At 61.7% G+C, this 57,491-nt stretch carries 52 protein-coding genes and 3 tRNA genes (2 of these 55 cut by a window edge); 23 read left to right on the forward strand and 32 right to left on the reverse strand.

The genetic code is table 11. The annotated features are described in order from the left end of the window. The 4 genes from ISP18_RS01795 to ISP18_RS01810 all read left to right on the forward strand — a co-directional run. Positions 1–1,141: the 3' portion of an alpha-L-fucosidase gene (locus ISP18_RS01795; RefSeq protein WP_380016439.1), read on the forward strand. The gene continues 212 nt to the left of window position 1, outside the view; the window shows 1,141 of its 1,353 coding nt (coding positions 213–1,353); its start codon lies off the left edge, out of view; it ends in the stop codon at positions 1,139–1,141. Between the two features lie 348 nt (positions 1,142–1,489). Next, on the forward strand, positions 1,490–2,647 hold the full coding sequence (locus ISP18_RS01800; RefSeq protein ID WP_380016441.1) for a glycosyltransferase: 1,158 nt from the start codon (positions 1,490–1,492) through the stop codon (positions 2,645–2,647). Then, complete coding sequence (locus ISP18_RS01805; RefSeq protein WP_380016443.1) at positions 2,644–4,593, forward strand: glycosyltransferase family 39 protein; 1,950 nt, start codon at positions 2,644–2,646, stop codon at positions 4,591–4,593. Before ISP18_RS01800 ends, ISP18_RS01805 begins: the two co-directional genes overlap by 4 nt. 107 nt (positions 4,594–4,700) lie before the next feature. Further along, positions 4,701–5,468 carry a CHAD domain-containing protein gene (locus ISP18_RS01810; RefSeq protein WP_380016445.1) on the forward strand — a complete coding sequence of 256 codons (768 nt, stop codon included), beginning with the start codon at positions 4,701–4,703 and terminating at the stop codon, positions 5,466–5,468. A gap of 6 nt (positions 5,469–5,474) precedes the next feature. On the opposite strand, the gene ISP18_RS01815 is transcribed toward ISP18_RS01810, so the two are convergent. Further along, a complete protein-coding gene (locus ISP18_RS01815; protein ID WP_380016447.1) occupies positions 5,475–5,912 on the reverse strand; it encodes a universal stress protein in 438 nt (145 codons plus the stop codon). A 490-nt stretch (positions 5,913–6,402) separates the two neighbouring features. On the opposite strand from ISP18_RS01815, the gene ISP18_RS01820 reads away from it, so the two are divergent. Continuing rightward, positions 6,403–7,275, forward strand: a complete 873-nt coding sequence (locus ISP18_RS01820; RefSeq protein ID WP_380016449.1) for an NAD-dependent protein deacetylase — start codon at positions 6,403–6,405, stop codon at positions 7,273–7,275. On the opposite strand, the gene tadA is transcribed toward ISP18_RS01820, so the two are convergent. The 12 genes from tadA to ndk all read right to left on the reverse strand — a co-directional run bounded on the left by tadA (position 7,246) and on the right by ndk (position 20,062). After that, entirely contained in the window at positions 7,246–7,740 is a 495-nt protein-coding gene (gene tadA / locus ISP18_RS01825; protein WP_380017599.1) for a tRNA adenosine(34) deaminase TadA, read from the reverse strand. The genes ISP18_RS01820 and tadA overlap by 30 nt on opposite strands. A 79-nt stretch (positions 7,741–7,819) precedes the next feature. Further along, positions 7,820–9,400, reverse strand: a complete 1,581-nt coding sequence (guaA, locus tag ISP18_RS01830; RefSeq protein WP_380016451.1) for a glutamine-hydrolyzing GMP synthase — start codon at positions 9,398–9,400, stop codon at positions 7,820–7,822. 148 nt (positions 9,401–9,548) lie between these two features. Further along, on the reverse strand, positions 9,549–11,006 hold the full coding sequence (guaB, locus tag ISP18_RS01835; protein ID WP_380016453.1) for an IMP dehydrogenase: 1,458 nt from the start codon (positions 11,004–11,006) through the stop codon (positions 9,549–9,551). 94 nt (positions 11,007–11,100) lie between these two features. Then, positions 11,101–11,955: a bifunctional methylenetetrahydrofolate dehydrogenase/methenyltetrahydrofolate cyclohydrolase FolD gene (gene folD / locus ISP18_RS01840; protein ID WP_380016455.1), complete on the reverse strand. Its 855-nt coding sequence runs from the start codon at positions 11,953–11,955 to the stop codon at positions 11,101–11,103. A gap of 64 nt (positions 11,956–12,019) precedes the next feature. Then, entirely contained in the window at positions 12,020–13,186 is a 1,167-nt protein-coding gene (gene moeB, locus ISP18_RS01845) for a molybdopterin-synthase adenylyltransferase MoeB (RefSeq protein WP_380016457.1), read from the reverse strand. A gap of 49 nt (positions 13,187–13,235) precedes the next feature. Then, entirely contained in the window at positions 13,236–14,636 is a 1,401-nt protein-coding gene (gene der, locus ISP18_RS01850; RefSeq protein ID WP_380016459.1) for a ribosome biogenesis GTPase Der, read from the reverse strand. Positions 14,637–14,651: 15 nt separating this feature from the next. Then, a complete protein-coding gene (gene bamB, locus ISP18_RS01855) occupies positions 14,652–15,851 on the reverse strand; it encodes an outer membrane protein assembly factor BamB (RefSeq protein WP_380016461.1) in 1,200 nt (399 codons plus the stop codon). Continuing rightward, positions 15,848–16,498, reverse strand: a complete 651-nt coding sequence (locus ISP18_RS01860; protein WP_380016463.1) for a YfgM family protein — start codon at positions 16,496–16,498, stop codon at positions 15,848–15,850. Before ISP18_RS01860 ends, bamB begins: the two co-directional genes overlap by 4 nt. A gap of 176 nt (positions 16,499–16,674) precedes the next feature. Further along, the gene (locus tag ISP18_RS01865) at positions 16,675–17,718 is read right to left on the reverse strand and encodes a helix-turn-helix domain-containing protein (RefSeq protein WP_380016465.1); all 1,044 of its coding nucleotides are present in this window, start codon (positions 17,716–17,718) and stop codon (positions 16,675–16,677) included. Continuing rightward, positions 17,715–18,515, reverse strand: a complete 801-nt coding sequence (gene pilW / locus ISP18_RS01870; protein ID WP_380016467.1) for a type IV pilus biogenesis/stability protein PilW — start codon at positions 18,513–18,515, stop codon at positions 17,715–17,717. Before pilW ends, ISP18_RS01865 begins: the two co-directional genes overlap by 4 nt. Next, positions 18,505–19,623, reverse strand: a complete 1,119-nt coding sequence (gene rlmN, locus ISP18_RS01875) for a 23S rRNA (adenine(2503)-C(2))-methyltransferase RlmN (protein WP_380016469.1) — start codon at positions 19,621–19,623, stop codon at positions 18,505–18,507. The genes pilW and rlmN overlap by 11 nt, the downstream gene beginning before the upstream one ends. Positions 19,624–19,636: 13 nt before the next feature. Further along, a complete protein-coding gene (gene ndk, locus ISP18_RS01880; RefSeq protein ID WP_380016471.1) occupies positions 19,637–20,062 on the reverse strand; it encodes a nucleoside-diphosphate kinase in 426 nt (141 codons plus the stop codon). Positions 20,063–20,296: 234 nt separating this feature from the next. Between ndk and ISP18_RS01885 the strand changes: the two genes are divergently transcribed. From ISP18_RS01885 to ISP18_RS01910, 6 genes are all read left to right on the forward strand, one after another. After that, a complete protein-coding gene (locus tag ISP18_RS01885; RefSeq protein WP_380016473.1) occupies positions 20,297–20,911 on the forward strand; it encodes a TetR/AcrR family transcriptional regulator in 615 nt (204 codons plus the stop codon). A 78-nt stretch (positions 20,912–20,989) separates the two neighbouring features. Beyond that, on the forward strand, positions 20,990–23,374 hold the full coding sequence (locus ISP18_RS01890; protein ID WP_380016475.1) for a 3-hydroxyacyl-CoA dehydrogenase/enoyl-CoA hydratase family protein: 2,385 nt from the start codon (positions 20,990–20,992) through the stop codon (positions 23,372–23,374). A gap of 182 nt (positions 23,375–23,556) precedes the next feature. Then, a complete protein-coding gene (locus tag ISP18_RS01895) occupies positions 23,557–24,765 on the forward strand; it encodes an acetyl-CoA C-acyltransferase (RefSeq protein ID WP_380016477.1) in 1,209 nt (402 codons plus the stop codon). A gap of 260 nt (positions 24,766–25,025) precedes the next feature. Then, a complete protein-coding gene (locus ISP18_RS01900) occupies positions 25,026–26,468 on the forward strand; it encodes a DHA2 family efflux MFS transporter permease subunit (RefSeq protein WP_380016479.1) in 1,443 nt (480 codons plus the stop codon). Positions 26,469–26,557: 89 nt separating this feature from the next. Then, on the forward strand, positions 26,558–27,259 hold the full coding sequence (locus tag ISP18_RS01905; RefSeq protein WP_380016481.1) for a pirin family protein: 702 nt from the start codon (positions 26,558–26,560) through the stop codon (positions 27,257–27,259). A 34-nt stretch (positions 27,260–27,293) separates the two neighbouring features. Further along, positions 27,294–28,292 carry an NAD(P)H-quinone oxidoreductase gene (locus tag ISP18_RS01910; protein WP_380016483.1) on the forward strand — a complete coding sequence of 333 codons (999 nt, stop codon included), beginning with the start codon at positions 27,294–27,296 and terminating at the stop codon, positions 28,290–28,292. 14 nt (positions 28,293–28,306) lie between these two features. Here ISP18_RS01910 and ISP18_RS01915 read toward each other — a convergent pair whose 3' ends face one another. From ISP18_RS01915 to ligA, 3 genes are read right to left on the reverse strand one after another with little or no spacing between them, the layout of a single operon-like run. After that, the gene (locus ISP18_RS01915; protein WP_380016485.1) at positions 28,307–28,633 is read right to left on the reverse strand and encodes a hypothetical protein; all 327 of its coding nucleotides are present in this window, start codon (positions 28,631–28,633) and stop codon (positions 28,307–28,309) included. Between the two features lie 18 nt (positions 28,634–28,651). Then, complete coding sequence (gene epmA, locus ISP18_RS01920; RefSeq protein WP_380016487.1) at positions 28,652–29,641, reverse strand: EF-P lysine aminoacylase EpmA; 990 nt, start codon at positions 29,639–29,641, stop codon at positions 28,652–28,654. Beyond that, complete coding sequence (gene ligA, locus ISP18_RS01925) at positions 29,631–32,018, reverse strand: NAD-dependent DNA ligase LigA (RefSeq protein ID WP_380017600.1); 2,388 nt, start codon at positions 32,016–32,018, stop codon at positions 29,631–29,633. Before ligA ends, epmA begins: the two co-directional genes overlap by 11 nt. Before the next feature lie 237 nt (positions 32,019–32,255). Between ligA and ISP18_RS01930 the strand changes: the two genes are divergently transcribed. Together ISP18_RS01930 and ISP18_RS01935 are read left to right on the forward strand one after the other, a co-directional pair. Further along, a complete protein-coding gene (locus ISP18_RS01930) occupies positions 32,256–33,713 on the forward strand; it encodes an MFS transporter (RefSeq protein WP_380016489.1) in 1,458 nt (485 codons plus the stop codon). Positions 33,714–33,756: 43 nt separating this feature from the next. Continuing rightward, positions 33,757–34,956 (forward strand): cation:proton antiporter, encoded by a 1,200-nt coding sequence (locus ISP18_RS01935; protein WP_380016491.1) that lies wholly within the window; start codon positions 33,757–33,759, stop codon positions 34,954–34,956. A 37-nt stretch (positions 34,957–34,993) separates the two neighbouring features. Here the strand turns inward: ISP18_RS01935 and ISP18_RS01940 are convergent, their stop codons facing one another. Genes ISP18_RS01940 through ISP18_RS01950 form a run of 3 tightly spaced genes read right to left on the reverse strand, consistent with a single transcriptional unit; the run spans position 34,994 to position 40,502 of the window. Next, positions 34,994–38,047: an efflux RND transporter permease subunit gene (locus tag ISP18_RS01940; RefSeq protein WP_380016493.1), complete on the reverse strand. Its 3,054-nt coding sequence runs from the start codon at positions 38,045–38,047 to the stop codon at positions 34,994–34,996. Further along, entirely contained in the window at positions 38,044–39,165 is a 1,122-nt protein-coding gene (locus ISP18_RS01945; protein ID WP_380016495.1) for an efflux RND transporter periplasmic adaptor subunit, read from the reverse strand. Before ISP18_RS01945 ends, ISP18_RS01940 begins: the two co-directional genes overlap by 4 nt. Beyond that, positions 39,162–40,502 (reverse strand): TolC family protein, encoded by a 1,341-nt coding sequence (locus tag ISP18_RS01950; RefSeq protein ID WP_380017601.1) that lies wholly within the window; start codon positions 40,500–40,502, stop codon positions 39,162–39,164. The genes ISP18_RS01945 and ISP18_RS01950 overlap by 4 nt, the downstream gene beginning before the upstream one ends. A gap of 432 nt (positions 40,503–40,934) precedes the next feature. Here ISP18_RS01950 and ISP18_RS01955 point away from each other — a divergent pair, with 432 nt between their 5' ends. Beyond that, a complete protein-coding gene (locus ISP18_RS01955; protein ID WP_380016497.1) occupies positions 40,935–42,584 on the forward strand; it encodes an MASE1 domain-containing protein in 1,650 nt (549 codons plus the stop codon). A gap of 15 nt (positions 42,585–42,599) precedes the next feature. Here ISP18_RS01955 and ISP18_RS01960 read toward each other — a convergent pair whose 3' ends face one another. Beyond that, a complete protein-coding gene (locus ISP18_RS01960; RefSeq protein ID WP_380016499.1) occupies positions 42,600–43,079 on the reverse strand; it encodes a hypothetical protein in 480 nt (159 codons plus the stop codon). 225 nt (positions 43,080–43,304) lie between these two features. On the opposite strand from ISP18_RS01960, the gene ISP18_RS01965 reads away from it, so the two are divergent. The 5 genes from ISP18_RS01965 (at position 43,305) to ISP18_RS01985 (ending at position 46,201) form a co-directional block, all read left to right on the forward strand. After that, the gene (locus tag ISP18_RS01965; RefSeq protein WP_380016501.1) at positions 43,305–43,952 is read left to right on the forward strand and encodes a dihydrofolate reductase family protein; all 648 of its coding nucleotides are present in this window, start codon (positions 43,305–43,307) and stop codon (positions 43,950–43,952) included. Between the two features lie 171 nt (positions 43,953–44,123). Continuing rightward, a complete protein-coding gene (locus ISP18_RS01970) occupies positions 44,124–44,555 on the forward strand; it encodes a YeeE/YedE family protein (protein WP_380016503.1) in 432 nt (143 codons plus the stop codon). Continuing rightward, entirely contained in the window at positions 44,552–45,004 is a 453-nt protein-coding gene (locus tag ISP18_RS01975) for a DUF6691 family protein (RefSeq protein ID WP_380016505.1), read from the forward strand. Before ISP18_RS01970 ends, ISP18_RS01975 begins: the two co-directional genes overlap by 4 nt. Then, on the forward strand, positions 44,991–45,857 hold the full coding sequence (locus ISP18_RS01980) for an MBL fold metallo-hydrolase (RefSeq protein WP_380016507.1): 867 nt from the start codon (positions 44,991–44,993) through the stop codon (positions 45,855–45,857). The genes ISP18_RS01975 and ISP18_RS01980 overlap by 14 nt, the downstream gene beginning before the upstream one ends. Then, positions 45,854–46,201 carry an ArsR/SmtB family transcription factor gene (locus ISP18_RS01985; RefSeq protein ID WP_380016509.1) on the forward strand — a complete coding sequence of 116 codons (348 nt, stop codon included), beginning with the start codon at positions 45,854–45,856 and terminating at the stop codon, positions 46,199–46,201. Before ISP18_RS01980 ends, ISP18_RS01985 begins: the two co-directional genes overlap by 4 nt. 143 nt (positions 46,202–46,344) lie before the next feature. Here the strand turns inward: ISP18_RS01985 and ISP18_RS01990 are convergent. From ISP18_RS01990 to ISP18_RS02015, 6 genes are all read right to left on the reverse strand, one after another. Next, positions 46,345–46,418 (reverse strand) — tRNA-Cys (locus ISP18_RS01990). Between the two features lie 80 nt (positions 46,419–46,498). Continuing rightward, positions 46,499–46,574 (reverse strand) — tRNA-Gly (locus ISP18_RS01995). Between the two features lie 148 nt (positions 46,575–46,722). Next, positions 46,723–46,798 (reverse strand) — tRNA-Gly (locus ISP18_RS02000). A 37-nt stretch (positions 46,799–46,835) separates the two neighbouring features. Further along, complete coding sequence (gene pgsA / locus ISP18_RS02005; RefSeq protein WP_380016511.1) at positions 46,836–47,453, reverse strand: CDP-diacylglycerol--glycerol-3-phosphate 3-phosphatidyltransferase; 618 nt, start codon at positions 47,451–47,453, stop codon at positions 46,836–46,838. 127 nt (positions 47,454–47,580) lie between these two features. Further along, entirely contained in the window at positions 47,581–49,407 is a 1,827-nt protein-coding gene (gene uvrC / locus ISP18_RS02010; protein ID WP_380016513.1) for an excinuclease ABC subunit UvrC, read from the reverse strand. A gap of 53 nt (positions 49,408–49,460) precedes the next feature. Next, positions 49,461–49,928 carry a low molecular weight protein-tyrosine-phosphatase gene (locus ISP18_RS02015; RefSeq protein WP_380016515.1) on the reverse strand — a complete coding sequence of 156 codons (468 nt, stop codon included), beginning with the start codon at positions 49,926–49,928 and terminating at the stop codon, positions 49,461–49,463. Positions 49,929–49,997: 69 nt separating this feature from the next. Between ISP18_RS02015 and ISP18_RS02020 the strand changes: the two genes are divergently transcribed. Both ISP18_RS02020 and ISP18_RS02025 read left to right on the forward strand, forming a co-directional pair. After that, on the forward strand, positions 49,998–50,252 hold the full coding sequence (locus ISP18_RS02020) for a type II toxin-antitoxin system HicA family toxin (protein WP_380016517.1): 255 nt from the start codon (positions 49,998–50,000) through the stop codon (positions 50,250–50,252). Further along, a complete protein-coding gene (locus ISP18_RS02025) occupies positions 50,249–50,575 on the forward strand; it encodes a type II toxin-antitoxin system HicB family antitoxin (protein ID WP_380016519.1) in 327 nt (108 codons plus the stop codon). Before ISP18_RS02020 ends, ISP18_RS02025 begins: the two co-directional genes overlap by 4 nt. Positions 50,576–50,577: 2 nt before the next feature. Here ISP18_RS02025 and kdsB read toward each other — a convergent pair whose 3' ends face one another. The 5 genes from kdsB to ISP18_RS02050 form a co-directional block, all read right to left on the reverse strand. Continuing rightward, positions 50,578–51,348, reverse strand: coding sequence for a 3-deoxy-manno-octulosonate cytidylyltransferase (gene kdsB, locus ISP18_RS02030; protein WP_380017602.1), 771 nt, complete (start codon positions 51,346–51,348; stop codon positions 50,578–50,580). A gap of 176 nt (positions 51,349–51,524) precedes the next feature. Continuing rightward, positions 51,525–52,832, reverse strand: a complete 1,308-nt coding sequence (gene aroA / locus ISP18_RS02035) for a 3-phosphoshikimate 1-carboxyvinyltransferase (RefSeq protein ID WP_380016521.1) — start codon at positions 52,830–52,832, stop codon at positions 51,525–51,527. After that, the gene (gene pheA / locus ISP18_RS02040) at positions 52,829–53,917 is read right to left on the reverse strand and encodes a prephenate dehydratase (RefSeq protein WP_380016523.1); all 1,089 of its coding nucleotides are present in this window, start codon (positions 53,915–53,917) and stop codon (positions 52,829–52,831) included. Before pheA ends, aroA begins: the two co-directional genes overlap by 4 nt. Positions 53,918–54,049: 132 nt before the next feature. Next, a complete protein-coding gene (serC, locus tag ISP18_RS02045; RefSeq protein WP_380016525.1) occupies positions 54,050–55,135 on the reverse strand; it encodes a 3-phosphoserine/phosphohydroxythreonine transaminase in 1,086 nt (361 codons plus the stop codon). A 117-nt stretch (positions 55,136–55,252) separates the two neighbouring features. Next, a complete protein-coding gene (locus tag ISP18_RS02050) occupies positions 55,253–56,023 on the reverse strand; it encodes an FHA domain-containing protein (RefSeq protein ID WP_380016527.1) in 771 nt (256 codons plus the stop codon). Between the two features lie 101 nt (positions 56,024–56,124). Between ISP18_RS02050 and ISP18_RS02055 the strand changes: the two genes are divergently transcribed. Continuing rightward, positions 56,125–56,403: a polyhydroxyalkanoic acid system family protein gene (locus ISP18_RS02055; protein WP_380016529.1), complete on the forward strand. Its 279-nt coding sequence runs from the start codon at positions 56,125–56,127 to the stop codon at positions 56,401–56,403. A 113-nt stretch (positions 56,404–56,516) separates the two neighbouring features. Then, on the forward strand, positions 56,517–56,735 hold the full coding sequence (gene infA, locus ISP18_RS02060) for a translation initiation factor IF-1 (protein WP_192677540.1): 219 nt from the start codon (positions 56,517–56,519) through the stop codon (positions 56,733–56,735). A gap of 93 nt (positions 56,736–56,828) precedes the next feature. Here the strand turns inward: infA and clpA are convergent, their stop codons facing one another. Continuing rightward, positions 56,829–57,491: the 3' end of an ATP-dependent Clp protease ATP-binding subunit ClpA gene (gene clpA / locus ISP18_RS02065; RefSeq protein ID WP_380016531.1), read on the reverse strand. It continues 1,608 nt past the right edge of the window; only the last 663 of its 2,271 coding nucleotides appear in the window; its start codon lies off the right edge, out of view — the gene reads right to left on this strand; it ends in the stop codon at positions 56,829–56,831.

The following is a 57,491-nucleotide window of genomic DNA, read 5'->3' on the forward strand; positions in this document are numbered from 1 at the left end:
CGATCATGTGGATCCGAGTCAGTGGGCGCGCGCGGCAAAATCCGCCGGCGCCAACTACCTGCTGCTGGTGGCCAAACATCATGACGGTTTCGCGTTATGGCCCACCGAGCAAAGCCCCTATTCGGTGAAAAACAGCCCGTGGATGGCCGGCAAGGGCAACCTGGTCGAAATGACTGAGAAGGCCGTGCGCAAGGAAGGCATGGATTTCGGCATCTATCTGTCACCGTGGGATCGCCATGAGCCGCGTTACAAGGATTCGGCCGCCTACGACAAGTTCTACATGGCGCAGATGGACGAACTGGTGCAGAGCTACGGCCCGCTAGTGGAATGGTGGCTGGACGGTGCCGGCAGCGCGGGCCATGTCTACGATTTCAAGAAATACATGGAAGAACTGCGCACCTACCAATCCAACACGATGGTATTCGCGGACGTTGCGTTGTTCGGCTATGGCGATATCCGCTGGGTGGGTCAGGAGGACGGCCATATCCGCGGCGAAAACTGGAACGTGATCGACCGTCACAGCGAACTACGCTGGCGCCCAGTGGAAGTGGATACGCCGTTGCATAAATTGCAGTGGTTCTGGCATCCGGACAGCGACAAGACGCTCAAGAGCGTCGATGAGCTGATGGACATCTGGGAAAACAGCGTCGGCCGCGGCGGCCAGCTGATGCTCGGCCTCGCACCGAACCGCCATGGCCTGTTGCCCGAGGCGGATGTAAAACGCCTGAAAGAATTTGGAGACGCGCTACAGGCGCGCTACGGCGCGGATAAAAATCTGGCGCGAAATCATGCTCCCGCCGAGGCGAATGTCGGCGCAGCGCTGGACGGCGACCGCGACACATTCTGGTCGGCGCCCGAAGGCTCGCACAATGCCACGCTCGAAGTGGATTTCACCGAGCTCGTCACCTTCGATCACGCACTGACGATGGAATGGCTGAATGACGGCCAGTGTGTGCAGAAATATGCGATTGAGGCATGGGTGCATGACGCCTGGAGCCCGGTCGCCAAGGCCGAGGCGATTGGTCATGTGAAGATCGATCACTTCGCGCCGGTCACGGCTTCAAAGGTGCGGTTGAATGTTCTTTCGAGTGCATGCACGGCAAGGATTCGGGAGTTTCAGTTGTTCAGCGTCGACCGCTGACTTACGTCCTCTGTAGGTTGGGGTGAGCGCAGGCGAACCCTAACCTACGCCGCTGCGCAAGAAACCGACATCACGGCCTGTCCAAACATTCACCCATGGCCCTTTGTGACAGGGCGAAGCAACATGCGACATCCGTCGCATTTCGCACTGAGAAAACTAAGAATTAATTATGAAGAAAGGCCAGCTCAAGGCTTTTCTGACAACATCCTGCTGCACAATCGGCGTGCGATAGCCTTTCCAGCGCGCCGAACGGGGGATCCATACAGGACACCTAGCGTCGCCAATGGTCAACAAGGCGTCGGCCTGTACGTTTACCCTTCATTAGCTTCTGTCATGGCGGCATAGCGCGTGGACACATTGCACGTTCAAGCGATTAAGGCGGCACCAGCGCCTGAATCCGAAAGCCACTCAGGAGAGACACATTCGCAGGATGCGCCCATCCTTTCCCTCGTCATCTGCACGCTCGACGAGTACGAAGCCATTGGCGGCGTATTACGCGAACTCGGCGAACACCTGCAGGGCATCAGCCACGAAATCATCGTGGTGGACGATTCCGCCGATAACCGTACTGCCGACGTGGTGAGCGCCTACGCCGCCGAGCATCCGCAGGTACGGCTAGTTCGCCGCTATATGGCAAGCGGTTTGTCTTCGGCGGCCATCAAGGGTTGGGATGCCGCCCGCGGCCGGTTCCTGGCCGTCATGGATGGCGACGGGCAGCACGATCCGTCGTTGATTCGCGCGTTGCTGGACAAGCTTTCCAACCCGGATATCGACGTGGCGGTGGCCAGCCGCTATCTGGACGATTCGCGGTCGGGCCTGCATGGGTTGCGCCACCGACTGAGCCGCGCCGGTACCTGGCTGACGGACGTCACCCTGGGCGTGCCGCTGGCCGATCCGCTGAGCGGCTGCTTTGCGATGACGCGTGAATGGTACGCGCAGGTACGGCGGGAGCTCTCCGGCCTCGGCTTCAAGATTCTGATCGACGTGGTCGCTTCCGGCACCAGGAAACCGCATACCGCGCAGGTGCCCACATTGTTGCGTGCCCGTGCGGGCGGCGAATCCAAGCTGGATACGCGCGTGGTTATCGACCTGATCGCGCTGCTGATCGAAAAGCGCACGCGTGGTCGTTTTACGGCCTACGCGCTCATGCATGGCATGACGGTCTTGAGCGCATTGTGCGCACAGTGGTTGTCGCTAGGGCTACTTCTGCGACTTTCTTTGCCGCTATGGCTGGCCTTGCTGCTGTCGGTGGGCTTCGGCCTGGCCGGCCGTTTCGCGATGAACGTGTTGATGACGCCACGCTCGCGGCGTCCGCGCAATGCACATGATCTGCACCGTCAATGGATGACGTTCTGTATGAGTCGATGGACCGACGTTCCGCTTAACGCCTGCTTCGCCCTGGCACTATGCGCAGCCCATTGTCCATGGGCCATCGCCGTACTGGCCGGCGTATTGCTGGCAGAATGCCGCTATTACCTCGGGGTGAATGCGGGAGCGAGTGCGTGAATCAAGCGTTTCGGGCTCCAGCCCGCTGGCAGGCCGCCGTTTATGGACTGATCGCACTAGTCGCTTGTGCCGGGGCCTTCGTCGGGCTATCGGCCAGCGGGCTGTGGATCGATGAGCTGTTCACCGTCCACTTGATTCACCACAACGGAGGCTTCGGCGAAGTGTTTCGCCGTGCACTCACCGACACACATCCACCGCTCTACTACTTTTTTCTCTACGCGTGGACGCGCATGGCTGGCCTATCGGAAATCGCGCTGCGTTTGCCTAGTGCGGTTTTTGCCGTCGCTTCCGTTGTCATCTTCGCGTATGGCGCGCGCCGTGTATTGAGCCACGCAGCCATCGGTTTCGCGTGCGCGGTCGCCTCGGTATCCGCATTCTGGTTCGATCAATCGCAGAATGCACGCAGCTACGCGTTATGTTTCGCCCTTTCCGCCGGTTTGCTGTCCTGCGCCCTCGCCTTCCGTCACCGCGTGCGGGTACGCGCCGACTTTCCACTCGCGCATTGGATTGCACTGAGCGTGCTGGGCTTGATCGCCAGCCTCACGCATGCGTATTTGTTGTTGGCGCTGGGCATGGTGCTGCTGTTTCTTCTGCTCAGCGTGCCTTCGTGGCGCATTCGCGCGGCGCTGGTTGTCACCGGGCTAGTCGTGCTTGCGTTCAACATCGCGTACTACAAGCTGATGATGCATTCGTCCCAGCAGGATCTGCAAAGCCTGTGGTTCAGCAATAGCACCGGCTTTTTCAAGCAGCAGATCAGCTACGCCTTCTATGGCTTGATGGAGCGACAGGTCATCATCGTGACCGCGCTGCTGATCCTGTTCGGCATCTGGCAGAAAATGGCGGGCAAGCCGTATTTCATTCACGACGAACACGACACGCGTTGGGCCACTGCGCTGGCCGGCTTTGTGTTGATTGGTGTGATCGTTTGCGGCATCGGCGTGTCGCTGGCCGTCGCGCCATCGTTCTCGGATCGCAATCTGCTCACCTGCGTTCCGTTCGTTTGGCTGCTGGTCGGACGTCTCTACGATGCTGCTGGGCCACGTGGCTACACGCGCGGTAGCATCATCGTCGCCGCACTGTCCATGGTGCTGGTGGGCAGTTATCTGCTGCGATTGCCGATGCGCGAATTGCCGCGCCGGGAGAACTGGCGCGAGTCGGCGCAATTCATCTCGCAATTGCCCGGCTGTTCCGACCAGCTCATACCGGCGATGCTTCCCTATCGTTTCGGCCACGCGTCACCGTTTTTCCGCGCGCTTGCCGAACATGATTTCTTTGGCTACTACATGCCGTCGGGCTCGCAAATACGCGCGTACATGCCGGCTGAGCTGGCCGCACGCCACCCGGTTGAAGAACTTCCGTCGCTGTTTGCATCGCGTGCCACTAATGCGGATACGGGCGGCTGTCCGCTGCTGGCGTGGGCCATCCACGATATCGATGAATCTTCCGCCATGAAGGTCGCGCTAGACCTCGCGCGCCAGCCAGGTGTGGCACCACGGCGGGTGTTGATGCAGGAGTTCATTTCCTATCAGCCGCGTGGGGTGAAGTGGGACGACGTGCCGGATGGCTATGTCTATCTCGCGGTACCGAAAGCTTCACCCAGCCCGGTGATAAAGCCGCCGGTCGTGCCGAACGTCCCGTTGAACAACATCCCTTCGAACAAACTGAATGCCGCGGCGCTGGGCGATCGCGTCGTGGTCGAGTACCTGACTACCTATACGAATCCGGTCACACCTGCTTATCAGGTGGACGTCTACGCTATTCAGCGCTGGAGCAGAAAGAAATCCGTACGCGAGCCTGTACACGAGGATTTCCTGGCCGTACACCGCTTGACGTGCGATACACCCGTTACCAAGTCCAATTGGGACGTATGGCCCGATCCTACCTACCTCGGCTGCAGCAACCTGCCACCGCCAACGTCTGCCGGCGGCGTGAGCGGGCAGCTATGATGAGGGTTTGATCAAGCGCGAACATCACGCTTTCCCGGAGACTGTCTGGGATGATGAACAAGAGCACACAAAGCAGCCGGCCATCGTTGGGATTCGCCTTTAGGGCGATGGTTGCTGGAGAGTGCCGCACGCTGCAGCGCACGCTGGCCATGCGCAAGGATCGGCAGAAAGGCATTCATGAGGCGCGCAAATCCTGCCGTCGCCTGCGCGCCATGCTGCCGTTCCTGCCGCCCGAGCAACCAACAGAGGCGATCGATCAGGCGCTGAGAGCGGTAGTGCACGGCTTCTCGCCGCAACGCGATGCACATATCGCCGCACGCACAGCACAACTGCTGGCGACTCAACACAGAACCTGGCTGACGCCGGAAGTGATTCAAGGCCTGGAAAATCACGCAGCGCAGGTGCTCGAGGAAACGCTACGGGATGATCCGAATTGGCAGCACCGTCGCGTCGAAGCACGCCGGATCATCGACACGCTCGAAGTGCTGCCCTGGCAAGCCATCCGCCCTTCGGTCGCCAAGAGGACCTTGAAGAAAACCGCGCGCAAGATGAAAAAAGCGCACGAGGAAGCCGAAGCACAACGCACACCGGAAGCGTCACACCACTGGCGGCGGCGCACGCGCAAACTTCGCTATCAACTCGAGCTGCTGCGCAAGGCACGCCGCATGGCCGGTATGAAAAAACACAAGACAAAAGCCTACGGCGATTGGGCCAGGCATCTCTCCGCGACCACCGATCAACTCGGCTGGCGCCAGGATTTCCAGATCTTTCTGCAAACCGTCGAGCAGCTTCCGAATTCCACCGACGTGCGGGCACTGCGCCGAGCGCTGAGATCGAAATCCGCAGGCTGGTCGTTGGCCAACCCACCCGCGTAACGCTGCTTAGTGGCACACCAGCACGGGGATATCGCAACAACCGAGCACGCGGTTAGTTTCGCTGCCCAGCAGCATGCGATCGAGCGTGGCGTAGCCGTGCGTGCTCATGACGATCAGGTCGCAGTGCTGCTTCTTAGCCGCGCCGACGATGGCAACGTAAGGACGGCGATCGAAAGCGTATCCGCCGTGGCACGTCACGCCCGCCCTGTTCGCCATGTCCTCGATCTCGGCCAAGCGCTGTTGCGCACGTGTGATCGCGCGCTCCACGTGAGAATCGTCGGAGTGCTGAATAACATCGGATAAATACGCCACTGCGGCCAGCGGCGCCAGCACATGGAATGCGTAGATGCGGGCGCCCAGCGAGCGCGCCAGCCCGATTCCCATTTCCGCGGCGTGCATGGCGTAGTCGGAGCCATCCGTCGGAACCAGAATATGCGAGAACATGATGCCTCCTTCGGGTCAGAGAGCCTGTCTATGGTCTCTACGTAGCCCGCGTTGCGTCTGAGCGGTCGTCAGGTGGTAGTGCGCGGCGCAGCGCCAGACTGGCTGTCTGGTCAAGCCGCGCGCTGTCGCATGGCGACCGCTCAGACGCAACCCGAAGGGCCGGGTCTGTTTGCCCGCAATCCTGCGTCCTCGCTCGGTTACGTATCGACATACGCGCCCTCGCTCCTCCTGGTCTTGCGCACAAACAGATCCCGGCGCGGGCCACGTAGAGACCATAGACAGGCTCTACACCCTTCGCGAACGCATCGTATTCGTCAATGCGTCGGCCAGCGCTACGACTGGTACGCCGCCCGCCTGGCCCGACTTGGCCACGATTTTACACCCGGCAGAAAAAGGGGCGCGTGCCTCCCTCACATGCGCCGCAATGTTTTCGCTTGTGTTAATACTGGAGACGCCCCATTTCTTAGCGTACTTTCACGAAGAGGTCACCATGGCGCTGGCGGAAGCCATATTTCCTGCAACAAACGACGATGCCTTGCAGCGCTTCGTGGCGCAGCATCGCCGGTTGTTCGTGCTGACCGGCGCCGGTTGCAGTACCGATTCGGGCATTCCCGATTACCGCGATGCCGACGGCGGCTGGAAGCGCGCGCAGCCGGTGACCTACCAGGCCTTCATGGGCGAGGAATTCACCCGCAAACGCTACTGGGCGCGTAGCCTGGTGGGCTGGCGACGCTTCGGCAAGGCGCTACCGAACCCCACGCATCACGCCCTGGCCCGGTTGGAACAGCTCGACAAGCTTGAGTTGCTGCTCACGCAGAACGTGGATGGTCTGCATCAGCAGGCTGGTAACCGCAACGTGGTGGATCTGCACGGGCGCCTGGATACGGTGCGCTGCATGGGTTGCGAACATCGCTCACCACGCCACGCGCTGCAGCAAGCTTTGCTGGCGCTCAATCCGGAATGGGCCAAGCTCGATGCCAGCGACGCACCGGATGGTGACGCGGATCTGGACGGCCACGCCTTCGATACCTTCAACATCCCGCCCTGCCCGCATTGCGGCGGCATTCTGAAACCGGACGTGGTGTTCTTCGGCGAAAACGTGCCGCGCGATCGCGTCACCACCGCCATACAAGCGCTGGAGGCGGCCGACGCGATGCTAGTCGTCGGATCGTCCCTGATGGTGTTTTCCGGCTACCGTTTCGCGCACGCCGCCGCCAAGGCGGGAAAGCCGATTGCCGCGATCAACCTGGGACGCACGCGCGCCGATCCGCTGCTTAGCCTGAAGGTGGGGCAGTCTTGCGCGGAAGCTTTGGCTTTTTTGCACGCGGGGGTATCAACGACGCGCGCGGAAGAAGTCGCGTAGCAACGCCGCTGACTCTTCGGCCAGCAAGCCACCCTCCACCGCGATGCGATGATTGTGCCGCTCGGAAATCAACGTATCGAACACGCTGCCCGCCGCACCGGTCTTGGGATCGATAGTGCCGTAAACGACGCGCCCAATCCGGGCATGCACCAGCGCCATGGCACACATGGCGCACGGTTCCAGGGTGACGTACAGCGTGGCGCCGACGATGCGGTAGTTCGCCACTTTCTCGCCCGCCGCGCGCAAGGCCATGATCTCGGCGTGTGCAGTGGGGTCATGCAGCGTGATATTGCGATTCCAGCCCAGCCCGACGATCTGCCCGTCCTGCACTAGCACCGCGCCGACGGGCACTTCGTTTTCCGCGTCACGCGCGTGCTCGGCCAGCTGAAGCGCGCGGCGCATGTAGGCCTCGTCTTCAGGGCTGAAGGTCGGCGGCGGATTATCGGCAGTCAGTTCTTCAGCCATTTCATGAAGTTGGATGGCTTTGCTCATGTATGCAAGAGCAAGGGCTTGGCGTTAATGATGCGCCAAGCCCTTGATTCGATTATTCCCACTCGATCGTGGCCGGCGGCTTGCCGCTGATATCGTAAACCACGCGAGAAATACCGCGTATCTCATTGATAATACGGTTAGAAACCTTGCCAAGGAAGCTGTAAGGCAGCTCGGCCCAGTGCGCAGTCATGAAGTCGATGGTTTCCACGGCGCGCAGGGCAACGACCCATTCATAGGCGCGCGCATCGCCCACTACGCCTACCGACTTCACCGGCAGGAACACGGCGAAGGCCTGGCTGACCTTGTCGTAGAGGTCGGCGTTGCGCAGTTCCTCGATGAAGATGGCATCGGCGCGTGCCAGCAGTTCGGCGTATTCGGGCTTCACTTCGCCCAGGATGCGCACGCCGAGGCCCGGACCGGGGAACGGATGGCGGTAGACCATTTCGCGCGGCAGGCCGAGTTCCACGCCGATGCGGCGCACCTCGTCCTTGAACAGCTCGCGCAGCGGCTCGACCAGCTTAAGCTTCATATGCTCCGGCAGGCCACCCACGTTGTGATGGCTCTTGATCACGTGCGCCTTGCCGGTCTTGCTGCCGGCCGACTCAATCACGTCGGGATAGATGGTGCCCTGCGCCAGCCACTTCACGTGACCGTTGCCGGCGGCGGTGGCCTTGGCCGATTCCTCGTCGAAGATCTCCACGAACAGGCGGCCGATGATTTTGCGCTTGGCCTCCGGATCGGCCACGCCTTCCAGCGCCTTGAAGTAGCGATCGGCGGCGTTGACGCGAATCACCTTCACACCCATGTGCTCGGCCATGGTGGCCATCACTTGATCGCCTTCTTGCCAGCGCAGCAGGCCGGTATCGACGAACACGCAAGTGAGCTGATCGCCGATGGCACGATGCAGAAGCGCGGCGACCACGGAGGAATCCACGCCGCCTGACAAGCCCAGCAGCACGTGATCCTTGCCAACCTGCTCGCGAACGCGGGCGATCTGGTCGTCGATGATGTGCGCAGCCGTCCACAGCGTCTTGCAGCCGCAGATATCCTCGACGAAACGCGTAAGCAGCGCTGTGCCCTGTTTGGTGTGCGTGACTTCCGGATGAAACTGCACACCGTACCAGCGCTTGGCCTCGTTGGACATCGCCGCGACCGGAATACGATCGGTTACCGCCGTGACGGTAAAACCCGGCGGCGCCTTGGCAACGTGATCGCCATGACTCATCCACGCTTCCAGCGCCTGGAAGGAATCGTGATCGGTAAGGCCGCTGAGCAATTTGTCCGCGGCAACCACATCCACGCGCGCATGCCCGAATTCGCGCGCATCGGCCGCTTCCGTGGCCCCGCCCAACTGTGCAGCCATCGTCTGCATGCCGTAGCAGATGCCGAGAATCGGCAAACCCGAATCGAACACTTCCTGCGGTGCTTTCGGCGCGCCGTGTTCCGTGGTCGATTCCGGACCACCGGAAAGGATGATGCCCTTGGCGCCGAATGCGGCGATCTCTGCCGGGTTGTGATCCCACGCCCAGATCTCGCAGTAAACGCCAATCTCACGGATGCGCCGCGCGATCAATTGCGTGTACTGCGCGCCGAAGTCGAGGATGAGTATTTTGTCGCTGTGGATGTTGGACATGATTTGAAAGCAGGAAACGGGGAACGGGGAACGGGGAAGGTCAGCGCCGGTGCACTGCTCGGGCCACAAGGTTCGGGACAAAGCGCAGCGGAAATATCTTGCGCGCCCTACATGTTCCCCGTTCCCTGCTCCCTGTTCCCCGCTTCAATTACGAATTCAGCCGATAATTCGGCGCTTCCTTCGTGATCTGAATATCGTGCGGATGCGCTTCGGTCACGCCGGCTGAGGTCACTTTCACGAACTGCGCGTTGTTGCGCACATCATCGATCGTGGCCGCGCCGAGGTAACCCATCGAGGCGCGCAGGCCACCGATCAACTGGTGGATGATGTTGCGCAGCGGGCCGCGATACGGCACGCGACCTTCGATGCCTTCCGGCACCAGCTTGTCGGCGTCGGCTTCTTCCTGAAAGTAGCGATCCTTGGAGCCCAGCGCCATCGCGCCGAGCGAGCCCATGCCGCGGTAGCTCTTGTAGGAGCGGCCCTGGAACAGCTCCACTTCGCCCGGCGATTCCTCGGTGCCGGCGAACATGGAGCCCAGCATCACGGTGGACGCGCCGGCAGCGAGTGCCTTCGGGATATCGCCGGAATAGCGGATGCCGCCATCGGCGATCAGCGGGATTTCGTCCTTCAACGCAGTGGCCACCATGTCGATGGCGGTGATCTGCGGCACGCCCACACCCGCCACCACGCGCGTGGTGCAGATCGAACCTGGGCCCACGCCCACCTTCACCGCATCGACGCCGGCATGCATCAGTGCGATCGCCGCCTCGCCGGTGACGATGTTGCCGGCGATCAGCTGCACCTGCGGATAGGTCTTCTTCACCCACGCGGCGCGCTCGATTACGCCTTGCGAATGGCCGTGCGCGGTGTCCACCACGATCACGTCCACGCCGGCGTCGACCAATGCTTCGACACGCTGTTCGGTATCGCCGCCTACGCCGACCGCCGCCCCAACCAGAAGGCGCTCGTGCGCATCTTTGGCGGCATTGGGGTTATCTCGGGCTTTCTGGATGTCCTTGACAGTGATCAAGCCGCGCAACTGGAATGCGTCGTTGACCACCAGCACTTTTTCGATGCGATTCTTATGCAGCAGCAGCAGCACTTCGTCCTGGCTGGCGCCCTCCTTCACAGTGACCAGCTTTTCCTGGCGGGTCATGATGTTGCGCACAGGATCGTCGTGCTTGCGCTCGAAGCGCAGGTCGCGGCTGGTGACGATGCCGACCAGTTGCTCCCCTTCCACCACCGGCACACCAGAGATGTTGTGCGCGCGGGTGAGCTTGAGCACGTCGCGAATCGAGGTGTGCGGGGTTACGGTAATCGGGCTGCGGATGACGCCGGCTTCGAACTTCTTCACCAGGCGCACTTCGGCAGCCTGCTGCTCGGCGGTCATGTTCTTGTGGATGATGCCGATGCCGCCGTTCTGCGCCATGGTGATGGCGAGCCGCGCTTCGGTAACCGTGTCCATGGCGGCGGACACGATGGGGATGTTTAGCCGGAGGTTCCGCGTGAGCCGCGTGGAGGTATCCACGTCGCGCGGCAAGACTTGGGAATGGGCCGGGACGAGATACACATCGTCGTAAGTAAGGGCCTCGGCGAGTATGCGCATGCGAAAAGTCCCGCTGCAAAGAGAGGATTATACGCAGGAGTGAGGCGCGGCGCGAGTTTTGCTTTCGACTTTCCGGCGGGAAGCGGAAACGCTTTTAACCATCGCGAGCTTCGGCCGCTTCCAGCGTGTTTTCCATCAGCGTGGCAACCGTCATCGGGCCAACACCGCCTGGCACCGGCGTGATCCAGCTTGCACGTTCCGCAGCCGGTTGGAATTCCACGTCACCGACCAGACGTCCGTCATCCAAGCGATTGATGCCGACGTCCACCACCACCGCGCCCTGCTTCACCCATTCGCCCTTCACCAGCCCGGGCTTGCCGACCGCGACCACCAGAATGTCGGCTTGCCGCACGTAGCTTTCCAGGTCACGGGTGAAGCGATGGCAGCACGTGGTGGTGCAGCCGGCGATCAGGAGTTCCAACGCCAGCGGACGACCCACATGATTGGAAACGCCGACCACTACCGCATGCTGGCCGCGTACCGGCCGATCGGTATGGCCGAGCAAGGTCATCACACCGCGCGGCGTACAGGGACGCAAACCGAAACGACGCAGCGCTAGACGCCCCACGTTGACGGCCTGGAAGCCATCCACATCCTTGAGCGGATCGATGCGATCGACCAGGTCGTCTTCGTCGATGTGCTCCGGCAGCGGCGACTGCACCAGAATGCCATGCACGTCCGGATCGGCATTGAGCCGGTCAATCAATGCGAACAGCTCTTCCTGCGTGGTGCTGGCCGGCAGGTCGAAATCGTAGGAGCGAAAACCTACCTGGTGACAGGCCTTGCGTTTGTTGCGCACGTACACCGACGAGGCGGCATCGCTTCCTACCAACACCACCGCCAGGCCGGGTTCCATCTTGCCCTGCACCTTGCGTTCGCCGACGCGCTTGCCGATGCGTTCCAGCAATGCCTGTGCGATGCGTTTGCCGTCGAGTATGCGTGCGGTCATGGCGAGTCCTGGCCTGCGAAGCGCGCATTATCGCCGATTCCGACGCGCAGGTTGGCGGTGATAATCAGCCGGCAGCGCAAAGGCGCTCGATGTCTTCGTATCCACGAAACTCCGCCGTTGCTCCGCAGCCCGGACAAGCCGGGTCGCGCGGTAGCCGCGTTTCGCGAAAGCGCATCGCCAGCGCATCGAACGACAGCAGGCGCCCGACCAGTGGTTCACCGATGCCAAGGATCAGCTTCAGCGCCTCGGTGGCCTGCAGCAAGCCGACGATGCCTGGCAGTACACCCAGCACGCCGGCTTCGCTGCAGTTAGGCGCATCGGCCGCGTCGGGCGGCTCAGGGAACAGGCATCGGTAGCATGGCGAATCGCTGCGACGCGGATCGAATACGCCGACCTGGCCGGTGAAACGTTCGACCGCGCCGTACACCATCGGCAAGTTCAAACGTCGCGTCGCTGCCGCCAGCAGGTAGCGCGCGGGGAAATTATCCGCGCCGTCGATCACCAGATCATGGCCGCTCAACAGGCGCTCCACGTTGTCGGCACGCAGGCGCTCGTTGTGCGTTTCCACCTTCACGCGTGGATTGAGCGCAGCAAGGGTGATGCGCGCGGATTCGGTCTTGGGCATGCCGACACGCGCGTCGGCGTGAATGACCTGCCGGTGCAGGTTAGAGCGCTCGACCCGGTCGTCATCGATCAGCGTAAGCCGCCCTACCCCAGCAGCCGCGAGATAGAGCGCAGCCGGCGCGCCGAGACCACCCGCGCCCAGCAGCACGATGCTGGCTTGCGCAAGCTTGAGCTGTCCGGCTTCACCCACCTGCGGTAGCCGCAACTGGCGTGCGTAGCGTTCCGCCGAGTCAGAGTCGAGCTGGGCGGCGCTAACAGGCAACCCCTCGGTTTTCCAGCGCTCGAAGCCGCCGGAGACGGAAGCGACGTTGCGATAGCCCATGCGTTGCAGCGCTTCGGCAGCGAACAGCGAGCGAACGCCGCTACCGCACAGCGTGAGTATTTCGCGCTCGCGATCGGGCTCCTGGCTTTCGATGCGCAGTTCGAGGAATCCGCGCGACAAAGGCAGCGCCCCGGTGGGCGATCCCGTGGCGCGCTCGTTGTCCTCGCGCACGTCGATCAGCAACGCGCCTTGCGCCTGTTTGCGCAGGGCTTCAGCGGGGGGAATCTCGGGTACGCGTTGGCGTAGCGAGGTCAGCCAGGATTCGCGGTCGAGGGGGGTATTCATTCGCGTAGTTTAGCGCGCCGCCATCCGTTCCCTGTTCCCGCAGGGAAGCTCATTTTTTGCGCCGCTTCATCTCGCTAATCATTCGCTGCCGCTTGCGTTGCTGCGCCTCGGTCAGCACGTTCTTCTTGCCCGCGTATGGATTCTCGCCATCGCGGAAGTCGATGCGGATTGGCGTACCTTCGAGCTTGTAGCGTTGCCGGAAGAAGTTTTCCAGATAACGGCGGTAGGCCGGCGCGATGTGCTTGGTGCGGCTGCCATGGATCACGATGGTCGGCGGGTTGCTGCCTCCGGGATGCGCGAAACGCAGCTTGGGTGCATGGCCGCGCACCAGCGGTGGCTGGTAGCCTTCGTAGGCGCGCTCGAGCGTGCGAGTGAGATCGGACGAGGCGAGTTCGCGCGTGGCCGAGGTGTGTGCACGCACAACCGCGCGCATCAGCTCGCGCAGGCCAGAGCCGTGCAACGCCGAGATGAACACCTGCTTGGCCCATTCGACGAAAACGAGCCGGCGTTCCAGCGCGCGCTGACATTGCTCGCGTTGGTAGGTATCCATGTCGTCCCACTTGTTGACGGCGATGACCAGTGCCCTGCCCTCGTCGAGCGCGTGGCCGATCAAGGTGAGATCCTGGTCGGCGAGGTTTTCGCGGGCGTCGATCATGACCACCACGACCTGCGCGGCAGCCATCGATTGCAGCGTCTTGATGACGCTGAATTTCTCCACGCCTTCGTCGACTTTCGACTTGCGACGGACGCCGGCCGTGTCGATCAGTGTGTAACGCTTGCCATCGCGCTCCAGCGGCACGCGGATCGGATCACGCGTGGTACCGGCGACGTCGGAAACGATCAGCCGGTTTTCGCCGAGCAGGCGGTTGATCAGGGTAGACTTGCCCGCATTGGGGCGACCGACGATGGCGACGCGAATGCTGCCGCCGTCTTCCGGCGCGAGTTCTTCGTGCGCATCTTCCGGCAGCAGCGGCAGCACCGCAGCGATCAGTTCCTCGGTGCCGCGGTTGTGTGCGGCAGACAGCGGCAGCGTCTGCGAGATGCCGAAGACGGCAAATTCCGCTAACGCATTCTGCTCGTCCAGGCCATCAGTCTTGTTGACCGCGGCGATGATGGGTTTGCCGCTACGGCGCAACTCGTCGAGGATGCTGCGATCCTGCGGCAGCAGGCCGTCACGTGCATCCACCACGAGCACTAGCACCTGCGCCTCGTCGATAGCGAGGCGCACCTGCTGCGCGGTGAGTGCGTCGATGCCTTCCTCGACACCGGACAAACCACCGGTATCGACCACTACAAACGGGCGCTCACCGGTGCGACAGACGCCGTAATGGCGATCGCGTGTGACGCCCGGCATATCGGCCACCAAGGCGTCGCGGCTGCGCGTCACCGCGTTGAACAGGGTCGATTTACCGACGTTGGGACGACCGACCAGGGCGATGACGGGTAGCACGAAACATCGATCCAGTTACTTCGCGCCGAGACGATAAGCGGCGATATGGCCCTGCACGTCTTCGATGTATACGAGATCACCGGCAACCACCGGCTGCGCGCGGACGGCCTTCTTCGATAGGCGCTCGCGGCCGGCCAGCGCGCCGTCGCCGGTCTGCAGCCAATGCACATAACCTTCGGAGTCGGCGACGACAATGTAATTACCCTGCACGGCCGGCGCAGTCAGCCAGCGGTATTTCAGATCGTCGTTCTTCCACATGTCGGCACCGCTGCTCTTGTCGAACGCCCACACCTGCGAGTCGGTGTTGACGCCGAACAGGCTGTTGCCGCTGAGCGCCAGCGAGGTGTAGGTGGAGAACGGACGCGCCCACAACGGACGGCCACTGGGGCCTTCCACGGCGGTGAGGTTGCCGTGATAGGCCGAGGCATAGAGCGTGCTGCCGTCGAGCACGATGCTGCCGTCGGCGTCATTCATGCGGTCGATGTCGGTACGGCCTTCACCGCTGGCGAGCTTCTGCTCCCACAGCTTGTCGCCGCTGTCTTGGCGTAGCGCCATCAGCTTGCCGTCGTCGCTGCCGAGGAACACTACGCCGTTGGTAACCAACAGCGGGCCGTTGCCGCGCAGGCTAAGCAGCGGCACATTGCCCTGGTCATTCACCCAGCGACGCTCGCCGGTGTTGCTATCCAGACCGTACACGCGGCCATCCTGCGTGCGCACGATGATGAGTGCGCCGGAGATCACCGGCGAATCGATCACTTCCGACGGTAGCGTGGCGACCCAGCGCTGACTGCCGTCTTTGGCGCTGAGGCCATAGACATGGCCGTCCAGCGTGCCGATGGCGAGCAGGTCGCCGGCAACCGCCGGGCCGCCGGAATAGAACGCATCCGGGCGCTTCTTGTCACCCCAGCCGAACCAGCCGTGCGTGCGGTTCTTCTTTTCCCACACAGTTTTGCCGGTGTTTGCGTCATAGGCGACCACCGCGCCGTCGGTGCTGGCGGCATAGAGCACGCCGTCCACCACGGTGGGCTCCATGCGCACGCCGCTCATGCCGGCGCCATGACCGACGCGGTCCTTCCACACGCGCGTGACCTGGACGGTCGGCTTGAAATCCTTAGCCAACGGCGTCGGCGGCTGGATGTTTTCTTTCTTGAAGGAATGACAGCCCGCCAGCGCTACCAGCGAGCCAGTCACTACGATCAGCCAAAAACGTTTCATGCACCCTGCTTCCCGGCCGTGGCCAGATCGTCGATTTTCATTTGCACTTCATTGTCCTGCGACATGTGCGGCCCCATCGCGCTCACTGCGGCCTGGTAGGCCTTGAGAGCATCGTCGCGCCGTCCAAGCTTGACCAGAGCATCGCCGCGTAGTTCCTGGCTTTCGATGGCGTAGCTGTTGGCCGGCATACGATCCAGCGCGTTCAGTGCTTCCTGAGCATCGCCCTTGCCCAATTGCACGTGTGCGATGCGCAACTCCACCAACGCCTTCAGCTCCGCGCTGGGAGCGTTCTTTTCAGCCCAGGCGAGCGAGTCGAGCGCCTTGTCGAACTGTTTATCTTCCGCCTGACGGCGCGCGCGGTCGCTGACGGCGAACAAGGCATAGGGCGTATCGGCGTAATCTTTCATGAGCTGCTGCGTGATCATGTCCACGGCGTTGGTGTTGCCGGTGTCGATCACGCCCTGCAACTGTTGATACAGGCCAGATGCCTGCACCTGATGCCCGGCGCGATGATTGCGCCACTGCTGGTAACCAAAGATGGCGATCAGGCCGATGACGACACCTACAGCGATCGACAGGCCATTCTGCCGCAGCCATTTTTGTACGCGTTCGCTCTGCTCGTAGTCGTCGTAAGCATTGAATGCCATGCAATCACCGTATCGCAAGAAACGCCACAAGGCGTCAGAAAAGGCGTTCGAGGGCCGCCGCAGTCCAGCGGCAGGCGGCGTTGCCGCACCCGGCGGGCGGGCAATGTGCAAGCATAACCGATCGAAGGGGGGTGAAGGCTATCAAACTCGCCTTCACCCGCCTGACAAAGGATCGCTCAGGCGCCAGCAGGCGTAGCCTTGCCGCCCTGGATGTCGACGCGGAAGTGCGCGATGTTGGAGCGACGGTAAGGGTCGAGCGTCACTGGCTGTCCATCGACACTCACCTGCGCGCCCGTGGCGTTGCCCAGGCGTACTTCCAGCGGCTGATCGCTGTGGTAGGTCTTGTTAGTGCCGGCGGGCAGCAAGCCGTATTCCAGGCGAGTGCCGTCCTTACCGATCACTTCCACCCAACTGCTGTTGGACAGGTCGAGCGTAAGACTGTGCGCACCGCTGCCGGCGGCCGACACTGCGGGTGCATTGCTGGCCGCAGGCGGCGTGATCGCCACGTCGGTGTCGAGATTGGGCACCGGCACCATCGAGGCCAGCAAAGGCTGCGTGGCGGCTGTGTGCGGTGTGGAGGCAGCAGCGGCAGGCGCCGTGTCGGGTGTTGTTGCCTGGGCGATCGCCGGAGCACCGGCGATGGCTTTAGCCGCGCTGCTGGAGGCAGCTGGCGGTGGCGCGTCCTGCTGCGCAACGGGCGTGGCGTCGAGCGGCGCAAGGCGGCTCATGTCACGCGTGAGCGTGCCGCGCATGCCTAGCCACACGGTAGGCACGGCGATCACCAGCGTCAACACGACGTAGGTCGCCGCCTTGGCGTATTGATCCAGCAAGTAGCGCGAATGCGATACGCCGCCGGTGGCCACCAGTTTCGGCTGAGCTGGCTTGAACTTGGCAACGATCGCTTCGATTTCGCTCTCATCGATGTCCAGGTAGCGCCCGTATTTGCGGAGGTATCCGCCGAGATACACCTGGTAATCGATGCTGCCTAAATCGTTGCTCTCCAGTTGCCGCAGCACGCGCACCGGCAGATGCAGGGCGTGGCCGCAGGCTTCCAGATCCAGGCCGCGTGCTTCGCGCGCCGCGCGCAGGCGCGAGCCGAAGCCGGGAGCATCGTTAAAGCGGAATTCGGCAGCGCTCTGTTCCATGTTCGCTGCGGCCGTGGCGTGCGTTTCGGAGGAGTTCTCCCCCTGCGCTGCCGGATTGGACTGCTCGGAAATCATGGGCGTACGGATGATTGAGTGATGGCCTGGGCCTGTTCCGATTCCGGGAACTGGCTCAGCAGCCGTTTGCTGTAATTCTGGGCAGCATCCATGTTGCCCAAACGGGACTCGATGTCATGGCCAAGCTTCAGCGCATCGGCATTGGGCTGACCCTGCGATTCGAAGCGCTGCAAGAACGCGATGGCGTGGAAGTAATCCTGGTTGAGATAAAGCACGTGGGCGAGCTGCAGCAACGCGTTCGCATTGCTCGGATTGCGCTGCACGGCCTGGCGGAGGCTGGCCTCGGCGCCGGTGCGATCGCCCAGTTGGAGTTGGCACAGACCCTGGTTGGTCAGCGCCACGTCCGGCGTTTGATAGAACGGATCGGTGATGGCCTTGGTGAAATACGGCAGGGATTCCTGCGCCCTGCCTGCATGACACAGAAACTGGCCGAGATTGTTGTTGGTGTCGCCCTTGTCCGGCTGCAGTTCCACCGCTTTGCGGTAATGGATCTCTGCATTGGGCATGTCGTTGATGCGCTCGTAGATGTACGCCATCACCGTTTGTGCCGGCACGTAGGTGGGATCTTCGCCTGCTGCGATCTTCACCTTCTCCAGCGCGCCTTCCAGGTTACCGATGTCGATGTAATGCTGCGCAAGCCGCGTGTGCACGTCGGCCGCGCTCTGCGCTTTTTGCTCCTTGGTCTGCGCGGGCGGATGCGGATCGGCAGGCGGCGGTGTCGCCGTCATCATCTGTCCGTGGCAACCAGCCAACAACGCTGCCAGACCGGTACCGAGCAAGATGCGATCACGCCGCATGAACAGCCCCCTCGTCCAGACGCTTGCGGAATTCGGCCTGACGGCGCGTGCGGTCCAGCACTTGGCCTTTCAGCTGGCCGCAGGCGGCGTCGATATCGTCGCCACGGGTACGGCGCAACATGGTGAGAATGTTTGCGTTGAGCAATTGCGTCTGGAACGCGCGAATGGTCTCCATGTCGGAGCGCTCGAAACGCGTCCCGGGGAAAGGATTGAACGGAATCAGATTGACCTTGCAGGTCGGCAGCTTGCGCATCAGCTTGATCAGCTGGCGCGCGTGCTCGGGCTGATCGTTCACGCCTTTCATCAGCGTGTACTCAAAGGTGATGGACGTGCGCGGCTTGCGCGCGATCCAGCGCTGGCACGACGCCATCAGCTCGGCGATCGGAAAGCGCTTGTTGAGCGGCACCAGTTCCGTGCGCAACTCGTCGTTCGCCGCATGCAGCGAGACGGCGAGCGACACGTCGATGCTTTCGGACAGCTTGTCGATCATCGGCACCAGGCCGGCGGTGGACAGCGTGACGCGCTTGGACGCGAGACCGAAGCCGAGATCGTCACGCATCAAGCTCATCGCCTTCACGACATTGTCGAAGTTGAGTAGCGGTTCGCCCATGCCCATCATCACCACGTTGGTGATGCGGCGGTTCTGATGCGTGACGTTGCCCAGATGCTTGGCCGCCACCCACATCTGGCCGATGATTTCGGACGTGGCGAGGTTGCGGTTGAAACCCTGCGTAGCCGTGGAGCAGAACTGGCAGTTCAAACCGCAGCCCACCTGCGAGGATACACACAGCGTGCCGCGCGTGGGCTCAGGGATGTACACCGCTTCGACGGCATTACCGCCGTCCATGCCCAGCAGCCATTTGTGCGTGCCGTCGACGGCGCCTTTATCGAACAGCGTCTTCGGCGGACCGATGTAGCAAACGGCTTCGAGCTTGGTGCGCAGCGCCTTGCCCACATCGGTCATGTTTTCGAAGTTGTCTTCCAGATGGTGATACATCCACTTCATCACCTGCTCGGCACGATACGGCTTCTCGCCGAGCTGCGCGAAAAACTCGCGCAAGCCCTGGCGATCGAAATCGAGCAGATTGACTTTTTCCACCTGGTTCACGTGCGTGTTGTCTTTAGCGCGGGAAAACTTCGGTTGTTGCGAAGAAATAGGCGATTTCGGTAGCAGCGTTTTCAGCGCTATCGGAACCATGCACGGCATTCGCGTCGATCGATTCGGCGAAATCGGCGCGGATCGTGCCCGTGGCGGCTTCCTTCGGATTGGTTGCGCCCATCAATTCGCGATTCTTGAGAATCGCATTGTCACCTTGCAGTGCCTGGATCATCACCGGGCCGGAGATCATGAATTCCACCAGTGCATTGAAGAACGGACGTTCGCGGTGCACTGCGTAGAAACCTTCCGCCTCTTTGCGCGAAAGATGCTGCATCTTTGCTGCAACGACTTTCAGGCCTGCTTTCTCGAAGCGTGCGTAGATTTCACCGATCACATTCTTGGCAACGGCATCGGGTTTGATGATGGAAAGGGTGCGCTCCAGCGCCATGCGGTCTGCTCCGGGTTATGCGGACTGGTTTAATGGGCGGCCTGACGGGACAACGTCAGAAAGGAAGATAGAACTAAATACGTATCGGAATGCGGATTTAGCTCACGAAAGTTTGACAGATTCTAGCCCATAAGCAACCCCGCTCCGAGCGCCGACCAAACGACTGTTTGACTGCTCGAGGGGGCCACGCGTATCCTCAAACGATCGTTTGATTCCGTCCAACAGGCGCGCCCCGTGAACAGCTCCGCTTCTACGAAGGAACGCATCCTGACCGCGGCCGAAGCCTTGTTCGCCCAGCGCGGATTCGAAGGCGCCTCGCTGCGCCAGCTCACCGCCGCCGCGGGCGTGAACCTGGCCGCGGTGAACTACCACTTCGGCTCCAAGGATCACCTGGTCGAGCAGGTCTTCAAGCGCCGCCTGGACCAGCTCAATGCCCGCCGTTTGGCCGCCCTCAAGCAGATTGCCGGACAACAGGAAACGACACTGGAGCACGTGCTGTCGGCCTTCATCCGCCCTGCCCTGGATCTGTCCTACGACGGCGGCGGCGGCCTGTTCATGCGCGTGCTGGCCCGGGCCTTCGCCGAGCACGACGACAGCCTACGCAAGTTCCTGTCGGAGAACTACGGCCACGTAATGCGGCAATTCACCGCCGAATTCGCCCGCCTTCTGCCCAACCTGAGCAAAGAAGAGCTGTACTGGCGCATCGACCTGGTCACCGGCGCCCTGACCCATGCCATGTCGGGCTTCGGCATCATCCAGCGCAAAAGCGACGTCAGCGAAGTCATCCATCGCGAACAGACGGCCGAGCACCTGATCCGCTTCGCCGTCGCAGGTCTGCGCGCACCCTGATTTTTTTTGTCATCGGGAGGCCATGCGCCTCCTGCACCCACTTTTTCATCTGCTACGCATTCGTACTTGGAGAACCCAATGACCGATTCATCACCGAAGTCCGCGCTACGCATCCGCAAGGCCGCGGTGCTCGGCGCCGGCGTCATGGGCGCGCAGATCGCCGCGCACCTGACCAATGCCGACGTCGAAACCGTGCTGTTCGACCTGCCCTCCAAGGAAGGCCCCAGGAGCGGCATCGCACTGAAGGCCATCGAGAACCTGAAGAAGCTCTCGCCAGCCCCGCTGGCCGACGGCAACCGCGCGGCAGCCATCATCCCAGCCAACTACGAGGAAGACCTGGAAAAGCTCAAGGACGTAGACCTGGTGATCGAAGCGATCGCCGAGCGGATGGACTGGAAGCTGGATCTCTATAAGAAGATCGCCCCATACGTGTCGCCGACCGCCGTACTGGCCAGCAACACCTCGGGCTTGTCCATCAACGGCTTGGCCGAAGCGCTGCCGGAAGAGATGCGGCACCGCTTCACCGGCGTGCACTTCTTCAACCCGCCGCGCTACATGCACCTAGTCGAATTGATCCCCACCCGGCTCACCAACGCCGGCGTGCTCGAAGGCCTGGAAGCCTTCCTCACCACCACAGTCGGCAAGGGTGTGGTCTATGCGAAGGACACCCCGAACTTCATCGGCAACCGCATCGGCGTGTTCTCGATGCTGGCCACCATGCATCACACCGAGCAGTTCAAGCTCGGCTTCGACACCGTGGATGCGCTGACCGGCCCGGCCATCGGTCGCCCGAAGAGCGCCACCTATCGCACCGCCGACGTAGTGGGTCTGGACACCATGGCGCACGTGATCAAGACCATGGCCGACACCTTGGCTGACGACCCGTGGCATCAGTACTTCAAGGCGCCCGTGTGGCTGAGCGGACTAATCGAGCAAGGCGCGCTGGGCCAGAAGACCGGCGCCGGCTTCTATAAGAAGGCCGGCAAAGACATCGCGGTACTGGACGTTGCCAAGCGGGACTACGTTGCCTCCGAACAAAAGGCGTCGGATGAAGTTTCCGCCATCCTCGCCATCAAAGATCCGGCCGAGAAGTTCGGCAAGCTGCGCGCGTCGAGCGATCCGCAGGCACAGTTCCTGTGGGCGACGTTCCGCGACCTGTTCCATTACACGGCCTATCACCTGGCCGACGTTGCTGATACTGCGCGCGACGTCGACTTCGCCATCCGCTGGGGTTACGGCTGGAAGCTCGGTCCGTTCGAAACCTGGCAGGCGGCCGGCTGGCAGCAGGTGGCGAAGTGGATCCAGGAAGACATCGACGCCGGCAAAGCTATGAGCAAGGCGCCGCTGCCGACGTGGGTGACGGACGGCCGCGCCGGCGTGCACGGCAAGAACGGTTCGTACTCGGCTTCTGCCAATGCCGACAAGCCGCGTTCGCAGCATCCTGTCTACAAGCGTCAGCTGTTCCCCGACGCGATCCTTGGCGAGCGCTTCGACCAAGGCACCACGGTTTGGGAAAACGACGGCGTCCGCCTCTGGACGCTGGGCGATGACGGCATCGGCATCATCTCGTTCAAGACCAAGATGAACACGGTCAACGATCAGGTGCTCGACGGCATTCAGCACGCGATCGGCGTTGCGGAAGAAAAGCTCAAGGCCGTGGTGATCTGGCAGACCGGCGAGCCGTTCTCTGCTGGCGCGGATCTGAAGGGAGCGCTCGGCCTGCTGCAAGGCGGCAAAATCAAGGAATTCGAGGCGATGGTCGCCAACTTCCAGCGCACCAGCATGCGAGTCAAACATGCACTGGTGCCGGTGGTGTCGGCCGTGCGTGGCCTGTGCTTAGGCGGCGGCTGCGAATTCCAAATGCACTCGGCGCGCACCGTCGCGTCGCTGGAAAGCTACATCGGCTTGGTCGAAGCCGGCGTCGGCCTGTTGCCCGCCGGTGGCGGCCTGCATGAGCTGGCCATTCGTGCTGCACAGAGCAACCCCAACGATCCGTTCGAATCCTTGAAGAAGGTGTTCGAAACGGTGGCCATGGCAAAAGTCTCCGGCAGCGCGCTGGAAGCCAAACAGCTGGGTCTGCTGCGCGAAAGCGATGTCGTTGTATTCAATGCCTATGAGTTGCTCTACGTCGCCAAGCAGGTGGCCGGCTCGCTCGCTGAAAGCGGCTGGCGCCCGCCGCTGTACGCACGCAACGTTCCGGTGGCCGGCGACGTCGGCACCGCCACGTTCAAGGCTTCGCTGGCCAACCTTCAGGCCGGTTACTTCGCGTCCGAACACGACGTGGCGATCGCCTCGCGCATCGCCGACACACTGTGCGGCGGTGCGATCGAACGCGGTTCGCTGGTGGATGAGGAGTGGCTGCTCCAGTTGGAGCGCAAGCACTTCGTGGAGCTTGCGCAGACCGAGAAAACGCAGGCGCGCATTGCGCACACGATGACCACCGGCAAACCACTGAGGAACTGATCGGCGCGGGGAACGGGAAACAGGGAACGGGGAACATGCAGATCCCGTTTCCAATCCCCTCCCCGGAAAAGTTAAAGGAAAAGGAACAGAGAAAGCAGGCCGTGCCGGCAGCCATACGCAAGCGCCCTACGCACGTTCCCCATTCCCTGTTCCCCGTTCCCACCCCATTGAGACCTTGAGCCATGACTAACAAACAAATCCAAGACGCCTACATCGTCGCCGCCACCCGCTCGCCGGTCGGCAAGGCGCCTCGCGGCGTATTCCGGAACACCCGTCCCGACGACCTGCTCGCCCACGTGATCCGCGCGGTGATGGCGCAGGCACCCGGCATCGACCCGCATCGCATCGGCGACGTGATCGTCGGCTGCGCCATGCCCGAGGCCGAGCAAGGCATGAACGTGGCGCGCATCGGCCTGCTGCTGGCCGGCCTGCCCGATACCGTGCCAGGCGTCACCGTCAATCGCTTCTGCTCGTCCGGCTTGCAGGCTGTCGCTCAGGCGGCTGACCGCATTCGACTGGGCGAAGCGGACCTGATGATCGCCGCCGGCACCGAAAGCATGAGCATGGTGCCGATGATGGGCCACAAGGTGGCGATGAATCCGGCCATCTTCGACAACGAGCACATCGGCATCGCCTACGGCATGGGCATCACCGCCGAGAACGTCGCCAAGCAATGGAAGGTTTCGCGCGAAGCCCAGGACGCCTTCGCCGCCCAAAGCCACGAGCGAGCGCTCGCCGCGATCAAGGCCGGCGAGTTCAGGGACGAGATCACGCCGTTCCAGCTCGATGATCACTACCCCGATCTCGTCACGCGCAGCATCAAGACCGACAGCCGCGTGATCGACACCGACGAAGGCCCACGCCCCGGCAGCACAGCGGAGGTGCTGGGCAAGCTGAAGACGGTGTTCCGCAACGGCCAGTTCGGCGGCTCGGTCACCGCCGGCAATTCCTCGCAGACCTCCGACGGCGCCGCCGCCGTGCTGCTGGCCAGCGAGCAGGCGATCAAGGAATACGGCCTCACCCCGCTCGCCCGCTTCGTGGGCTACTCGGTGGCCGGCGTGCGCCCGGACATCATGGGCATCGGTCCGAAGGAAGCGATTCCGAAAGCGCTCAAGCAAACCGGCATCCGGCAGGACCAGCTCGACTGGATCGAACTGAACGAAGCCTTCGCAGCGCAAGCCTTGGCAGTGATCGGCGACCTGGGCCTCGATCCCTCGAAGGTAAATCCGCTCGGCGGTGCCATTGCCCTGGGCCATCCGCTCGGCGCCACCGGTGCCGTGCGCACTGCGACGCTGGTGCACGGCCTGCGCCGCCGCAAGCAGAAGTACGGCATGGTGACGATGTGCATCGGCACCGGCATGGGTGCTGCTGGCATCTTCGAAGCGGTCTGATCTTTACCGCGAATGCCCCTCTCCCCATTTTTCTTTTCTCTTTCCTCAAGGGAAAAGTGGTGGGGAGGGGGACGAATTTCACGAAATCGAGGGTTCATTCGTCGTCCCGACGAATGTGACCTGAAACGCTTGTCCTTATCTTCCTCCAAGCGAATAATGCGACACGTTGCGGCGCACACCCCGATGCGCCCGCGTCCTGAGCGCTTTCGACATCCTCGCCACCAGGCGTAGGCCCGCTGCGCTCGCTGCAGGAACCGTTCGTGAGCGCGTTGACAGAGGAAAAGCTGGACTTGCCGGCCACCAATCAGCCGGCCTATCCCGATTACCGCGTCATTTCCCTAATCGTCGGCTGCGCGATCTTCCTGGAACAGGTTGACGGCACGGTGCTCGCCACCGCCCTGCCAACCATGGCACGCGACTTCGCCGTTTCCGCCCCAGCCATGAGCGTGGCAATTACCAGTTATCTGCTTGCGTTGGCGATTCTCATTCCGGTAAGCGGTGCCATTGCCGACCGCTTCGGCGCCAAGCGCGTATTCAACAGCGCGATGGTGGTGTTCATCATCGGCTCGATCCTTTGCTCGCTCACCCATAGCCTGCCGATGATGGTGGCCGCGCGGCTGGTGCAAGGCACGGGCGGCGCTATGATGGGGCCGGTGGGGCGCCTGGTGATTCTGCGCACGGTGGAGCGCAAGCATCTGGTGTCATCGATGATGTGGACGCTGATTCCAGCCGTGCTCGGCACCATGGCCGGGCCACCGCTGGGTGGTTTCATCGTCCAATACTTCGACTGGCGCTGGATCTTCTACATCAATGTGCCGATCGGCGTGCTGGGTTACTGGCTGGTGCGGCGCTACGTGCCGGAGGTGCACTGTGCAACCCGTCCTGCACCGTTCGACTGGCTGGGTTTTGCACTTTGCAGCGTCGGCTTGGGATGCCTGCTGTTCGGCCTGGAGCTGTTTGGCGAAAACACCAGCGCGCGCAATGGTGTAGTGCTCGTGGCCATCGGCACGGCCGCGTGCCTGGCTTACGTCAAGCACGCCAAGCGTCGCGAGCATCCCGCGGTGGATCTGACGCTGCTGCGCATCGACTCGTTCCGGCTGTCGGTGATTTCCGGCGCGCTGATGCGCATCACTCAGGGCGCACAGCCGTTCCTGCTGCCGCTACTACTGCAGATCGGGCTCGGTTTCTCAGCGCTGCGCAGCGGCCAATTGATTCTCGCCATTTCCGTCGGTGCACTGCTTGCTCGAGCCCTCACCACCCGCTTGCTGCGTTGGATCGGCTTTCGTCGTGTAATGGTCTACAACGGCGTGCTGGCCGGCCTGAGTTACGCCGTGTGCGCGTTCTTCCGGGCGGATTGGCCGTTCTGGCTGATGTTCAGTTTGTTGGTGTGCTGCGGCGTGATCATGTCGGTGCAGTTCACCGCCTACAACACCATCGCCTACGAATCCGTGCCGACCGATCGCATGAGCGCGGCCAACAGCTTCTATTCCACCCTGCAGCAGCTGATGCTGTCGGTGGGTGTGTGCTGTGGCGCGCTGATCCTCAAGCTCGCCATGGCTGCTAGCCACAACACCGAACCGAGCCGCCTGAACTTTTCCGTGGCGTTCCTGGTGGTCACGTTGATCTCGCTCAGCTCCACCCGCTGGCACCGTGCTTTTGCACCCGATGCGGGACATGAAATGAGCGGGCATCGCCATCGTTGAATCGGCGACACACTGTTTCCTTAGCGATCGTTTCCCTTTGCGATGATCGGCCTTATGTTGTGCCGCATTCGAAACAAGCGAGGTGTTCCATGATCGAACGGCGTCCTTTCAACAGCCTTGGCGGTGCCGACCACGGCTGGCTCAAGGCCAAGCATCACTTCTCGTTTGCCGGCTACAACGATGCCAAGCGCATGGGTTGGGGTGCGCTGCGCGTATGGAACGACGACACCATCGCGCCGCAGACCGGCTTTCCCGCGCATCCGCATGCGGACATGGAGATCATCACCTACGTGCGCGAAGGGGCGATCACGCATCGCGACAATCTGGGGAACCAGGGCCGCACGGTGGCCGGCGACGTGCAGGTGATGAGCGCAGGCAGCGGCATCGCGCACAGCGAGTACAACTTGGAGCAGGACACCACGCGCATTTTCCAGATCTGGATCATTCCGGACGAACGCGGGCGCGCGCCCTCCTGGGGCACCAAGCCCTTCCCCGCCGGCGAACGGTCCGGACGCTTCGTGGCCCTGGCAAGCGGCATAGAAGGCGATGCGGATGCCCTGCCCTTGCGCACCAACGCGCGTGTACTTGGCGCCACGCTGAAAGCCGGCGAGGTCACGCACTACACGCTGGACAAACAGCGCCTCGCTTACCTTGTGCCGGCCAAAGGCGTCGTGGAGATCAACGGCGTTCGTCTCGACACGCGCGATGGCGCGGCGATCCGTGACGAAACTACGCTGGAAGTCAAAGCGCTCGAAGACGCCGAGCTAGTACTGGTCGATACAAGCCCATGACTCAAAACTATAAGGAGTTCCACGGATGACATCCATGCAAGCCATCGAAATTCCCCATTTCGGTGGTCCGGAAGTATTGCAGCCTGTCGAACGCCCGACGCCCCGGCCCGGCGCTGGCGAAGTGCTGATCAAGGTCGCCGCATCGGGCGTGAATCGGCCGGATGTCTTCCAGCGGCAAGGACACTACGCGCCACCGCCCGGCGCTTCCGATCTTCCTGGATTGGAGGTGGCGGGCGAGTTGGTCGACGGCGATTTCAGCCGGAACAATCCCTTCGGGCTCAAGCGCGGCGATGCCGTATGCGCGTTGCTGGCCGGCGGCGGCTATGCGCAATATGCTGTGGCGCCGCTGGGCCAGTGTCTGCCCATACCCGCAGGTCTGAGCGTGCTGGAAGCCGCTTCGTTACCGGAAAACTATTTCACGGTGTGGAGCAACGTGTTCGATCGCGGCCAGCTCGGGCAGCGCGGGGACGGCGTCAAGGAAAGTCTGCTAGTGCAAGGCGGTTCCAGCGGCATCGGCGTCACGGCCATCCAGCTTGCGCATGCCTTGGGCCATCCCGTGTTCGCCACCGCCGGCAGCGATGAAAAATGCCGCGCCTGCGAATCGCTCGGCGCACGCGCCATCAACTATCGCACCGAAGACTTCGTAGAGCGCGTGAAGGCCTGGACCGATGGCCGCGGCGTCGACGTGATTCTCGACATGGTCGCTGGCGATTACGTACCGCGCGAACTGGACGCCCTCGCCGACGACGGCCGGCTGGTATTCATCGCCACGCTCGGCGGCATGAAAACAGAGCTGGACATCCGACAATTGATGCACCGGCGTCTTACCATTACCGGCTCAACCTTGCGGGTGCGGCCGGTCGCCTTCAAAGCGGCCATTGCCGAAAAGCTTTACCGGCATGTGTGGCCGTTGTTCGCGGAGAAGCGTTTGCGTCCGATCATTCACGAAGTCTTTCCAGCTCATGAAGCCGCACGCGCGCATGCGCTAATGGAAAGCAGCGCGCATATCGGAAAAATTCTGCTGCGCTGGTAGCGGTAACGCTTAGTCTAACGAGCGCTACCGCGTCGCCATATAAGACTTCGGATAAGCAGGCCCGCGCCCAATAGCACCGTAGCCACCCCATAGCCGTAAAGCGCAGGTTTGACCTGAGTCCATATCTGTCCACTCTGGCGACCGAACGCATCGATGGTTGAAGCAACCGTCGATGCATCGACCTGCATGCTCGTGACAACGCATGCGCCCAGCGTAATGCCTATGACCGCACCATCATAAAGGCGCCGCCATAGCGAAACGGCGCCTTTCGGAAAGGTCCAATACAGCCAAACCAACACGAGCAAGGTAGGGCTGAGTAGTGCAAGCGACAGATAGCGCATGACGACACTTCTTGGCGTTCACGCTTTTGAGAAAGGAAACGCCAGTACGTCGGCGATCCGGTCCGTGCCTGCCAGACACATCAGCAAACGCTCGATGCCCATCGCCACGCCGGCGCAGTCAGGCATGCGTCCAAGCACGGCAAGCAGTTGCTCGTCGATGGGCATTTCGCGCAAGCCGCGCTCGCGGCGGCGGGCGTTGTCGCGCTCGAACCGTGCGCGCTGTTCCCCGGCGTCATTGAGTTCGTGATAGCCGTTGGCCAGTTCGTGCGACCCCAAATACAGCTCGAAGCGCTCGGCCAGCGGCGGATTACCGGGACGTATGCGCGCCAGCGCGCTCTGGCTGGCCGGATAATCGTGAATCACCGTAATGCGGTCGCGCGGAAACGCCGGCTGCAGCTTGTGCGTGATGAGCAGGTCCAGCCAGTCATCGCGCGTGAGGCCGGAAGGCTCGATGTCGTATTCGGCCAGCGGCTTGCGCAATTCGTCGATGTCGGCATGCAACGGGTCCAGGCACAGTTCGTCGAGAAAAATCTGGCGATAACCTTCGATCACCACCTCGACGCGACGCCCGACGAGCGCCAGCGCGGCTTCCACTAGCGCAATGGCTTCTTCCATCAGCTGCCGATGATTCCAGCCGACGCGATACCACTCCAGCATGGTGAATTCGGGATTGTGTCGCTCTCCCGCTTCGCCGTTACGGAACACGCGTCCGAGTTCGTAGCAATCACCCACGCCATCGGCAAGCAGACGCTTCAAGGGATATTCGGGTGAGGTGCGCAGCCAACGCTCGCGCGAACCCGCATCCACGTGTCCGTGGAATGGCGCATTGAAACTTTCAATATTGGGATCGGTATTACCCGCCGCAGACAGGATCGGCGTTTCCACTTCCAGCACGCCGCGATCGGAGAAGAAATTTCTGATCAGCGCGTAGAGCTTTGCGCGGCCTTGCAGGCGTTGGCGGAAGGGCATGATGTTGGTGGTGTTGGCATCCACGGCGTCAGGCTCCATGTTTCTTGAACAACGCAAGTAAGCGCGCCTCATCCCACACTTCCACACCAAGCTCCTGCGCCTTGTCGAGCTTGGAACCGGCCGCCTCACCGGCCACCACGAAGCTGGTTTTCTTCGACACGCTGCCGGCCACCTTGGCGCCCAGCGCTTCGAGTTTTTCCTTCGCTTCGTCGCGCCCCATGTTGGATAGCGCACCGGTAAGCACTGCTGTCTGGCCGCTCAACGGCAGGCTTTCCACCGCGGAATGCTTCGGGATGGCGGCCAGCAGGCGATGCATGGCGGCTTCCGCTTCCTGCAAGGCAGCAAGCCGGTGGCGATCGGAAAGATATTCGTCGAGATTGGCGGCGGCGTTTTGCGACAAACCGGCCGTGATCCAATGCGCAAGCCCACCGCCGTGCAATTTATCGATGATTGGAAAATGAGACGCAAGCAATTCGGCATTGCGATGACCAATGCCATTGATGCCGGCATCTTCCAGCAACACGGCCAGGCTCAGTTTCTGCTGCAGACGCGGTGACGGATCGGCCTCGTCGCTCAAGGTGACACCCGCTTTCAGAAGCGCATCGACTACGTCGCGATTACCCTTCTGCTTGAAGAATGCCTCAATGGAACCGGCCACTTCCGCGCCGATATCAGGCAGCTCGCGCAGAATCGCCGCGGGCATGCTACGCACCCATTCCAGGCGCCCCAGCCAGGCTGCCAGCGTTTTGGCGGTGCTTTCACCGATGTGCACGATACCGAGCCCGTAGAGAAAGCGCGCCAGTGTGGTCTGTTTGCTGGCCTCGATCCCCTCGATCAGATTCTCGGCCCACTTGGTGGCGATCTTGCCGGCCTTGACGGTTTCCGGCGTGGTGCCGTCGCGCTCGTCCGCGCGACGCTTCATCTCGAGAAAATCGTCGAGCGTAAGCTTGTACAAATCGGCCGGCGTGTGCACGTAGCCGAAATCCACCAGCGCGTCGACGAAGCGCTCGCCGATGCCGTCGATATCCATCGCGCGACGTGAGGCGAAGTGAATCAAAGCTTCCTTGCGTTGCGCCGCGCAAACCAGCCCACCGGAGCAGCGCCATGCGGCCTCTCCTTCCTCGCGCACCAACGCCGAGCCGCACACGGGACAATGCGTGGGCATTTTCCAGGGGTGCGTCTTCGGCGGACGACGATCGGGAATTACACGCACCACTTCCGGAATCACGTCGCCCGCGCGGCGCACGATGACCGTGTCGCCCACGCGCACATCCAGCCGCCCCACCTGATCGGCGTTATGCAGCGTGGCATTGGTGACGGTGACACCCGCCACCTGCACGGGCATAAGACGCGCGACTGGCGTAGCGGCGCCGGTGCGGCCGATTTGGATCTCGATCGCCTCCACCGTGGTGCTCTGCTCCTGCGCGGGAAACTTGTGTGCGATCGCCCAGCGCGGTGCGCGCGAGACAAAGCCCATTTCGCGCTGCCCAGCGTAATCATCCAACTTGTACACCACGCCATCGATTTCATACGGCAAAGCGTCGCGCTTGGCACCCACATGTTTGAAATACGCAATCAGGCCCTCGAAGCCCTTGGCCGTACTTACTTCCGGCGATACGGGAAAGCCCCATTCGCGCAGCTTCTGCAAGGTTTTGGAATGCGAGGGAGGCAAGTCCACGCCCTCGACCACGCCCACCCCGTATGCAAAAAAGCTGAGCTTGCGCTTGGCGGTCATGGCCGGATCGAGCTGCCGCAGCGAACCAGCTGCACCGTTGCGCGGATTGGCCAGCGGCTTTTCCCCGTGCTCGCGCGCGTACGCATTAAAGGCTTCGAAATCCTTGCGCAGCATGATCACTTCGCCGCGCACTTCCAGCACACTCGGCCAGCCTTCGCCGCGCAGGCGCAGCGGAATGGCGCGTACGGTACGCAGATTGGCGGTGACCTCTTCGCCGGTTTCGCCATCGCCGCGCGTGGCGCCTTGCACGAATAGGCCGTTTTCATAGCGCAAGCTGATCGCCAGACCATCCAGCTTCGGCTCCACCGAAAACACCGGCTGGCTGCGCCCGAGCGTGTGTTCGATGCGGCGTTCGAACTCCGACACTTCGCGGTAGCGCTCGCGATCGTCGCTGCCTTCTTGTTCGAAGGCGTTGCTCAGCGACAGCATCGGCAAGGCATGACGCACTTCGGCAAAACCGCCGCGCGCGCGCGCGCCGACGCGCCGGGTGGGCGAATCGGGCGTGGCGAGCTGGGGGTGCTCGGTCTCCAGCGCTTCCAGTTCGCGCAACAGCCGGTCGTACTCGGCGTCGGTGATCTCGGGATCATCGAGTACAAAGTAGCGGTAGTTGGCGTGTTCGATCCGCTTGCGCAGATCTTCCACGCGTTCGGCGGGCAGTGGGGATGCTGACGGCTTGCTCATGCGCGAAGTGTAACGATTCATGTGTGGCGGTTGCGGGGCTACTTACGGAACCCGTTCGTAGGTTGGCGGTGAGACGGAGCCGAACCCCAACTTCACGGCACGGATGGCGATGTTGGGGTTTGCGTGCGCTCACCGCCAACCTACGCGTCCCAGATGAAGGACGAGGCGGGGTCGCCCCTCACCTCCAGTTCTCTTCCCTTAAGGCGGATAACTGCCATAGCAGGTATCATAACGCTCATGCCCTCCCCGTCCGCCGCTTCCTCCGCTGCCGCTGCCACAGCAGTAGCGGACGCAGCTGCAACCCTTTCTTCGCGCGAGGGCTACGGCGGCCTGATCTGGCTGGTTTCGGCGGCGTTCTTCATGCAGTCACTCGATTCCACCATCGTCAACACGGCGGTGCCGGCGATTGCGTCCGCCTTGAACGAGTCGCCGCTGAACATGCGCAGCGCGCTGACCAGCTACGTGCTGACCTTGGCGATTCTGATTCCGGCCAGCCCTTGGCTGTGCGACCGCTTCGGCACGCGCCGCGTGTTCGGCGTGGCCATCAGCGTGTTTGCGCTCGGCTCCCTGCTGTGCGGCATCTCGCAAACACTGCCGGAACTCGTCATGGCGCGCGTGCTTCAAGGCTGCGGTGGTGCTGCATTGATGCCGGTGGGGCGCTACGTGCTCGTGCGCACCATCGATAAGCGCGATTTCGTGCAGGTGATGAGCACGGTCGCTACCTTCGGCCTACTGGGTTCGGTGCTCGGCCCACTGCTGGGCGGCGCGCTGGTGGAATACACCAATTGGCGGCTGATCTTTCTGCTCAATGTGCCGGTGGGCGTCGTTGGCGTGTGGCTCAATCTGCACGAAATGCCCGAGTACCGCCTCGATACCGCCAATCGCTTCGACCTGTTCGGCTTCCTGCTGTTTGCTGCATCGTCGGCTCTGCTGCTGGCCGCATCGGAATTCGCCGCCGACGAAACCATCCGCTGGGGCGTGATGGGCGCGCTGGTGCTACTCGCCATCTTCTTCGGTGCAGCCTACGTATGGCATAGCCGACGCACGGTTCATCCAGTAGCGGATCTCGGCCTGTTGCGTGTCCGTAGCGTGTGGGTGGCGCTATCGGGGAACCTGCTTACGCGGCTGGGCGTAAGTGGCATGTTCCTGCTGATTGTGCTGTTTCTGCAGGTAGGCTGCGGCTGGTCGCCGTTGATGGCGGGCCTGATGATGGTGCCGCAGGCGCTCGGCTCCATCAGCGCCAAGTGGCTGGTGAACCGCACGCTGATCCGGTTGGGCTATCGGCGCCTGTTGTTCGGCAATACGCTGATCGTCGCCGTGCTATTGGCGATGTTCGCGCTGCTCGGGCCACATACGCCGATGGTGCTGATCGCCTTGCTGATGTTCGTGTACGGCGGCTTCATGGGCATGCAGTACACCGTGATGAACACGCTAATCTACACCGACCTGGACATCGAGCACGCCTCCATGGCCTCATCGATGGCGTCCACCACGCAGTACCTGTCGATGAGCTTCGGCATCGCGCTGGCCACCATCCTCATGCAGACCTTGCTGCACGGCCAGGACAGCGGCGCCTATGTGGTGGCGTTCCGCTGGACGGTGATCGTGCTGGCGGTGATCACAGCCATCGCCAGCCGCGTGTTTGCGAGACTCGAAAAGATACCAAAAGCGCCGAGGGTGTCATCCACTGCCTGAGCGGTTAGCATGGTGATCTATACATGATCGAAGGACTCCGACCATGCACCACGCCAATGAGATTCTGTTTGCGCTTTTCATCGTCTTCGTCGCCGCGCAGATCGGCGCCGAGATCGCGCAACGTCTGAAACTACCTGGTGTGGTCGGCGAAATCGCCGCCGGCTGCGTAATCGGCCCGTCGGTCATGGGATGGATCACGCCCGAGCAGATCGCCCCCGGCACGCCGCTGGATGTGCTGGCGGAGATCGGCGTGGTGTTGCTGCTGTTCTCAGTAGGCCTGGAAACGCGGCTGGAAGATCTCAAGAAAGTAGGCAAATCCGCCTTCCTGGTCGGTGTGCTGGGCGTGTTGCTGCCGTTCGGCATGGGCGGTTTCTGGGCGCACGCCAGCGGTTTCGATTGGGGTAAGTCGCTGTTCGTCGCGGCCGCGTTCGTGGCCACGTCCGCGGGCATCACCGCGCGCGTGCTGCAGGAACTGGGCGTGCTGCAGCGCGTGGAAAGCAAGGTGATTCTGGGTGCCGCCGTGATCGACGACATCCTGGCGATGCTGCTGCTCGGCGTGGTGGTATCGCTGCAGGGCGGCAAAGGCTTCGATCCTATGCACCTGGTGATAGTGCTGGGCGGCGCGATCGGCTTCATCGCGGTGATCGGCTGGGGCGGCACGCGCGTGATGCGCTGGAATTCCACTTGGCTGGAGAAGCCGCGCAGCACGTATTCACCGCTGCTGATTGTGCTGGCCTTGTGCTTGGGGCTGGCCTATGTGTCCACGCTGTTCGGATTGGCGGCGATCATCGGTGCGTTCCTGGCCGGCATGATCGCTTCGGAGACACGCCAGCAGCACACGCTGGAGCAGCAGTTTCAGCCCTTGCTCGCCCTGCTCACACCGTTCTTCTTCGTGCTCACCGGCAGCAAGATCGATCTGCACCAGCTCGCCAATGCGGATGCCCTGATCGCACTGGGCGTAGTGACGGCGATCGCCATTGTCTCCAAACTGCTCGGCGGCTTCCTGGGTGCGCTCTCACTGGGCCGCACGGGCGCGGCGATCGTGGGCTTCGGCATGGTGCCGCGCGGCGAGGTGGGCGTGGTGATCGCCAGCCTGGGCTTAGCCGCTGGCGTTTTCAGCGACCAGATGTACGCCATCATCGTGGCGATGTCGCTGTTGACGGCCATGGTGACGCCACCGATTCTGGCGTGGCTGTTGAAGCGATCAGTGAAGGCGGCGGCATCTACTGCGGCATCCACCTGATGCAAGTAGGTTGGGGCGCAAACCCCAACCTACAGAACTAAACTGAACGAGCGGAACCACCGCGTCGCATCAACACCGCATACAACACCGGCATCACCAGCAGCACCAGCGGCACCTGCACGAGCAGGCCAGAAATGATCGCCACCGCCAGCGGCTGCTGCATTTGCGAGCCGGAACCCAAGGCCAACGCCAGCGGCAACAGCGTGAGGATGGCAGCCATGGTTGACATCAGGATCGGGCGCATGCGATGCCGTGCGGCTTCCAGTAGGGCTTCATGCAGCGGCGTGTCGGTGGTCACTTCCTCCAGCTCGGAGAAATAGAAGATTGCCACTTCCGTCACGATGCCCACGATCATGGTCATGCCCATCATCGCCGAGATGTTGAGTTCGATGCCGGTGAGCCACAAGCCGATGAACACTGCGCCGATCGCCAGCAGCGGCATCAGCATGATCACCAGCGCCGCGCGGAAGCTTTCGTACAGGAACAACAGCAGCGTAAACACCAGCGCGATGGCCGCGAGCAGCACCACCGTCAGTCCGCGGAACGCCTCCTGCTGCTGCTGATACAGGCCACCGAGCTGGTAGTACATACCTTTGGGCAACATGCCCGGCTTGGCCAACATAGCTTTGACGTCGTTGATGACCGAACCCATGCTGCGTCCGCTGATGCGGCCGGTGACTGCAACCATGCGTTTGAGATTGCTGCGCGTGATTTCCGGCTGCCCTTGCACGATCTGCAGGCTAGCCACCTGTGACAGCGGCAGCAGATGGCCGTCTGCCGCGCGAATGGGCAAGGCCGCAACCTGCTCCAGACGTTTGTAGGCATTCATCGGCAAGCGCACGCGTACGCCGACCATCTTGCCGTTCGACGGAAGCTGCGCGGCCACCGTACCTTCCACCGCGGCGTCGACCTGATCCTTGACGGCTGCCGGATCGAGCCCCTGCAGCGCCGCCTTGGCCGGGTCCACCGTCATCACCAGTGCATCGCCGGCAGGATTGATACCGGGAAGCACGCCGTTCACGCCATTGATCTTGCCTAAAGCATCGGCCACCCGCTGCGCGGTGTCGTTGAGCACATCAGGGTCATCGCTGTAGAGCTGGATCTCGATCGGCTGCGGTACGGCAACCAGATCGCCGATCATGTCTTCCATCAATTGCGAGACTTCCACGTCCAGGCCCGGCACCTTCTCTTCCACTTCCTTGCGGATGTCGTTCATCACCTCTTCGGTGGGAGGACGGGAACCGCTCTTGAGGCGGATGAAAATGTCACCCGTATTGGCCTCCGTAAGCGCATCACCAAGCTGCAGGCCGGTGCGGCGCGAATAGGTATCCACATAAGGATTCGCGCGGATGATGGTTTCGACCTGGCTTAGCAGGCGTCCCGTTTCCTCCAGCGATGTACCCGGCTTGGAAATGTAGTCGAAGGTAAAGCCGCCCTCGTCCATCGCCGGCATGAAGCCGGTACCCACCTGGCTGAACGCCAGCGCGCCGACTGCGACCAACGGCACCACGAGCGCTACGATCCAGAGCGGCCGCTTCAGCCAGCGCTGCAAGACGTTTTCGTAGCCATGTTTCATCCGCCGCGAGAACGCGCCCGGCGTGTGGTCCGCGATATGGCGCTGGTCCAGCAGCCGCTCCGATAACGTCGGCACCACGATCAACGTCAACAGATAGGAAATGACCAGCGCGCTCGCCATGGTGAGCGACAGCGCCTTGAAGAACGCCCCCGTGACGCCGGTGAGAAATGCCAGCGGCACGAAGATCACCACCGTCGCCGCGCTGGAGCCGGTCAACGGTCGCGTGAACTCCCACGCGGCGAGCCCCACCCGCTCGCTCACGTTGCCCGCTGCGCCATGCAAGCGACGAATGATGTGTTCCTGCATCACGATCACGTCGTCGATGATCAGGCCCACGGCCGCCGCCATGCCGCCGAGCGTCATCATGTTGAAGCTCATGCCCAGCACATGCAGCAGCAGTACAGTGATCGCCAGTACCGCCGGCACCACCAGCATGGCGATGAAAATCACCCGCGTATTGCGCAGAAATACGAACAGCACCAGGCCCGCCAGCACGATGCCGATCAGGATCGCATCGCGCACGCTGCCCGCCGCACCGGTGACGAGCTGCGACTGGTCGTACCAGTTGGCCACCTGCACGCCGGCCGGCATCTGCGGTGCGTAATCCTGCAGGCGCTGTTTCACGTCGCGCGCAATCTGCACGCTGTTGCCATCGGGCTGCTGCAGGATCTGGATCAACACCGCGCCCTGCCCGTCGGCAGTCACGCGTATCCATTGCGGTACGTGGCTGAGCGTGATGTCGGCAATGTCACCCAAGTGCACGATACCGCGGCTGTCCGCGCGCACTACGATCTGGCGCAAGGCTTCCACCGTGCGCGGCTGGTTCTGGGCCAACAACAGGTAAAGCTTGTAGTGATCGGAAACATGCCCCATCGCCTCGATGGTGGCGGCATGGCTAACCGCGGTCGCCACATCGCTAAGGCTCAGATCTTGCGCACGCAGGCGGTTGGGGTCCACGTCCGCATGGAACTCCTCGATCTCTCCGCCCTGCACCTGCACGCGCGCTACACCGGCAATGCCACTCAGCAAGGGACGCAACTGGTATTGCGCCAGGTTGTACAAGGCACTGGGCGACAGCGTGTGCGAGCGCAAGCTGTACGCCAACATGGGATACGAACTGGGGTCCATGCGGCGGGTGGTGAGCTGCGTGCCGGCCGGCAGTTCGGGCAGCACTTGGCTCGCCGCGGCACTGATGTCGCCGAATGCGCGACTCATGTCAGTGCCCCAATCGAAAGTGAGCGAAACGTCGGCGCTACCACGGCTGGTGGTCGAACGGATATCGCGTACGCCCGGCACGCGTCGCAACGCCGATTCGATCGGCGTGGTCACCGCAATCGCCATCTGGTCGGCGGGGCGATCACCCGCGTCGAGCGAAAGTATGATGCGCGGAAATGCGACGTTCGGGAACAGCGCCACAGGCATGAAGATGGCACTGCTCAAACCGCCTACCGTCAACATCGCAACGAGGAATAGCAGCGCACGCCAATGTCGCTGCATCCATGCAGTGATATTCACTTAGCGGACTCCTGCTTATCCTTGGCCGATGCTTGCTGCTTGTCGGCTGGCTCGTCCTGTTCGCGTATAGCATCGTCATCGTTGAGCTCGTAGTTACCGGTCACGATGACTTGCATCGTGGCGTCCAGCGGAGCTTGCACACCGACCGTGTCGCCATCCGGATGCTTTAGCGTAACGTCAACACGCTTGGCCTTGTCGTGATCGACGACGAACAGGTAATCGCCCTTATCATCGTTCAGCACGGCACTGCGCGGTACGGCCCAGGCGGTATAGCTGGCGGTATCGATGCTCGCCTGCACCGCGGCGCCGGCCACCAAGGTGTTGCTTGCCTGCGGCGGCAACGCCACCTGCAATGGCAGCAAGTGCGTTTGCGCATCGATGGCATGGCCAACCACATCGAGCTGACCATGCAGCGGTTCGCCGGCTCCATAAGCAGCGCGCACTTCCACCGACATGCCCGGCTTGAGATGCGCGCCCTCTTCCGGTTGCGCGCCAAGACGCGCGACCAAAGCCTGCGCCGGCGCGAAGGTGAGCAACGCTGTGCCGGCCTGGAAACGATCGCCGAGGTTTATGTTGAGCGCCGTCACGACGCCATCGGCCGGCGCATGGATGGTTTCTTCGGTGCCGCCGCCGCCGAGCGCGCGCTGCGCTTCCAGGCCGGCCTTTGCATCGTCCAACGCTTTGCGTGCGGTAGCCAACTGCGATTGCGTGGCCAAATGCTGCGCGGCCATCTGTTCGGTACGCTTGAGTTCGCCATTGGCTAGATCCAGTGCGCTCTGCGCTTGCAAAAAGGCATTGCGCGCCACTGGATCGGGCGCGATGCGCAACAACGCCTGCCCGCGCTGCACGGATTGCCCTGCCGCCACCGCCAGTCCGATGACCTGGCCGCCATGCCCCAGACTGATCGTGCTGGCGCGATGCGGATCGCCTACGGCGGTGCCCCAGGCTTCGATGGTGTCGTGAAAGGTCTGACTGACGGGCGCAGCGGTCGTAACCAGCACCGTGCCCTTTACCTCCGGCGCTTCATCGTCATCGGCACCGCCGCCTTTGCCGCAACCGGCCAGTGCAGCAAGCATCAATGCCGCCAGTGCGGCATGTGTAAAGACAGATCGGTTCATGGTTTGGACGTCGATGCGGAAGACGGTTGGAGGTCGGTGCTGCCTAGCAGCGTTTCCAAGGCAATGGCCTGCTGCGACTGCTGGTCACGCGCGGTAATGGCGTCCATATCCGCGCTGAGCGCATTGGCGCGGATGGCCAGGTACGTCGGCCAATCCAGCAAGCCTTTCTGCCAAGCGCTTTCGGCGGCGCGGCGTGCTTCGTCCAGGCGCGTCGATTGCGTCTGCGACTGCTCGCGCTGGCGGGCAAGCGTGTCCTGGTCGAGCATCAATTGCCGGATGTCGTTGCGCGTGGTGAGCACGCGGTTTTCGTAGTCGTCCTTGAGCTGTTGACGCGTCGCCTTTTCGATGGCGATGTTGCCGCGATTGCGGTCAAACAGCGGCAAGGTGAAACCAATGTTGATGCCATGAGAGGGCACGCCGGAGTTGTCCTTCTGGCGGTCGACACCGAAGGTCAGCGCGGGAAACTGCGCGCGGATTGCGCCGCGCAAGGTGGCCTCCTGTGCCTTGTAGCCGGCCTGCAGAGCAAGCAGATCTGGGCGTCGCTGCGGCAGGCTCGCCAGCGCCACTTCGACCTGGTCGGGGGTGGGCGAGGCCTGGAACGATTCGCCGACCAAATCCAGCGGTGCTTCCGGAGCGAGCCCTAGCAGCAGGCGCAGATCGTGTTCGGCCTGGAGCAACTGAACCGTGCCATCGGATAGCCGCTTGCTGGCATCGGCATAGGCATTGAGCCCCGCGCTGGCAGCGTCGTACGTCAGGTTGCCATCCTGCAGTGCCTTGCGTACATAGCCATCCACCGGAAGCAGCGCGGCCTGCTCCGCGGCAAGCCGCTGCTGCTGATCGCGCAGCGATACCACTTGGTTGAACAGCAGCCGTGCCTGGGCGATCGTCTGCCACTCTGTCCACAGCAGGTCCAGGTTCACTTGGTCGGCCTGCGCGTTCGCAGCCGCCTTGCGGGTGGAGCGCAGCAGCAGGCTGGTGATGTCTTCGCTAATGCCGTAGGCATACGACGTGACATAGCCGGGGACGGGATGCGTGAGGTATTCCTGGTTGATCGAGATCTGCGGATCCGGCAGCAATCCCGCCGCAAAGGACTGCGCGCGGGCGACGCCGAGCTGATCGCGCATCACCTTCAGATCCGGATTATTGGCCACCGCCAGGATCGCCACGTCGGTAGCGTCCATCCCATGGGAAAGATCGAAGCGATGCGTGCGCAGCGCCGGCAACGGCATGGTCGAGGTGTCGACCGAAAGCTGCGTTACATCCTTGGCCCCCGGCCCTTCGCCCAGCGGCATGGGGGAATAGGTGGCGCAGCCGGTCAACCACACCGCGCATGCCACTGCGACCAAACGCCACCCGCATCGGCGGGGCAATCTCAGGTAGCGCGGCAAATCCTTACGAAGCAACCCCACCGGCAAATCTCCACTTACTGTTTCGCTCATTTCGGCACCGAGGCTAGCTGCCTTTGCTTAGCACACACTTTGCAGTCCGATGACCGGCAAGCTACCCACCACCAAGCCGCCGAGGCGGGCCCGGAACTGCCGCATCCGCAAGAAATTGTGTACTTCACATGTTGCCAGATGTGCTCCACGGCACAAACCGGGCGAAAGGCGTGTTGATATTGCTCAACTGTGATGGCCGCCGGCCGATAGCCGTGGGACATCACAGAAGCTTCACGGCCAGGATTGTTTTATCCTTGGAGTAAGCTAGCGGCAAGATACGGGACGACGCCTCATCAACTTTTGTGGCTTCATTTGCAGGGGATAAACGCAATGGGGAAGCGGTGGTGGACTAACGACTGGCTACTGCAGGTTGCCGTTGCGGTCGGCTATGGGCTTCTCTATCTCGCGATACATCCGTTTTCCACTTCACACTGGCCGATTCATGCCGGTGTTCGCCTTGCCTGCCTGCTGTTGTTGCCCTATCGGTACTGGCCTGCGCTTCTTATCGGCGAAGCGGTGCCGAACGGATATGAAGTAATTCAATGTCTCGACTCACTCGGCCCTGCGTGGGTGGCCATTCGATCCATTCCTCCGTTTGCAGTAGCGATGCCTATCGTATGGGCATGCCGCACGTGGATGCCTCCCTTCCCCTCCAAAAATCTGGTTGATATCAAGGCGCTGCTTATTTGCGGGCTGCTGGTTTCTGGCAGTGGAATGGTATACAGCACCATCGCGCACGCTGTGGAAAAGAATCCGACCACCCCATTCGCTATGACAAGCGCTGTCGGCTTCTTTTTAGGGCCGTATCTAGCGATCCTGTCTGTTGTTCCATGGGTCCTGATGGCAAAACTCGACTATCGGGAAACGCATCTACGCGAACAACTGCGCCAGATACTGGCAAGCCGGTTGTTCCTGGATACCGTTGCGCTAGTGGTGCCGGCATTCGCCGTCCTCACATGGATGAGTGAAATCGGAAACGACCAGGTCAAGCAAATAGCTCCCATCGCCATGTTCCTTCCCATGGCCTGGCTTACGCTCAAGCATGGCTGGCGCGCGGCGGCTGTGGCTGCGCCATTGGCCATCGCCTGCATTTCGATACCGATACCCATCCTGGACGATTTCGAATCGAAGACCTTCGCCACGCAAACGTTTCTCGCCATTGGCGTTAGCTGCCTGTTTGCGCTTGGCGGACGCATAAGCGTTCAACTGGTGCAAGAAGAAATAGATAGAAATAGCACGCTAAGCGTTCAACGATTGGCGAGGCAAAGTTTGCAACTCAGCGAGCAGCGGATGCGGCAAACCTCGCAGGCGCTCGAATACCTGGCGGGCACTCTGCACATCACCAACGGCCGCTTGCTTGACCAGATGCGTCGCATCGTTCCGAATATCGAAAGCCACGCTTTCTACAAGCAAGCCATTTCCACACAGAATCAAGTCTACCGACTGGCAGAAAGCATGCATCCGGTTGCGTGGCGTGAACGTGGATTGCCCGCCGCACTTAATGAAACCGTCGCCCGCGCACTTGATGAAGCCGGCATTGCTTATCGTTGCGAGATTAATGGACGTGGGTTTACTCGGTTAGCGCCCGCCGTTCTGACTGCTACCTATCGAACGGCTTGCGAGGCTGTCGTTTACGTGACTTCCAGGCTTGCTTGTACGCGAGTGAATGTCGTGCTTCGCGGCGGGGAAACACACGGCAAGCGCTGGGTCGTGCTCCGCGTGGAAGGCGTACTGGAAGAAACGGGTGTTGCCAGCGCCGTGTATCACTCCGGCGAGCGTAAACGCCTGGCTGCCAAGCTAGGAGCAAGCATGCTGGATATCCCGGAAATGCGAGACCACGTAGGCATTTTCGATGGAGCGCTGCACGTTCGCATGCCGTCCGACCGACTGCAAATTACAGCCTTGTTGCACGATGCCATGCAGGAGGAGCAGAGACCGGAACTTCGCCCTGCCCCTCCACTTCGGCTCTGGGTGAAATAACACCCGTCCCCTGGATCAAGAGCCACCGCCACCCGAACAACCACTCGGGCACGTTGTCGTATCCAGCACCGTGAACTTCGTCGTCCCATTGCTTTGGGGCGTCGCAGTCACTGTCGTGGCGCTATCGCTATAAACTGTCTGCGCCGCTGAAGACGAACTTGATGATGAAGACGAACCCGACGAGGACGACTGCGGTATCGCGACGTTCTGCGAATCCACACCCACCGGGAGCACGACCGACGTACCGTTGGCAGTACCAACCGCGGCGTGCACGGTGCCGTTCAGATCGTTGATCTGGATGTACTTGATGCCGTTCAATACAAACACGTAAACGTGGTAGTTCGGATTTGCACTGACGTCTGCAGCATTCGGCCATGCTTGGCCAAGTCCAGTCGCTGGGGTGGCGGTCTGGGCAAAAGCGGTGGAGGTTACGCAAAGAGCAGTCAGGCCGGCGAATGCTGCTTTACGGATCAAGCTTCCTTGAGTACGGGACATGGGCTTCCCCTTGTATGGTAGTTCGCCTACCGGAAGCCAGAATGTACCAGGGGAACCGCGCATAAGCTGGAGAATTTTTCTGGCATATGCGCCAATAATTCAGCGACGCGATAGCGCAGCCGACTCTTCACGTTTTCTTGACTGCCTATTCCGACAACGAGCTTCGCTTGAATCGTGACAACTTCCAAATTCCAGTAACCACATCGATCGACAGCGAGCAACGCCATGTCCAAACTGCGCGTACAGAGCTTTTCGGTTTCCCTCGACGGCTACAGCGCCGGCCCCGATCAAAGTCTCGACAATCCACTCGGAATTCGCGGCCCGGAACTCATGGATTGGTTCTTCCACACACGCCTGTGGCGGCGTATGCAAGGCGAGAATGAAGGTGAAACAGGCATCGATAACGACATCGCCGAGCAAGGTTTCTCAGGCATCGGCGCATGGATTATCGGACGCAATATGTTCGGCCCCATTCGCGGCCCATGGCCGGACGAAAGTTGGCGCGGCTGGTGGGGCGACGAACCGCCCTATCACACCCATGTTTTCGTACTCACGCACCATCCGCGCGCGCCGCTCAAGATGGCCGGCGGCACAGAATTCCATTTCGTTACCGAAGGCATCCACGCTGCCTTGGAACAAGCCGTCGCCGCCGCGGATGGACGCGACGTTCGCCTCGGCGGTGGCGTCTCCACCGTTCGCCAATACCTGCAAGCCGGTTTGATCGACGAACTGCATCTCGCCATTCGACCGATACTGCTGGGCTCCGGCGAGAACTTGTGGAACGGCCTCGATCTGCACGCACTCGGCTATGAGTGCACGAAGTACTTGGCTGGCGAACGTGCAACCCATGTGTTTCTGAGCAAGCGCGTGTGAAGCGCGACGGCAGGCATATGCCGTCGTGCTCGGTGCACACAGAAAGCTGGCATGACTGTCGCGTTCATGTGCAATAGCTGACGGCGATCGTGTGTGTGGAGGATCACTTGTGTTCCAAGCGCACAACACATATATTAGAAATATCGAATATATTAATGTATAGATCAAAACATGCACTCATGGGTTCTTTCCGTGTTCGGCGGGGTATTAATCGGGCTGGCTGCCGTCCTTTTGATGAGCACGCTTGGACGTATAGCGGGCATCAGCGGTATTGCCAGCGGATTGATATCAGGTGCGAAGCAAGGGGATCGTCATTGGCGCTGGGCTTTCATCCTGGGTTTGGCTGCAGCCCCGCTGTGCATCGCGGCGATTTCGGGCCATAACGGCCTTGGTACGCCATCCGTGAGCTGGCCCTGGATGATGGCAGCCGGTTTGTTGGTTGGCGTTGGTACGCGGTTGGGCAGCGGTTGCACTAGCGGTCATGGCGTTTGCGGCATGGCTCGGCTGTCGCCTCGATCATTGTTGGCAACCGCGGTGTTCATGCTGTTTGGCATCGCTACGGTTTTTATGATGCGCCATGTGCTGGGAGTGCCCTCTCCATGAAAAGCGTCGTTGCAGGATTGGCCGGCCTGCTCTTTGGCCTTGGCCTGATTTTAGGTGGCATGACGCAGCCGGCAGCCGTGCTTGGTTTCCTGGATATCTTCGGGCTGTGGAACCCTCGCCTGCTGTTTGTGATGGGTGGTGCGGTGCTGACCACGATGATCGGCTACTGGCTTGTATTGCGTCGCTCAAGGCCATGGCTGGAAACCAAGTTTCATTTGCCGGACACGCAGCGCATCGACTTGCGGCTTGTAACGGGTGCAGCGTTGTTCGGCATCGGTTGGGGCATCGCCGGCTATTGCCCGGGGCCTGCGTTGGTATCACTGGGAGGTGGCGCACTATCGATGTGGTTACTAGTCGCCGCGATGGTGACGGGATGGTGGCTGGCCGGCCGATTGACGTCTGGCGCACGCCGCAGCCGAAACGAGGGATTGATCCATGACGCGCCCTGAAGTCAAAGCGTTCTTCGATGAGCCCAGTAACACCTTCAGCTATGTGGTGTGGGATCCCCAGGAGCGTAAGGCGGCCATCATTGACAGTGTGCTCGACTACGACCCTGCATCGGGTCGTACCGGGCATGCATCGGCGGATGCCATCGTGTCATTCGTCCAAGCGTCCGGGCTGACCGTGGAATGGCTAATCGAAACCCATGTGCATGCCGATCACCTGTCGGCGGCGCCTTATGTGCAGTCACGCGTCGGCGGCAAGTTAGGTATCGGAGAGCAGATCCTGACTGTGCAAACGGTATTCGGCAAACTGTTCAACGCCGGTACCGAGTTTCAGCGTGACGGCAGCCAATTCGATCATCTCTTCAAGGACGATGAACATTATCGTGTCGGTAGCATCGAAGCGGTCGCGCTACATACGCCAGGCCATACGCCTGCCTGCATGACTCACGTGATTGGTGACGCCGCGTTTGTCGGCGACACGCTTTTCATGCCCGACTACGGTTCTGCACGCTGTGATTTTCCTGGTGGTGACGCGCACGAGCTATATCAATCCACGCAGAAATTGTTTCGGCTTCCCGACGAAACCCGGGTATTCATGTGCCACGATTACAAGCCGGCGGGACGCAGCAACTATCGTTATGAAACGACCATCGGCGAAGAACGTCGCACCAATATCCATTTGCATCAGGGTGTGAGCGAGGCTGATTTCGTGCACATGCGGCAGGCACGCGATGCCACACTCGCCATGCCTCGCCTGCTTTTGCCCTCGGTACAGATCAACATGCGTGCCGGTAGGCTTCCCCCACCCGAAAGCAATGGCATTCACTACATCAAGATTCCGCTGGATGCGTTATGAGCAAGACGGCGGAAAAAAACATTCGCTCGAAGGGCAAGCTTGGCCTGAGCATCGATGTCATGCAGCACCGCGCCGAAGAGGCCGTGGCTGTCCTCAAAGCCATCGGCAATCAAAACCGATTATTGCTGTTGTGCCAGATGGTGAACGGCGAACGCTCTGTGAATGATCTGGCGGAAACGCTGGATCTGGCGCAAAGCGTCGTATCGCAGCATCTGTCGCTACTGCGGCGCGACGGAGTCGTAAAAGGACGTCGCGAGGGCCAGTCGATCTACTACTCCATTAGCGACAGCCGTGTTCGCACATTGATGGAGACATTGTTTGAGGTGTTTTGTTCGGACGGTTAGGCTGTCGAGCGTGTCTGCCTTAGGCATCTAAGACAGCGAGTTCCGCGCCCCACATAACGCGACGCAGCATGACGGCTCGATGTCTGAATCCGGATGATGAAAATAAAAAAGCGCCCGAAGGCGCTTGAATATTTGGATCGCAATGGAGGCCGAGGTCGGAATCGAACCGGCGTACACGGCTTTGCAGGCCGCTGCATGACCACTCTGCCACCCGGCCATTGCTGAGATTCTCGATCTTACCGGATCGGGACTCTCCTAAAAAACAAAACCCCGGTGGTCCGAGGCTTTGCATAAAACTGGAGCGGGAAACGAGACTCGAACTCGCGACCCCGACCTTGGCAAGGTCGTGCTCTACCAACTGAGCTATTCCCGCGTCGGAGCGTGTAACTATAGCAGAACCCGATTCAATGTGAAGAGTGGCATCTGCTTTTTTTCAGCAATTCAAGCTACTTGCCGCACATACTTGAAGTACTGATACAACAAGGCCCCGGCGCTTTACGTCGAGGCCTTATCTGGAAAACTGGAGCGGGAAACGAGACTCGAACTCGCGACCCCGACCTTGGCAAGGTCGTGCTCTACCAACTGAGCTATTCCCGCATCGGAGCCGCGCATTTTAGCGTGTGAAACGAAACCGTCAAGCTTTGCCGTCGTGGTCCTGTGCGCGGGCGGCGACGGGACCGTCGTCGCGTAGGGACGGCCAGGCGGCGCGCAGGTAATGCATACCGGACCAGATGGTGAGCACGCCGGCCAGCACTAACAGGCCCTCGCCAATGTGGTACAAGCGCAAGGCTTCGGCCTCTTTTTCATGTTGCAGGATCAGCACGATCAAGGCCACCACCTGCATGACGGTTTTCAGCTTGCCCAGGAAGGCCACGCGCACGGTGGCGCGCATGCCGATTTCCGCCATCCACTCGCGCAGCGCCGAGATGCTGATCTCACGCCCGACGATGATGGCCGAGGTCACCGCCATCACAATGCCGGACCAGTCGCCACGGTGGGAGGCCACCAGCAGGAACAGGGTGACGGCCACCATCAACTTGTCCGCCACCGGATCTAGGAAGGCACCGAACTTAGAGGTGAGCCCCATGCGACGGGCGAGATAGCCGTCGAGCCAATCGGTGACGCCGGCCAGCGCGAACACAATGGCGGCAACAATGTTGTGCCCCCGAAACGGCAGGTAGAACACCAGCACCATCACCGGCAGCAGCGCTACGCGGAACAGCGTCAGCCAGGTCGGCAGATTGATGCGCATGAGCTCCTTCCGTTTTTTGAGTAGTTTCGCACGTGAGAGCTCGAGTCATCATCCTGGCATTTCACAAGATTGGCCCGTTGCCCCAATCCTCTCCCTCCCCAAAGGAGCGTGGAGCCAAGGTACGGCATCAGGCATGAAGAGCATCGTAGATGCGCTCGGCCAAGCTGCGATCGATGCCTTTTACTTGCATCAGTTCTTCCACGCCGGCAGCCTCCACGCCGGCCAGGCCGCCGAATGCCTTCAGCAGTGCGGTGCGTCGGCGCGCACCGACGCCCTGCACTTCTTCCAACACGCTGCGCTCGCGCGCCTTCTCGCGGCGCTTGCGGTGCCCGCTGATGGCAAAACGATGAGCTTCGTCGCGCACCGCTGCCACCAAGTGCAGCGCAGGCGATGTGGGACCCGGGTGAATTTCCTTGTTCGAGCCGGCCAGCACCAACGTTTCCTCGCCCGCGCGCCGGCCCGGCCCTTTGGCTACGCCGACCACTTCGATGCCGTTGATGCCTAGCTCGCGCAGCACGTCCAGCGCTTGCGCCACCTGGCCGGTGCCACCGTCGATCAGCAGTACGTCCGGTCGCGCGCCCTCGCCTTCGGCCACCTTGCGAAAACGACGGGTGAGCGCCTGATGCATGGCGGCGTAGTCATCGCCTGGCGTGATCCCGGCGATGTTGAAGCGGCGGTAGTGCGATTTCTCCGCCCCTTCCGGTCCGAACACCACACACGACGCCACCGTGGCTTCGCCGCGCGTGTGACTGATGTCAAAGCATTCGATGCGTTTCGGCGACTCGTCCAGGCCCAGCACGTTCTGCAGGTCGTCGAAGCGCGTGCCCAGCGTCTGACGGCTGGCGATGCGCGAGGTGAGCGACGCCTGCGCGTTACGTTCGGCCATCTGCAGGAACTGCGCGCGGTCGCCGCGCACGCGCGTCTTGATCTCCACCGCGTGGCCGCATTGCTGGGTCAGCATCTCGGCGAGCAGTTGCTCGTCTGGAATCGGCTCACCGAGGATGATCTCGCGCGGCACCGGCCGATCCAGGTAGTACTGCGCGACAAACTGCGCCAGCACGTCGGCCGGCTCGGCATCCAACGGCAGGCGCGGATAGAAATCGCGCGTACCCAGGCTGATGCCGTTGCGGAAGAACAGCACGCTCACGCAGGCGATGCCGGCTTCAATACGGCAGGCGATCACGTCCATGTCCGCGGTGGCGCCCTGCACGTGGTTCTGCGCGTGCAGCTTGCGCAAGGTGGCGATCTGGTCGCGCAAGGCAGCGGCGCGCTCGAAATTCAGTGACGCGCTGGCTTGCTCCATCGACGAGACCAGCTCGTCAGTCACGGCGTTGCCGCGGCCTTCCAGAAACATCTCGGCGTGGCGCACGTCGTTGCGGTAATCGTCCGCGCCGATCAAGCCCACGCATGGCCCAGTGCAGCGGCCGATCTGGTATTGCAGGCACGGGCGCGAACGGTTGCGGAAGTAGCTGTCCTCGCACTGGCGCACCTTGAACAGCTTCTGCATCAAGTTGAGGCTTTCGCGTACGGCGAAGGCGCTAGGGAACGGCCCGAAATAACGCCCCGGCTGGTTGCGCGCGCCGCGGTGGAAGGCCAGGCGCGGGTATTCCTCGCTGCCGGAGAGATAGATGTACGGGTAACTTTTATCGTCGCGCAGCAGGATGTTGTAGCGCGGCTTCAAAGCCTTGATCAGCTGCGATTCCAGCAGCAGCGCTTCGGCCTCCGTGCGCGTGACCGTGATTTCGCAGCGAGCGATCTGCGACACCATTGCTGCGATGCGCGGCTCCATGCGCGGTTTCAGGAAATAGCTGCCTACGCGCTTCTTGAGACTGCTGGCCTTACCTACGTACAGCAGCTCGCCGGCCTCGTCGAAGTAACGATAGACGCCGGGGGACGAGGTAAGTGTGCTGACAAAGGCCTTGCCGTCGAAGGCCTGGGGGGAAGCGGGCTCCATGCAGAGGATTTTATCCCGTTTGGCGGATTTCCAACCCCCGCTCTGAAAATGATTCAGGCGACGCGCAGGCGCTCGATCAATCCTCGAACGCCACGCTCGGCCAGCTCGACCGATTGCGTGAAGGCGGCCAGCCCGTCGTAGTACGGATCAGGGAAATCCCGCGGTGGCGTCGTACTGGCCCACTCCAGGAACAGGGCCAGCCGATCGTGCGCCGCGCCATCGGACACGCGCCGCATGTCCCGAAGATTGTTGCTGTCCATCGCCAGCAACAGGTCGTAGTGCTTGAAATCGGTAGCATGCAATTGACGCGCGCGGTGGGCTTCCAGCTCATACCCCGCTTTCACCGCAGCAGTGCGCATGCGTGGATCCGCCTGCTCGCCGGCATGCCAGCCTCCTGTGCCGCAGGATGCCACCTCGATGCCGAGCCCGGCGTCGGCAAAGTGTTGGCGCGCAATCGCTTCGACCAGCGGCGAGCGGCAGATATTGCCCAGGCAGACGAACAGAATGGATTCGATCGCCATGTATCAACACCTTGATATAAAAAGTAAATGACCTTATTCTGATAGCAGAATTTGCTATCAAATAATGCCATGAAGGCTAAGCATCGCAGGACGCTGGAATCCATCTACGCCACTCCCACACTTGGCAGCATCATCTTTGCCGAAATCGAAGCGCTAATAGTGGCTCTAGGTGGAGAAATCCGGGAGGGCAATGGATCGCGCGTTGCCTTTGAGCTAGGTGGCTCACGCAAATACCTACACCGCCCACATCCAGGGAAAGAGGCGAAGAAATACCAGGTGGAAGAACTGCGCAAATGGCTGATCGAGAGAGGCATCAAGTCATGAATAGCATGACGTACAAAGGCTACACCGCACGCGTCGATTTTGATGAGCGCGACAACATCTTTGTGGGTCTTGTGCTGGGCATCAAGGACAGCATCAGCTTTCACGGCAAGTCGGTGAGCGAGCTAACAAAAGACTTTCACGACGCTATTAATCATTACTTGGCCGATTGCAGAGCAACGGGCCGCGAGCCGGAGAAATCGTACTCGGGCAATCTCATGTTACGCATCTCTCCGGAAGTCCATGCTCATGTCGCCATGAGGGCCGCCGTGCATCGTAAGAGCATCAATGAATGGGCCGAAGACGTGCTCGCAAACGCCAGGTAAGATCATGCATTACTGAGCCACGCCTCGGCGCGCTGCAAATCCGCTTCGGTATCAATACCCGGCGGAAATGGCTCAGGCGTGAGGCGAACGGCGATGGGATAGCCGTGTTCCAGCACGCGCAATTGTTCCAGCGACTCGGCCTGCTCCAACGGCGTACGCGCCAAACCGGCGTATTGCTGCAGGAAGCCGGCGCGATAGGCGTAGATGCCGATGTGTCGCAGGAACGGCACCGCTTCCGGCAACGTGTTGCGATCCGCCGCGAAAGCATCACGCGCCCACGGCAGCGGTGCGCGGCTGAAATACATGGCGCGGCCTTGCGATGAACAGACCAGTTTCACCACGTTGGGATCGAACAGCTCATGCACGTCAGTGATCGGCGTGGCAAGCGTCGCCATCGGGGCGTTGTCTTCGGCAAGCGCATGCGCCACCTCCAGGATGCCGGCCGCGGGAGCGAAGGGTTCGTCGCCCTGCAGATTCACCACGATGGTGTCCGGCGGCCAGCCGTATAGCGCTACGCACTCGGCGAGGCGATCACTGCCGGAGGCATGATCGCTGCGGGTCATGCAGACATCCACGCCCTGCTCCGCCAACGCATCAACAATGCGTTCGTCGTCAGTGGCCACGACGACTTGCGTAGCACCGGCCTGCAGCGCGCGCTTGGCGACGCGAGCGATCATCGGCACGCCGGCGATCATGCGCAAGGGTTTGCCAGGCAGGCGGGTAGAGCCGTAGCGGGCGGGAATGGCGACGATGAAGTTGGGGATGGTTGGCATGTGCGTCGTCGACGGGATTGTTGGTCTTGCCATATCGTCATCCCGGCGAAGGCCGGGATCCAACCGAGTGCGTTGCACGAAGCAAACAACACCTATGTTGAGTGCTTCGCACGACGTATTAATACTGGATTCCGGCCTTCGCCGGAATGACGAGCTAGGGGTTCCGCGATATAAAGTCAGCTCAGCGCGAATCCGCAGTTATTAGCTAATTCCATAAACCCAGGGAACGATGTCGCCACATTGGCGCAATCACGAATCGTCACCGCTCCCTGCGCCACCAATCCCGCCACGGTAAAGCTCATCGCAATGCGATGATCGCCATGGCTGTCCACCGTGCCGCCGCCGATGCCGCCGCCGTCGATGATCGCGCCATCCGGCGTTTCCTCAATGCGAACGCCGAGCGCACGCAAGCCGGCAGCCATGGTGGCGATGCGATCCGATTCCTTGACGCGCAGTTCTGCGGCACCGCGCACCACTGTGCGTCCCTTCGCCACCGCCGCCGCGACGAACAACGAGGGAAACTCATCGATCATGTCAGGCACCAGCGCTTCGGGCAGTTCGATGCCGTGCAAAGGCGCGTGTCGCACGACCAGGTCGCCCACGGCTTCGCCGCCGCTTTCGCCTTGATTTTCGATGCGGATATCAGCGCCCATCAGGCGCAGCGCTTCGAGCAAACCGGTACGGCGTGGATTCAAGCCCACCGCAGGCAAGCGCAATACCGAGCCCGGCAGGATGCTGGCCGCGACCAGGAAAAAGGCTGCCGAGGAAAAATCCGCCGGCACAACGACATCGGTGGCACGCAGGCGATGGCCGCCTTCAAGCTTGGCATGGCCGGGCGAAAATTCGATCGGCCAGCCGAATGCCTGCAGCATGCGCTCGGTGTAGTCGCGCGTGGGATGCGGCTCGATCACTTCCGTGCTGCCTTCGGCGTACAGGCCCGCGAGCAGCAGCGCGGATTTCACTTGTGCGCTCGCCACCGGCAGCTCATAACGGATGCCATGCAGTGTACGGCCGCCGCGCACGAGCAACGGCGGCAGGCCGTCCTGCGTGTCGATTTGCGCACCCATCTTCGCCAGTGGATCGGTTACGCGCCGCATCGGGCGCTTGGAAAGCGACTCGTCGCCGATCAAGGTGCTGTCGAACGCTTGGCCCGCGAGCAGGCCCGCTAGCAAGCGCATGCCGGTGCCGGCGTTGCCGCAATCGAGCGGCTTGTTCGACGCACGCAACCCGTGCAGACCCACGCCATGCACAATGCGCTCGCCGGAAGACGGCGCCTCGATTCGCACACCAAGCTGCGCCAGCACAGCCGCCGTCGCGCGCGTGTCCTCGCCTTCCAGAAAACCACGGATGTGCGACGTGCCCTCGGCAATCGCCGAGAGCATCATTGAGCGATGCGATACCGACTTGTCGCCGGGCACCACTACGTCGCCGTGCAGAGCCGTTGCGGGCCGGCTGACCCAATCCAGACACTGCGCACCACTCATGGCAAGGCCACCGGATAGGAACCGAGCACACGCACCTGGGCCGCGTGCGGCCCCATGTCCTTCAAGGCGGCCTGCAGCGGCTCGCCATCAATGTGGCCCGATACGTCGATGAAGAAGGCGTACTGCCACTTGCCGGTATGCGCCGGACGCGATTCGATGCGATTCAAACTGACCCCATGTTTGGCGAACGGGCTCAATATCTCGTAGAGCGCGCCCGGTTTATCGTTGACGGTGATCAAAAGCGAGGTGCGGTCGTTGCCCGACGGCGGGAACAGCGAGCGGCCGATCACTAGGAAGCGCGTGGTGTTGTCGGCGCGATCCTCGATCGCCTGGGCGACGGTCTTCAAGCCGTAGACTTTCGCTGCGGTGGCGCCGGCGATCGCGGCGGCGTCATCGGCATGCCGTGCCAGGCGCGCGCCTTCCGCGTTACTGTGCACCGCGATGCATTCGGCGTTCGGCAGGTTCACGCGCAGCCAGGTCTTACATTGCTGCAGCGATTGCGCATGACCGTAGACGCGCTTGATGCCTTCCAGCGAATCGCGCTGCGACAGCAGGCATTGATGCACACGCAGTTCCACTTCACCGCAGATGCGCGCCTCGGACGTGAGGAACAGGTCCAGTGTCACCTGGATCATGCCCTGCCCGGAATTCTCCACCGGCACCACGCCGAAATCCGCGTGACCGGCTGCCACTTCCTGGAACACTTCCTCGATGCTGCCCAGCGGCAGCCCATAGGCGGCGTGGCCGAAATGCTTGCGCACGGCCTGTTCGCTAAAAGTGCCTTCCGGGCCGAGATAGCCGACCTTGAGCGGATCCTCCTGCGCCAGGCAGGAAGACATGATCTCGCGAAACAGGCGCACCATCTCCGTGTCGGACAGCGGCCCGTGGTTGCGGTCCACCACCATGCGCAGCACGTGTGCTTCGCGTTCGGGGCGGTAATAGTCGATCGCCGAAAGCCCCTCGCCTTTCACCCTGGCCACTTCGCGGGCCCAGTTGGCACGTTCGGAGATCAGCTCCTGGATCTGCCGGTCGATGCTGTCGATGCGGTCCCGCACGTCGCTCAGCGATAGCTTGGGGTCGGTCATGGATGTCCTGCCATTTGAGAAACTTAAGCTTAGGAGTGAGTGGAGCGGAGTGAGAAGTGAGAGAAAAGCCTAAAGCTTGCGGGTGGCCGCCTCTCTCTGACTTCTCACTCCGCTCCACTCACTCCTCGATTATCAGCTATGCCGGCGCGCGAAATCGCGCATGAAGTCCACCAGCGCCTGCACCGCCTCCGGTGGCACCGCGTTGTAGAGCGACGCGCGCATGCCACCCAGCGCCTTATGGCCTTTCAGGGCCATCAAGCCGGCCGCTTCCGATTCCTGCAGGAAGGCAGCATCGAGCCTGCTGTCTTGTAGGGTAAATGGCACGTTCATGCGCGAGCGTACCGGCGGATCGATCGGGTTGTGGTAGAAGCCACCGGAGCCGTCGATGGTCGCATAAAGCAGCTCGGCCTTCTGACGATTGCACTCGGCCATCGCGGTAAGGCCGCCGTTATCCCTCAGCCATTCGAAAGTCAGCCCGGCTAGGTACCAGCCCCAGGTGTTGGGCGTGTTGAGCATCGAGTCGTTGGCCGCTTGCTCGGCGTAGCGGAAGATCTTCGCCATCGGACGCGTGGGTCGCTCGAGCAGGTCGCGACGAATGATCATCAGCACCAGGCCCGACGGGCCGATGTTCTTCTGCGCGCCGGCGTAGATCAAACCAAAACGGCGCACGTCGATGGGGCCGGAGAGAATGTCGGACGACATGTCCGCCACCAGCGGTACGTTGCCCACGTCAGGAATCTGATGGAACTCGACACCATGGATAGTTTCGTTGCTGGCGATGTGTACGTACGAAGCACTCGGATCGAGCTTCCATGTCTCGCGCGGCGGCATGTGCAGATAGCTGTCGGCCTTGCTGGAAGCCGCCACGTTCACGCGCACGTACGGAGCGGCTTCACTGGCTGCCTTCTCGCTCCAATGCCCAGTGAGGATGTAGTCGGCGCTGTCGCCTTCGCGCGCGAGGTTCATCGGAATCTGCGCGAAGTGCTGCGTGGCCCCGCCCTGCTCGAACAGCACGACGTAGTCGTCGGGAATACTCATCAGCTCACGCAGATTCGCCTCCACCTGCTGCGCCATGGCAATGAAGCGCTTACCGCGATGGGATTGCTCCATCACCGAGGCGCTGCTGCCGTTCCAGTCCAACAGCTCGCGCTGCGCACGTTCGAGCACCGGCAGGGGCAATGCCGCCGGACCTGCACTGAAGTTCCACACCCTGCTCACGCACCGATTCCTGTCATGGATGATCGTTGCATTATGGCGCGACGCAGCAACATGGCGTCAATGTTGCAGGATGTACTCCCTCTCCCCGAAGGAGAGAGGGGACAAAAACAACACGCGTCAGGAATGCAGCAGTAGAAGCAAAGCAATACCAAGCGCCAATACCGCCGCCGTGGCGATCAGCCACCAGACTTCCCCACGCGGCCCGGCAGTGTCCTCAGGTAAGGGTTCGGGCGGCGCCGGTGGCAAGATGATCTCCGGCTCCGGCTCCAAGCCTGGCGCGTCGATCAGAAAGCGATGCATACCGATGCCGATCTGGTCGCCCGGCAGCAGTATCGTTTGCTGCGCGGCGATGCCGTTTACCCGCACCGGGTAGCGCGAATCCGCCGGCTGGCTGGTTTCCATGCGCAACTGGCCATCGCGCCAGAAAATCATCAGCGTGGCGTTTTCGCCCTGCTGCAAATCTAGCGGTACACGTCCATGCGGCCCCAGTTTCAGGTGATCGGCCAGCGGCAGCACTTGCCCCGAAAGCGGCCCGGCCACGGCGCGCAGCGCAACCGTGCAGCGCTCCTGCTCAGGCATCTCGGGCGACGTGCGTCCGATGGGGGCTTCATCCGCGCAGAGCAGCATGCGGCAATCGCCCACGCTGAGCATGTCGCCGGGACGCAGGATGGCGCGTTCGCGCACTGGACGCGCATTGACGTAGATGCGGGTGGCATCGGGGAACACGTCGAGCACCCAGCCGCGTCGATCCAGACTAATGCGCAAGTGATGCGATGCGACCTGGCCGGCGGCCAGAACCAAGTCATTGTCGGAATCGCTGCCGATGCGCAACAGCGGCTGATTCCAGTGGAACACCGTCCTGGTGGAGTTGGGAAACTCGATGCGCATGAAAAGACCGGCAAAGTGACGGCGGGACTCTAACAGAAGCACAGGAAATATCGACAGCAATTGCGTTTATCATGATCGGTTCATTCGTACGAGCTTCACCCATGCCCAGCATCGACATCCGCCGCCCACACCGTTTGTCCGCCGTCGAAGCACATGCCGTCATCGACCGGGTCGCCGCACGCATGCGGGAGAAATTTCAGGTCCTGACGCAATGGCAGAACGACACCACGCTGAGCTTCGAGCGTGCCGGCATCAGCGGCAAGATCGCCGTGGGCCCCGATGAAGTCCATGTGAGCGCAGAGCTCGGCATGCTGTTTTCCCCGCTCAAGGGCATGATCGAACAGGAAATCCGGCGCAAGCTGGACGAGCATTTCGCCTGAGCACCAGTGCACATTTTCCGCCTTCAAGGCAGGCTTCTTTGACCAGCCTGCGATACGTGGCATAATTGATGGCTTACGCGGCCATGGTGGTCCGCGCACACCTCCCGGAACGCATGGCCAAAGACGACGTCATTGAAATGGATGGTAAGGTCATAGAGACCCTGCCCAATACCATGTTTCGAGTACAGCTTGAAAACGGCCACGTCGTGATTGCTCATATCTCCGGCCGTATGCGCAAGCATTACATCCGCATCCTCACCGGCGACAAGGTGAAGGTGGAAATGACGCCCTACGATCTCACTAAGGGCCGCATTACCTACCGCGTGAAGTAAGCGCCACAGCGCACGCGCTGTCCGTTTGAAAAAGCCGCAAAAAAAGGCCGCGCAGGTGCGCGGCTTTTTTGTTGCAGCAACCCGTGGTCTCGCTCAGGATATGGTCGCCGGTACAGCCTCGGCCGCCTCGGTGTTCACCGCCAGCTCGCCATCCTTCACGCTCAGGCTCACCTTACCGCCTTCGGCCAGCTTACCGAACAGCAGTTCGTCGGCCAGCACGCGCTTGATCTTCTCCTGGATCACGCGTGCCATCGGACGGGCGCCCATCTGCGGATCGAAGCCATGCTCGGCCAACCAGCGGCGAGCATCCGCATCCACATCTAGCGCGACATGCTTCTCGCTGAGCTGAGATTCCAGCTCAATCAGGAACTTGTCGACCACGCGCAGAATGTGCTCGAAATCCAGCGGATTGAACTGGATGATCGCATCCAGGCGATTGCGGAACTCCGGTGTAAAGCTGCGGCGGATCACTTCCATCGCGTCCATCGAATGGTTCTGTTTCACGAAACCGATGCTGCGGCGCGAAGCCTGCTGGGCACCCGCGTTGGTAGTCATCACCACGATCACGTTCTTGAAGTTCGCCTCACGACCGTTGGTATCGGTAAGCACGCCGCGGTCCATCACCTGCAGCAGGATGTTGAACACATCCGGATGCGCCTTCTCGATTTCATCCAGCAGCAGCACGGCGTGCGGATGCTTGGTGACCGCCTCGGTGAGCAGGCCACCTTGGTCGAAACCGACGTAGCCCGGAGGCGC

The organism is Dyella humi (assembly GCF_044904605.1).
Taxonomy (GTDB): Bacteria; Pseudomonadota; Gammaproteobacteria; order Xanthomonadales; family Rhodanobacteraceae; genus Dyella_B; species Dyella_B humi.

Bases quoted from the DNA above. Each gene is read 5' to 3' on its own strand.
- ISP18_RS01810 (WP_380016445.1), top strand. From the start codon at position 4,701: ATGGTTGCTGGAGAGTGCCGCACGCTGCAGCGCACGCTGGCCATGCGC.
- ISP18_RS01815 (WP_380016447.1), bottom strand. From the start codon at position 5,912: ATGTTCTCGCATATTCTGGTTCCGACGGATGGCTCCGACTACGCCATG.
- ISP18_RS01820 (WP_380016449.1), top strand. From the start codon at position 6,403: ATGGCGCTGGCGGAAGCCATATTTCCTGCAACAAACGACGATGCCTTG.
- tadA (WP_380017599.1), bottom strand. From the start codon at position 7,740: ATGGCTGAAGAACTGACTGCCGATAATCCGCCGCCGACCTTCAGCCCT.
- guaA (WP_380016451.1), bottom strand. From the start codon at position 9,400: ATGTCCAACATCCACAGCGACAAAATACTCATCCTCGACTTCGGCGCG.
- guaB (WP_380016453.1), bottom strand. From the start codon at position 11,006: ATGCGCATACTCGCCGAGGCCCTTACTTACGACGATGTGTATCTCGTC.
- folD (WP_380016455.1), bottom strand. From the start codon at position 11,955: ATGACCGCACGCATACTCGACGGCAAACGCATCGCACAGGCATTGCTG.
- moeB (WP_380016457.1), bottom strand. From the start codon at position 13,186: ATGAATACCCCCCTCGACCGCGAATCCTGGCTGACCTCGCTACGCCAA.
- bamB (WP_380016461.1), bottom strand. From the start codon at position 15,851: ATGAAACGTTTTTGGCTGATCGTAGTGACTGGCTCGCTGGTAGCGCTG.
- ISP18_RS01860 (WP_380016463.1), bottom strand. From the start codon at position 16,498: ATGGCATTCAATGCTTACGACGACTACGAGCAGAGCGAACGCGTACAA.
- ISP18_RS01865 (WP_380016465.1), bottom strand. From the start codon at position 17,718: ATGATTTCCGAGCAGTCCAATCCGGCAGCGCAGGGGGAGAACTCCTCC.
- pilW (WP_380016467.1), bottom strand. From the start codon at position 18,515: ATGCGGCGTGATCGCATCTTGCTCGGTACCGGTCTGGCAGCGTTGTTG.
- ndk (WP_380016471.1), bottom strand. From the start codon at position 20,062: ATGGCGCTGGAGCGCACCCTTTCCATCATCAAACCCGATGCCGTTGCC.
- ISP18_RS01890 (WP_380016475.1), top strand. From the start codon at position 20,990: ATGACCGATTCATCACCGAAGTCCGCGCTACGCATCCGCAAGGCCGCG.
- ISP18_RS01895 (WP_380016477.1), top strand. From the start codon at position 23,557: ATGACTAACAAACAAATCCAAGACGCCTACATCGTCGCCGCCACCCGC.
- ISP18_RS01905 (WP_380016481.1), top strand. From the start codon at position 26,558: ATGATCGAACGGCGTCCTTTCAACAGCCTTGGCGGTGCCGACCACGGC.
- ISP18_RS01910 (WP_380016483.1), top strand. From the start codon at position 27,294: ATGCAAGCCATCGAAATTCCCCATTTCGGTGGTCCGGAAGTATTGCAG.
- ISP18_RS01915 (WP_380016485.1), bottom strand. From the start codon at position 28,633: ATGCGCTATCTGTCGCTTGCACTACTCAGCCCTACCTTGCTCGTGTTG.
- epmA (WP_380016487.1), bottom strand. From the start codon at position 29,641: ATGGAGCCTGACGCCGTGGATGCCAACACCACCAACATCATGCCCTTC.
- ligA (WP_380017600.1), bottom strand. From the start codon at position 32,018: ATGAGCAAGCCGTCAGCATCCCCACTGCCCGCCGAACGCGTGGAAGAT.
- ISP18_RS01930 (WP_380016489.1), top strand. From the start codon at position 32,256: ATGCCCTCCCCGTCCGCCGCTTCCTCCGCTGCCGCTGCCACAGCAGTA.
- ISP18_RS01935 (WP_380016491.1), top strand. From the start codon at position 33,757: ATGCACCACGCCAATGAGATTCTGTTTGCGCTTTTCATCGTCTTCGTC.
- ISP18_RS01945 (WP_380016495.1), bottom strand. From the start codon at position 39,165: ATGAACCGATCTGTCTTTACACATGCCGCACTGGCGGCATTGATGCTT.
- ISP18_RS01955 (WP_380016497.1), top strand. From the start codon at position 40,935: ATGGGGAAGCGGTGGTGGACTAACGACTGGCTACTGCAGGTTGCCGTT.
- ISP18_RS01960 (WP_380016499.1), bottom strand. From the start codon at position 43,079: ATGTCCCGTACTCAAGGAAGCTTGATCCGTAAAGCAGCATTCGCCGGC.
- ISP18_RS01965 (WP_380016501.1), top strand. From the start codon at position 43,305: ATGTCCAAACTGCGCGTACAGAGCTTTTCGGTTTCCCTCGACGGCTAC.
- ISP18_RS01970 (WP_380016503.1), top strand. From the start codon at position 44,124: ATGCACTCATGGGTTCTTTCCGTGTTCGGCGGGGTATTAATCGGGCTG.
- ISP18_RS01975 (WP_380016505.1), top strand. From the start codon at position 44,552: ATGAAAAGCGTCGTTGCAGGATTGGCCGGCCTGCTCTTTGGCCTTGGC.
- ISP18_RS01980 (WP_380016507.1), top strand. From the start codon at position 44,991: ATGACGCGCCCTGAAGTCAAAGCGTTCTTCGATGAGCCCAGTAACACC.
- ISP18_RS01985 (WP_380016509.1), top strand. From the start codon at position 45,854: ATGAGCAAGACGGCGGAAAAAAACATTCGCTCGAAGGGCAAGCTTGGC.
- pgsA (WP_380016511.1), bottom strand. From the start codon at position 47,453: ATGCGCATCAATCTGCCGACCTGGCTGACGCTGTTCCGCGTAGCGCTG.
- uvrC (WP_380016513.1), bottom strand. From the start codon at position 49,407: ATGGAGCCCGCTTCCCCCCAGGCCTTCGACGGCAAGGCCTTTGTCAGC.
- ISP18_RS02015 (WP_380016515.1), bottom strand. From the start codon at position 49,928: ATGGCGATCGAATCCATTCTGTTCGTCTGCCTGGGCAATATCTGCCGC.
- ISP18_RS02020 (WP_380016517.1), top strand. From the start codon at position 49,998: ATGAAGGCTAAGCATCGCAGGACGCTGGAATCCATCTACGCCACTCCC.
- ISP18_RS02025 (WP_380016519.1), top strand. From the start codon at position 50,249: ATGAATAGCATGACGTACAAAGGCTACACCGCACGCGTCGATTTTGAT.
- kdsB (WP_380017602.1), bottom strand. From the start codon at position 51,348: ATGCCAACCATCCCCAACTTCATCGTCGCCATTCCCGCCCGCTACGGC.
- aroA (WP_380016521.1), bottom strand. From the start codon at position 52,832: ATGAGTGGTGCGCAGTGTCTGGATTGGGTCAGCCGGCCCGCAACGGCT.
- pheA (WP_380016523.1), bottom strand. From the start codon at position 53,917: ATGACCGACCCCAAGCTATCGCTGAGCGACGTGCGGGACCGCATCGAC.
- ISP18_RS02050 (WP_380016527.1), bottom strand. From the start codon at position 56,023: ATGCGCATCGAGTTTCCCAACTCCACCAGGACGGTGTTCCACTGGAAT.
- ISP18_RS02055 (WP_380016529.1), top strand. From the start codon at position 56,125: ATGCCCAGCATCGACATCCGCCGCCCACACCGTTTGTCCGCCGTCGAA.
- infA (WP_192677540.1), top strand. From the start codon at position 56,517: ATGGCCAAAGACGACGTCATTGAAATGGATGGTAAGGTCATAGAGACC.